We start from the raw sequence: 56,339 nt of genomic DNA, 5'->3' as shown, positions 1-56,339 counted from the left end.
CAGGGCGTCGCGGCCGTGTCCGGCACCCAGTTCCAGAACGTCTCGGGCTCCGGCCGTACGAAAGACGTCGGCGGCGTGGTCGGCGGGGTCGGAGGGCTGCTCGCCGTACATGCCGGGATGGGCACTGTAGGTGTGCTGCCAGTGCTCCCGCTGTGCCTGGGCCAGCTGGGGGTCTTGCTCTTGTCCCGTCACGGCTGCGTCTTCCTCCACACGGTCCGGCCCGGTCGCCGGTCTCCAGGCCACCCTAGATCCGGTCCGGTACTCCGCCGGCGCCTGAGCGGATCGGGCTCAGTTCCAGTCAGCTGCGGGCTCGGGCCTTTCGTGCGCCGTAGACGGCGGCGCCGACGGCCAGGACGGCGGCTCCGGAGATGACGGAGGCCAGCGGCAGGGCGAAGGCGAGGACCGCGCAGCCGGCCAGGCCGAGGACGGGAACGGCGCGCGGCGGGCGGCCCTCGTCCAAGGTGAGGGTGAAGGCGGCAGCGTTGGCGATGGCGTAGTAGGCCAGGACGCCGAAGGAGGAGAAGCCGATCGCGCCGCGCACGTCTACGGTTGCGGCGGCGATGGCGACGACCGCACCAACGGCGAGCTCGGCGTGGTGGGGGACGGCGAAGCGCGGGTGGACCGCGGACAGGGTGTGGGGCAAATGCCGGTCGCGAGCCATCGCCAGCGTGGTGCGGGAGACCCCGAGGATCAGCGCGAGCAAGGACCCGAGCGCGGCGACGGCCGCACCGACGCGGACGACGGGGGCCAAGGCGGGGGCGCCGGCTGCCCGCACGGCTTCGGTGAGCGGTTCGGCGGCGTGGGCGAGCCGCTCGGGCCCGAGCACCGACAGGACCGCGACGGCCACGCAGACGTAGACGACGAGGGTGATACCCAGCGCCAGAGGGATCGCGCGGGGGATGGTGCGGGCCGGGTCGCGGACCTCTTCGCCGAGGGTGGCGATGCGGGCGTACCCGGCGAACGCGAAGAACAACAGCCCGGCCGCCTGCAGAACACCGCCCGCCGTGGCGTCCGTGCCGATATCCAGCCGGGCGGCCTGGGCAGTCCCCCCGGCCAGACAGGCGGTCACCACCGCAGCGAGGACCGCCAGTACCACCGCGACGATGATCCGGGTCAGGCCCGCGCTCTTCTGCACACCGGTGTAGTTGAGCCAGGTCAGCGCCACCACGGCGGCCACCGCGACCGCGTGGGCCTGGCCCGGCCAGGCGTAGGTGCCCACGGTCAGCGCCATGGCCGCGCAGGAAGCGGTCTTGCCGACAACAAACGCCCAGCCGGCCAGGTAGCCCCAGAAGTCCCCGAGGCGCTCGCGGCCGTAGACATAGGTACCGCCAGAGGCCGGGTATCGGGCGGCCAGCCGCGCCGACGACGTCGCGTTGCAGTACGCGACCACCGCTGCGAGAACAAGCCCGAGCAGCAGTCCGGACCCGGCCGCCTTCGCCGCCGGAGCGAGCGCGGCGAAGATACCCGCCCCGATCATCGACCCCAGCCCGATCAGCACGGCATCGGACACCCCCAGGCGCCGCTTCAACTCGCCGCCACCGGCCGAGGCCCCCACCGCGTTCATCGACCACCCCTTCGCGGCACCCGCCGCCGAATGCCCACACAAGATCTCGGCGCACCCTAGCGGAGCAAGGTGTCCGACCGGTGCCACGATCCAAGGGGTGCTGACTCCTGCTCCCGACACTGAGACGCTGGCGCGGTTCGGCCGCGCGCTCGCCGACGAACGCCTCGGCCACACCCTGGAGCATCTGCTCCCCGCCGTGGTCGCCGTCGAGCCGGACAAGACCTGCCCCAACGCTGCCTCACCGGGCTGCCACAGATGACCGTGCTGCTCATGAACATCTTGTTGCCGACCGGCCAGGCCGCCGACGGCCGGACTGATACTGGTCTGGCAACGGAGGGCGGGGCAACGGTGGACTGGTGGACAGCGGTAGGAGGGCTGGCCGCAGGGCTGCTCATCGCGACGATGACCGCGCCGGTCGGGGTGTCCGGGGCGGTCTTCCTTCTCCCGCTCCAGCTCAGTGTCTTCGGCGTGCCGAACCCCGCAGTCACGCCGACCAACCTCCTCTTCAACGTCATCGCTGGACCGGGAGCCTTGTGGCGCTACAGCCGGTCCGGCGCCCTGCGCGGACAGCTCACCCGGCGCCTGGTGGCCGGCACCCTGCCAGGAGTGATCTTCGGCGCCGTCATTCGAGTCTTCGCCCTCCCTGGGCCCACCGTCTTCCGGCTCCTCATCGCTGGCCTCCTCCTCCCGCTCGGCCTGTGGCTGTGCGCGCGCACCCTCCGCCCAGCACCCGAGCGGGCCGCCGCTGGTGAACCGTCCGCCCGCACCGTGACCGGCCTCGCGCTGGTCGTGGGCATCGTGGGCGGCATCTACGGAATCGGAGGAGGCTCGCTGCTCGGTCCGATCCTTGTCGGCCGCGGTCTCCCAGTCGCCCGGGTCGCCCCGGCCGCCCTCGCCTCCACGTTCGTGACCTCGCTCGTCGGCGCGGCCACCTTCACGTTGCTGTCGTTGGTCAGCCGCGGGGACGTGGCGCCGGACTGGCCCCTTGGCCTGGCCTGCGGAGTCGGTGGCCTGGTCGGCGGCTATCTCGGCGCCCGCCTTCAGCCCCGCCTCCCCGAGACCGCTCTGCGGCTCCTCCTCGGCGCGCTGGCCACAGGGCTTGGTGCCCTCTATCTGGTGCAAAGCTTCCGTTGACCATGTGCCTTACGTGACTGAGAACTCGCGACGGGCCCGACCTGCATGGCAACTTGACAGCTGTAGATAACGGGCCATCCGGAGAGATAGTGCTGTGAGGTGACGTAGCGGCGTGCCGTCTGCTCGTCGATCCGGACGACCTCGTATCGAGCCCTGCGGAAGCCTCCTTCGGAGGCGTGCCGCCAGCTGGGTACGCCGAACGACCACCGCTGGGCATAGCCTCGCGGGTCGCCCGCCACCATCGCCCGCAGCTCACCGGCGCTGGGCATGACCGGCATCCCGTTCACGCCGCCTCCCGGACCGCGGCCAGGTGGCCCAGGAGGTCTTCGCGCCAGCGCAACGCGTAGGGGAGGCAGTTGGCCTCGCTCTTGTGCGTGCCGCAGGTCCGCTCGAACCTGCCGCCCTTCGACCACGCCATGCTGTCGGCGGAAGCCACGTGCCGCCACGAGACGTCGAGTCCGGTCTTCTTGTAGCCGAAGGCGTGCAACCTCAAGCCCATGGCGTGCAAGTCCTCCAGGATCCAGCTCGCCGTGAAGGTGCTGGGCCGCCGGCAGATGCTGCCCACGCCGACGAGGGGCTCCTTGGTCAGATCGACGCCGGCCGCCGCGAACTTTTCGACGCACCGGGCGTAGTGGGGACGAAGCCACCCCTGGACGACGGGGATGATCGGAAGCTCGGGGGCGAGCTCGCGCAACGTCAGGAAGTTCGCGACGGTGAGGTCCTGGTGCTGGTCGATCGTCAGGCCGGTCATGCGCAGCGCGTCGTCCTCGCACATGAGGTCTTGCTGACTGGCCCAGGACAGCCGGCCCACCTCATCCCTGTACCTGCGGATCTGCTGCACGTACTGCTGCGGGGTGGTGCGCCATTCGCCGAACTTGGTGATCTCCGTGAAGCCGCCGCTGTCGAGCGCCCACGGGTGGCCGGCGCGGGGAAGGATTTTGACGCGGGCGAGCTGGCGGTTCGACACGAACATCGGCACGCGGCTCTCCTTGAGCCAGTGCGGGCGGTGGACGCCGAGCCAGAAGGTCGGCAACGGCGGTGCCGCCTGTGCGGGCTGTGCTGGAACGAGAACGGGCATGACCTCTCCGAACGTGAAGGCATCGGGTGGGGCGGTGCCGCCGCGCGGGACCTCCGCGCGGCGCGGCGGGCAGGGCTCACCAGCCGACGAGGCCCTTGTCCTGCGCGGCCGCGAGCTCCCGCAGACGCGCGTGGAGCCGGGTTGCGTCGCCAGGACCGCAGCCGTACCGCTCGAACACGGCCCGGGCCGCGACGGCGCGGGAGCCGGCGAAGGCAAGGTCGCCCTGCGCGACACGGAGCCGGGTCAGGGCCCGCGTGGCTGCGACGAGGCGTGCCGCGTCGATGACCGGTGCGAGGCCCGGGCCGTGGGCGGGGGTGTACATGAGGGCGGTCACCTGCTCGCCGACTTCAGGGCACAGGTTCCTGGCAGACGTCAGCCAAGGGCGCCGGGCGCTGGTGAGGGCCGGCGACCAGCTCTGGCCGCGGTCGGTGCTGACCACGGCGCACTCGAACTGGAGGCTGACCCGGTACGTGAGCGACACGGCGGCCCGGACGTCCATGTGCTCCCCGTGAGCCACACCACTCTGGGCAAGGCCCGGCGTGAAGCGCACCTGCGCGGCCCGGCCGTGGATGGTGGTCTCCAGCTCGTAGTTCGCCTGAACCACGGCTTCGACGTCGAGCTCACCGGGGCCCGAGGATCCCGGGAGGGGGAGGGCTTGGCGGAGCAGGCCGGCGCGGAGCTGCTGGGCGAGAAGTTCCGAGAGGTCCTGGGCTGTACAGGTTCCGGTGGCGTGCGTGATCGAGCGGATCCCAGCGCGTGCCGCAGCGAGTAGCTGCTCCTCGGCGACGAGCGGGTCGAAATCGACTGAGGGCATGACGGAGCGCTCCATGAGACGAGGCGGGGAGAGGCGACGTACGACTGGCGGGTGCGTCGGGTGGCCGACGGTGGGGGAGCGCGGCCGGGGCGCGGAGCTAAGGCGCGAGTGGAGGGCCGGGGCGTGAAGGTGCCGGGCGCGCGGTGGTGGAGCTGCGCCAGGGGCGGGCGGCTGTCTCAGCGCACACCAGCGGGGCAGGGGGCCGCAGCGAAAGCAGTGGGTGCCCGGCCCACCTGCGGCCGGTGACGGCGGAGTCAGGTGGAGTCGCGAGAGCCGGTCAGCGCTCAGCTGCGGGCAGCGGCGCCCGGTCGAGTTTGAAGAAGCACCGGCCGAGCTCCTGCGCGGACCACGTGAACGGGTGCCAGTCCTTCTCTCGGACGGTGACGGTGACGCCGGTCGGTGATTCCTCGACCGCTTCGACCCGCACGATCGGGAAGTGGCCGCTGGCGACACCGTCGCGCATGAGGCGGTCCCCAGGCCCGACCGGAGCCTGGACCTCGCCGCCGGTGTACCGCGTGTAGGGCACCAGGACCTGCGGGATCCCTTCCGGCACGGCCAGCGCACGGTCGGTCAGCATGTCGGCCAAGTGCTCTCTGATCAGCGCGTAGAGACGCTGGGACGGCGGGTCCTCCACCGTGAGTGCCACGAACGCCAGGCGCAGTGCCTCGTCGTCCAGGCCGGGCGGATATCCGCGGTTGTCGGCGCGGGCGAGGACGTCCTTGGCGTACCGGTGGGCCAGACGACCGCGGTGGAGGGACCCGGCGGCGGGCGGGCTCGCGGCGACGCACGCCGGACAGGAGAGCGGGGCGTCGGTGACGCGCGCCGGGTCCAAGTGCTCGTAGTGGTGGACGACCGAGTACCGGCCCGCGTCGCAGACCACGTCAATCAGAAAGCCGGTGTGGCTGTTGAGCAGACCCTCGTGAACGGCGCCGTCGTGGCCGATGAGGTTCTTGTGGTCCATGTCTTCTCCGCCGCCCCGGGGGCGGCGTCCTCGCTTTCGGTGCGTCGGGTGGGTGGCTGGCGGCACGGGCGCGGTGCTCGCGGCCCCGCGCCTCACGTGCCGTCCGGCCTACTTGCTGAGGTAGAACTTCACCCCCCGGCACACGACCAGGATCGGCCCTGTCGCGTTGATGATCAGCTGGTACGCCTCCTGCTCGGAGACCGATCCCGCCTCCGTCACGGTCTCGTCGAACCGGGTCTGACCCTGGAGGTAGCGGATCAGCTCATATTTGGCCACCGGCCCGTCGAGCGGAATCGTCGCCCCCATCGGCGAGTGGGAGTCGCTCAGGCCCCGCCCGATCCATCCGGCCGAGAGCTGGAGCGGGGCCGGGAACGGGACGCGGTGCGCGAGGTGCCGGGCGACGGCTTCGTGGGCGCGCTGGTCCCACATTCCGTTCCAGACATCGCTCGCGTTCCTGGCCTCTTCGTCGTACGCCGCCAGGGCCCGGCGCATGTTCAGGTACTCGTTGTCCTCACGGAAGAGCCGGGACGCGGACCAGTTGCCGGTCGTGTCGAAGCCGTCATCCATCGACTGCCCGTCGTGCTGGCGGCCGACCATCCAGTGCCCCGTGGACTCGTCTACGCCGAGCCACACACCCTCGAAGGAGCCGCGCCACTCGCGCCGTGCCTGGTCGACCACGGTCCAACCCTGGTGCTGCTCACCGGTCTTGATGCGCATGAGTGTCTCCTGATCTCGTCGGTAGGGGAGGGCTGGGACGCTCAAGCCGAGGGGCGAGCACCACCAACAGAGATCAGAATACACAGTGAAATATGAATACACAACATCGAGTCGCGTCGTGTGCCCGCGGGCGTCACGGTGCCATCGCGGCGTCGGCTCGGATCCCGGCGGCGAAGGCGCAAGCCGTCAGGACCCGGACCGAGCAGCGAGTTACCCCCACGTGCGGCCGGCATCAGGCTGCAGGGCGGGATAGGCGGTGGCCAGGACCTCCTCGGCGAGGAGAGCGGGCCCGCGCGAGTAGGCGAGGGTCTCCTGCCCGTCGCCGGACTGCACAACGGCCAGATCCGCATGGCGGCCGGCGACCCTGTGCACGGCTCGGCGGAGGTCTTCGTTGCCGGTGAGCAAAAGCCTGCCCGGCCCGAGGGGATCGGAGGCGAGACGGGCGAGGTTGATGGAGCCGGGTGCGGGACCTGCGGTGCGGGCGGCGAAGTCCAGGCTCGCGTACGCCTGGACGACGTCGGGGCAGCGGCGGCCGGCGGTGCGGCGGACGGCCACGCCGTGGCTTCGGCCGGCAGCTCCACCAGCGGGAGGTTCGGGGTCGAGCAGGTGCAGGGTGCGGAAGGGGTTGGCGAGTTCGTCCTCGACACCCGTTGCGTCGCGGTCCCGGAGCGCGTACATGCTGACCAGGCAGGCAATGTCCGCGGCGACTACCGATCGGGCCGGGCTCTTGTGGCCGGCGGCTTCGGCGGCGACCGCAAGGCGTCCCTGCAGTTCTGCGCGGCTGTACCGGCTGATCGGGGAGTACCCGAAGAGGTAGCGCCAGCTGGGCACATGGCACCGTTCGGCGCTCACCAGCCACCAATGAAGCACCCACAGGCTGGTGTCGAGCTCAAGGAAGGGGTCTGCTCCGGCTTCCTCGTCCAAGAGCCAGTGGGCCCGGTCGGTGGGCACCAAGTCCCGGCCGTGCCGGGCGGCCAGTCCGAAGGCCTGGGACCAGAAGGACATGGCCGGGACCATGCTCTTGCCGACTCCGAGCACGACGGTCGCGTCGGGGCGGCGCAGGGCGGCGTGATCCTGGAGCAGGGCGAGGTAGACCTTGCGGAGCCACCCGTCGCGGGGTGGGTAGCCGCGGTGCCGGCCGAAGGCGGGCAGGCAGCCGGTCATGGGGGTGTGGTTCGGCACGGCGATCCCTTGGTGAGACTCAGTCGAGTGAGAGGGGGCTGCGGTCGGAGAGGGTGAGCCGGGCGACGAGACGCGCGAGGGGCTGCGCCCAGTCGGCCGGTGGGCCGGGGACGAGGAAGTCCTCGCTCCAGGTGGTGCCGTCGCCGACGAGCGGTCGGCTGGTCACCTGGACGTGCCGCAGGCGGGCTCGGGCAGGGGCGAGTTCGAGCTCGTAGGCCCGGGTTTCGGTGTCGATGTACCAGGTCAGACAGCCCTCGGCGTCAGGGCATCCACAGGCCAGCATGTACACGCGGGTCCGGCTGGGGATGGGCAGGACGGCGCGCAGCGCCTGAGTCACGGCCTGGCCCTCCGTGTGGTCGTGAACGTGCGCCACGTTTCCTCCTTTCGGCCCGGCCCACGGAAGTGGGCCGGGCCATGCGGCTACCTGCTGGCCGTGAGGGCGTCCAGCAGCTGCTTGGTGGTGCGGGTGGCGATCGCGAAGCGGACCATCTTCATGACGTCATCGCGGTGGCGGGCCACGTCGCGCGCCTGGGCGAGGGTGTCCTCGGCCAGGTCGGGCTGGGCGAGGACGTCTCCGCAGCCGACGACCGCCCGGGGGCCCAGTTCCCATACGAGGGCATTGACGGCGGCTCCGGCGGCGGCGAGGGGGTCGAGTTCGAGCATGACCCAGCCGCGGTCGGCTGGGTCCTCGCCGTCGCGGCGCAGTTCCTGCGCGGCGGAGCGGAAGAGCCCTCCGGTCCCGGCGGTCGGCTCGAGAGCCCACTCGCCGCGTTGGTGGGGCCGCTTTTCTGAACTGCCGTCGTTGGCCAGCATCGCGGTGATCAGGGCGCTGACATCGGGCGGGGTGTGGTACTCGCCGAGGCTGCGCCGGGAGTGGTGGTGGCGCAGGCTTGTGATGACCCAGGAGAGCAGGTCGATCCGGGACCTACCGGCGGGGTCGGTGTCTCCGGTGTGCTGGAGGACCCCGTGGCGCAGTGCGGCGCGGGTCACGGCCCGCACGCCCGCGAGGTGCGTGTCGTGGAGGTCCTCTCTTGTCCAGTCGAACAGGGGGCGGGCGGTGGTCCACAGGTCGGGGCGAAGGCGCCAGTAGTAGTTGGCGCTCTCGGCCAGGCCGCGGACCAGGACGCGCGGGGGTTGTGCGGCGATGTACGCGGCGATCGTGTCGGCGGCCTCGGCGCCCGGGGACTTCTGGGGCCACAGTGCGAGGGCGGCGACGACCCCTGCGGGGATGTCCAGCCGGCTGCCGCCGGCGGCGTACCAGGCGTCGGCGACCGCCTCGCCGAGGACGGAACCGGGGCTTCGGCTGACGGTGATCGGGGGGCAGTCGGTCGTGCCGGCATGCCGGGCACAGCTTGGATCGGTGCAGTTCTGGGCCTTGTGGGTGTGTGCCTGGTCAACGGCCTCGATCACGAGGGCGGCGGTGGTGTCAGTGGACATGAGGGTTCCAGGACGTAGGTGGGTCTGCTGGTCGGGAACAGGAGGGCAGGGCCAGGGCCGCGGGCGGGAACGCACCGTCCGCGGCCCCCCGGGCCTGCACGTTGTGGTGACGGGTGGTGCCGTACGAGCGGCCACCCCCGGCACATTCAGAGGACTCCGCGGCGGGACAGGTCGGGCTCGCACAGGGAGCACGTCCCGCACGGCGCGTGGTCGGTGCATCCCGGCTCCGGGAGGGCATGGGCCGCGGCGTCCTCGCGATGGATGAACTTGGGCCACTCGCGTTCGTACAGGAACTCGCCGGCCCACTCTCGGGACTGGAATCCGGGGATGCGCGAGGCGTCGTTGGTCGTATCGGGCTGGGCGACCCACGTGGTCGTGCCGTCCGAGAGGGTGTGTTCCCACACGTACCCGTGCACGGTGGGGCTGGCCTTGTTCACCACGAGGAACCCGCGGGTGTAGTTGTTGTGGGCGGGCTGGAAGTCGATGTGCTGGGCGAGGCCGGGCAGCATGATCACGCCTCCGAAGGGTGAGTGCGGGTGGTGTTGGGGGTGCGGAGTCTGAGGGAGCCCAGCCCTCTCGGTGGCCTGCACGCGCCCCGACTTGGGGCGCGAGGCTCATTCCTGTGGGAACCGAGGGCGGTCCGGTGCTTGCTCGTGTGCCGGGCGGCGTACTGCACGCACGGAGGCGTGGACCTACGCAACTCAGGGGCGAGGCATGCGGCTTGCGCGGGGCCGGATGCCGGACTTAGAGCCTCGCTACCGTCACCGAGTCGCGTCGGCGGAGTTCTTGACCACTCGGCCGCGCGGGGTGAGGGTCCACACCTCGTCGGGTGCTTCGCCCCGTTTCGGTGCGACCTGGGTGGCGGAGCGCCTCCACACGAGCAGATACGCACTGGGGTCTGCGTCGGGGAAGTCTTCGGCCGGACTGTCGGCGAGGGACGTGCCGTATTTGACGCCGTCGTAATAGGTCGGGCCGTGGTGGTGGGCCACGCGGCGCTTAAGTGCCCGCTCGGGAACTTCCTGGTTCGGGGCGAACTCCATCGCGGTCAGATCGGCCGGCTTCTTCCGGCGCGACGGTATGAACGTGAAGTACACAGTCATCGGCGTGAGTTCCCCGGGTCGTTGAGAGCGGGCTGAGGTGATGTTGGGCTGTGCCCCACCGCGCCGCCGTGGGTGGCGGCAACGCGGAGAGGCGTTGCCGGTCGGGTCGGGCTGCTCGGCTTTCAGGCGTTCCGCAGAGCGCTCGGCGCGGCGGCGTACTTCACGCACGCGGGCATGGAGTCCCGCAGATCGGGGCCGCGCAGCCCGCGGCTTCCGCGGGGCAGAAGACCGCACTTGAGGCGCTCCCGGCCGTCGTGTAGCTGCTTGAACACCTTGTTGGCGCACCCTCCGCAGACGGCGGAGGGGTTGTCGAGATCGCTGCCCAGAAGCGGAACCCGGGTCGCGGGGTGCTCGCCGCGGTCGAGGTGCATGCGTATCGAGCCGCGGCCGGACCGAGCCGGGGCGGGGATCAGGGGCGTGGTCATGATGGAGGTCCTTCCGGGCGGGATGTCTGTCGGGGCGGCGGCACCGAGGGCATCGGTGCCGCCGGGGGCTTGTGGTGCTACTTGGCCTTGCGCTGGTCGACTCGGTGGGCCTGTGATGCCGCTCGCATGACCTCGTCGAAGTCGAAGCCGAGGTCATGGGTGTAGGCGCGCAGATCGTTGAGCAGCACGTACAGCGCCTTCGAGAAGGTGGGGTAGGCGTCGTCTGCCATGTGCACGCGGAGGGCAGCAGCGGCGTCGCTCGCGTGCACGTAGTTGTCGAAGAGGTGGTCTTCGGCGGCCGAGTCGTCGGTGTTGGTGATCGGCCCGACGGACGGGGCGAGGTTCGGCATGGCGGCCAGTGGCCGTTCGTCGAGGCGCGCCCTGGCGTCGCCGTCGAGGCAGCGCTCGAAGTCGGCCCGCATGTGGCTGGCCAGGTGCATCAGGTCGGTGGTGACGTCCACAAGGGTCAGCCAGATGTCGTTGCTGCTCTGGCGGTAGGCGAGAAGGGCGGCGGCGACCTCATGGGCGACGGCAACGGGCATGGCAGGGCTCCTGAACGGCAACGGGGTGGACGCGGCGTGGACTTGAGGACCCGCCAGCGATGTGATCAATCTACACAACGAAAAAGAAATACGCAACGTCAAGGGGTTGATGAAGGCGGGTCCGGTCAGTCAGCCGTCCCCGCCTTCCACCTAGTTCGAGCGCTCAGCGCAACCCGTGGCGGCGCGGAGCTGCTCTACTCGTTCCCGCCGGCATCCCTGCGCGCTCGCAGTTCTCCAGGCGGCTGCCGACGGGGCATCGTGCCGACGAAGACCAACAGCGCCCCCAGCGCCACTCCGGCTGTAATGATCGCGCCCACAACGCTGCCGGGCTCCAGTACCCACACACTGACCAGGGCGACGGCTGCACTCGGCGCGCCCCATCGGAGCGCCCAACGGCGCCATGGGCTCGGGCTCTTCCCGTCGACAACCGGCATCAGTTCCTCCTTCGTTCTGGATGCCGGCCGACACCTGCACCCGTGCGTGAATTGTGCGGCCCGGGAGTGCGGACAGCCCGGGCCGTGATCGGGTCAGGCACAAAACTGCTCCCCGTCGAAGTACGCCCCACGGGCCATGCGGGTGTTGGGAAGGACGCCCGAGACGACCGGGGAGGGAAGGCCCGGGACGTCGACGAAGGTCGTGTATCGGTCCAGGAGCCGGGCGGCCACCCGGGTGTCGCCCCAACGGTGCCCGACCGCGTTCAGGGGGCCGAGGGCCACGTTCAGGTCGTTCATGATCGAGAAGCCGAGACCCTGGTAGTAGCTTTCCAGCTTCGGGAAGCAGTTAAGGGTCAGCAGCCCGTAGCCGGCGCGTGTGAAGCGGCGTACGGAATGCCGGATGAGTTCGGCCCCGATGCCTCGCCCGCGCTGATCGGGGTCCACGGCAACGGCGGTGATGATCGCGATTCGTTCCGCCAGAAGGTGCGCCAGCGGCACGTCGATGCCGGGATGGTCGAAGAGCCACAGCGGAGCGCCTCCCAGGAGGACGCCGAGCGTCTCGCCTTCATCGCTTTCGGCCACGACCATCAGGGCCCGGAAGTGGGAAAGGGGCCCTGCCTGCGGCAGGGACAGGTTCGGCCGGACCTCCTCGAACGCGTTGGGGTCGTCGGGATTCACGTCGGCGAGGAGGCGCATGACGGCGTCGGCGTCGGTGGGCGCCGCGTCCCGGAAGGTGATGCCGGGCAGGCGCGTGCGAGTGGTACCCATGGAGGCTCCTGGCGGTGATGCGAGGCGTAGTACGTCGCCTCTGGTTGTGGGCCGCCGGAGGGGTCCTCAACGGCGGGCTCGGTCACGCTGGACCGGGGCGGGATTCGGGCCGGGGCCGGGCCGACCGGAGCGGGCGAGCTGCCCGGACGGCCCGGAGTGCTGTGCGGAGGGGCCTCAGTAGATGTGGCGGCCGTCAGGAACGGTCTGTCCGATCAGGCGCCAGGGCGGGCCGTCATTGAGAACGCCCATCGGGCACCGATCCGGCCGATGCGTCGACAGGTCGGCCTCGATGGCCGTGTACCAGTGCTGCGTGAGCGGGCATCGCGTTCCGCGTGCGCATCCCGGCCGCTCCGCGACGAACACGTGGTACACGTCCGGAGAGGTGGGGAGGGACCGACGGAACGATTCGGCGATGCGCTTGCCGTAGGCCGCCTGACTCTCGCCCTGGTAGCGGCGCCAGACCTCCTTGCCATAGACAAACTGGGTCTGGCCGTCGCGGTCGAGCCGCCAGCGCAATGAGGAGCCGTAGCGCGGGCTGTCGGGGGACGACTCGTCTGCGCCCGCGGGCACCGCTCCGGTCATGTCGAGAACGGTCTGGCCGGTCCCGGCGAACGCCTGGGGCACGGCCAGCGCCCAATAGGTGGTGGCGCTCTCCTGCCACTGGTACGGCCTCCGCCGCTCGTGCTGTGTTCCCGCCTTGCGGCGCTTTATGAGCGGCTTGTTCCGCTTCATCTGTATCAGTCCCCGGATGCACTGGGACGGCGCGAAGCCTAGAGCTGCGCTCGTCAAGTGGGTTGGTGTGGTGGGGCGTTGGCCCGATCCGAGAGAAACAATACACATTGAAATGCGAATACGCAACGATCTAAAGAGTGTCCCGACCACGCCGTGCGAGCTCCGCCCCCGCTTGGAATCGGTCCCAGGCCAGCCGGCTGTCGACCGCGTCCTCGATCGCGCTCCAGACCAACCCCCGTGCGGGGTCCTCCGGAACGTGGGGCTCTCCACGGTTGCCCCGGATCACCGTGACCGTGTCGCCGACCGGCGGCCGGGCCCGGTGGACGAGGATGCAGGTGGGGGTTCCGTGGCCCGGGATGTAGGCCCCGGATGTGTCGATGATCCAGCGCGCGTCGAAGCGGGGCAGGAACTCGGTGACGTACCGCCTGCCGAACTCTCGCTTCATGAACGAGTTCGCGGTCAGCTGCGCCACGAAGCCGCCCGGGACGGCCAGGTGCTCGAGCATCAGCGCGGTGAAGGGCAGGGCCAGCGAGTACTTGCCGGCTGCCACCTGCGGGTACGCGGCGCGGACCTGGTCGCGGACGGTGGGGTCCTTCGGGGTGATGTACGGCGGGTTGGCCACGCACGCGTGGTAGGCGCCGGCGGCCAGCAGGGGCTCGGTGCGGTCCAGCAGGGAGTCGGCGGCGGCCACGTTGACGGGCCACGACGCCGGGACGCGGTCCAGGCTCACACCGAGGACGTGCGCCGAACCCGCCAGGAGCCGGTAGGCGGTCAGCACGGCGGCGTACGCGTCGAGGTCCACACCCGACACCGCAGCGAGCGCCCGCTCGACGGCCCGCGGCCCATGCCCGACCGGAGCGGGCCGGCGTCCGCGGACCGGCGGGACGCGGACCATGTGGAACGCGGCGACGGCGATGTGCCCGGTCCCGCAGGCAGGGTCGATCATCCGGACATCGGCCGGCCCCCACTCCTCCATCGCCGGCTCCAGCGACAGCCGCAGCAGAAGACGGGCGACCCAGGGCGGCGTCTGGCACAGGGCGCGCCCCTTGCGGGCCTCCTCGGACAGCAGCTGGTAGGTGTCGCCGAGCGCGTAGCCGTCCACGCGGTGCTCACCTTCCAGAGCGGGGTGCCGGTCCCAGAACTCCTCGATGGCAGCCCAGGCGGCCGCGCCGAGCGGCTGCTCCCACAGCGGCAATACGGCCGGATCGAAGAGCGGGACGAGCGCGGGGTGGCAGTTGGCGAGGCTCTCCAGGGATTTCAGCAGGCCGTCCGGGCCCGGAGGGCGGTCGTCGGCCGAGGCCAGGACGTGGTCGTGGGCGTGCCGGACGAGGGCCGCGGCGTGGATCCACAGGGCGGCCGTGCGCCGGTCACCGGTGTCGCGCGTGACCGTGGCGGTGAGCTTGTCGTAGGCGCCCGGTGGCAGCGTGCGGGTGGTCATCTTTCCTCGCAGGGGTCGGGTGCTACTGGCTGTCGGTCATCGCGGCCCAGACCTCGGCGAAGGCAGGGCGGGCCTTGTCCTGCACGCCGGCGGGGGCGGTCACGTAGAAGTCCTCGGCCGTCCCGTACGTCTTGGAGTCCGGGCGGACGCGGGTGCGCACGCGGGCGATGCCGGCGCCGTGGGCGTCCGTGGAGTGCTCGACCGGGCGGTTCAGCGCCGTGGCCGCGGTGGTCAGGAAGGTGCCGGCTTCGGTTCGGCTGCCGGTGCGGACGGTTTTCACCGACCGGTAGACGGTGCCCTTGATGCCGTTGTCGCGGCATTCGGGTTTGGCGCATCGGTCGCCGTGATCGGTCTTGCACTCGGGCCGTCGGCCGGCGGTGTAGACGCGCTGCACCCGGTAGACCGCCCAGGGCTCCTCGTCGAGCCGGGCGTCGAACTGGCCGAGGGCCTCGGTGTTCTGGTCGTCGGTGACCCGCCGGAACAAGGTGTCGTCCTTGTAGAGGGAGCTGTTGTCGTTCAGGGCCATCGACAGGTACTCCAGGCGCAGCACGCGCGCCGCGAAGTCGGGGTACTTCCGCAGCCGCTTCAGGTGGTCCGGCTGCGGCGAGCACACCCCAGAGAAAGGACAAACAGGACAATATGACTTGGACATGTCGATCCCGAGGCGGTCCTTGACGTAGCCCTGCACGTCCTTGCGGCCCCAACCGAGCCGGAGCAGCGGGTAGTCCAGAGCGAAGGTCTGGCGGCCGGCCCTTTCATTGCGCTCGGCCTGGGCTTTGTTGGCCTTGACCGCGCGCTTGCGCTCGTCGGCGTTGTAGCCGAACAACTTGCCGACCGTCTGGCCGCCGGCCTCCCGCAGTTGAAGATCATCAATGGCGAAGGCCTTGAACTTCTGCGCGCACTTGTGCCCGCCCGCGTACTGCGGAACGGTGCCGTTGGCCTCCAGCTCGTCCATGAGGGTCCACTGGCCGCGGTCGAAGACCTTGCCGGGATTCGTGGTGTCGGAGAGGACCTGGACGCCGGCGGACTCCAGGTGGCCGGCGCGCGCGACCTGCGTGTACCGGATGCCCTTCTCCCGCAGCAGCGGCAGGACGTGGTTCTCGACGTCGGAGATCGTGTCGGGAAACTCGAAGCCGGTCATCGCCGTCACGATCGAGAAGTCGGAGAAGTCCGTGGCGACCCCGAAGGCGGCCGGTTCGTTGATGATCGCCAGGGCCAGCGCCGTCGAGTCGACGCCGAGACCGAAGTTGAGCGACTTGTGCTTCGTCGCCCGGAAGGATTCCAGAGCGTCGGCGGAGGCGACCTCGGCCGGGGCCGGCACGCCGGAGGACGACGCTGCGGGGCCGGCCTTGTCGAGGTCGGGTGCGAACAGGGCGAGGGAAGTCATGGGTGTACCTGTGGGGGAGGGGCGGGTGCGGCCTGGGAGGGCCGCGCCCGCCGAAGGAGAGGGGGATCAGGGCTGGGACTTCGCGGCGCGTGCGGCGTCGACGCCCGCGGGGGTGAGGAAGGGCCGGTGCTTCGGGCCGGTACGGCCGTCGTCGCCGTCGGTGGGCTGCGGGGTGCCGTCGGCGTCCCGGTACTCGACGAGCGCGAGACGGGTGAGGGCGGCGGCGGTTGGCCAGCTGACGTCCCGCAGCGCGCCGTCCTCGTCCGCGGAGTCGATGGCCGCCAGCTGGGATTCGTTCAGGATCGCCCGCCGCCCGGCGCCGGTGATGAAGTACGGTCCGACGCCCTGCGCCTGCGCCAACTCCGCCGGCAGCCGGAAATCGTCGCCGTCGTTGCGGTAGACCAGGCCGTCGTCCAGGTAGACCTGGAGCGTGGTACGGCTGCCGTGTGACGTGAGGTGCCCCGATGGATGGGCACATGCGGCACGGAGGTGCTGGGGCGCTGGCGGGTAGGACTTGGCTTTGACGCTCATCGCGGGCCCTCCAGCGCGAGAGTCGGCACCGCGGAGAGCGCTGCCGCCTGCGCACCGATCGCCGCCGCCTTGACCTTGAGTCCGCAGCCGGAGCGCTCGCACTCCTCCGTCGCCCGCGGGTTGGGCCACCGGCAGTCCGGACAGCTCCACATCAGCCCCGCCGAGACCGCCACCGAGGAGATCACGGCCCTCTGCTCCAGGTCGGCAGCGTCCAGGAGCTGCTCCAACACGGTGGGGTGCGGGGCGTGGTGGTGACTGTGGTCGTCGAGGACGACGGTGTCCTCGACGACGACGCGCAGCGGTACGGTCCCGTCCGGCCGAACGACGTGCTCGGGGTCGGCGCTGTCGAGGTGGACCGAGACCCGCACGACACCGTCCTCGGCGTCCACGTAGCCGAAGACGAGCACACCGGCCACCTCGATGCACGACGGTCCGTCGTCATCGGCGGCGTAGAAGACCGCGCCGCGATTGAGGCCATCGGCCGTCACGGCGTCGGGGAAGGCGAAGTTCAGGGGAACAATCCGAGAGCGGTGCGGCCGTCCGATCTCCTCCGAGTACAGCTCGAAGCCCTGATCCGGCACCGCGTCGCCGTCGGCACCGTAGTAGAGGTCGATCGCCTCCACGTCGTTGGCCGGAGGCTCATCGGGCACGTCGCCCTGGCCGCCCACGTTGGCCCAGTTGCTGCGCACGTGCGTGGCGAGCTCATCGAGGGCAGCGCCCCTCGTGGCGTACGGCGCCGTGGAGTCCTCGTGTCGCGTCCAGATGCGCAGCATCCACACCTGCTCGCCCGGGCGAGGCGCCAGGAAGGCGGAGACGGCCGGGGACCGACGGCCGCCGGCCTCGGCGACGATCTCAGCGTGAACGCGCCGGGCAAGTTCACGGTACGGCGACGGCAGTTCGGCGACGGCCGGTGAGTGGGCCAGGGCGCCGGCGATGCGCACCAGTTTCTCAATGTCAGAGGGGCGGAAGCGTTCAGCGAGCATGGTCATCCTCGTAGGTGGCAGAGCCCGGCGGCCACGGGCGGGCCCGCCGGGCGTAGAAGTGGGAGTGCTAGATGCCGAGCGCCTGAAGCGCCGCCACCAGGGCGAGGGCGCGCTTTCGCTCGGGGGACGCCCGAACGCGGCGGATGCGCTTCGGGTCGGAAGGAAGCTGAATGCCCACGGCACCGCCGCGGTCATCCCGGCGCAGCGCGTACTGGTCCGCCGAGAGCATCCACGCGTCCCAGTCGTCGGCCTTGCGCCCAGCACGCACCTGGGATTCCGCGGTGGGGGCCGTGACGGGGCAGGAACACGCCGGGTCGTCGCACGGACGGCCCGCCGGATGCCGGGCGATGACGCCGCCCGGACGGTAGGTGGCGCTGGTGCCGTTGAGCATGGGGCACGCCTTCTCCGCATACATCAGGCACGGCGGGTGGAGTGCCGGTTCCGGCGCGTACCCGACGCTCACGTCCTGCGGGCGGAGCAGCACGTAGAACCACCGCTCCAGCGGCCGTTCGCAGATCTGACACAGGCTGTTCTCGAAGGCCCGAGCGCGCCTACCCGGGTGAAGCCCGCCGAAGACCGGCAGGCCGTTGTGCTCGAACGAGACGTACGGGACGACCAGGCCGCCACGGGTGGGACGGTGCGCGCACGCCGCGGGAATCGCCGGGACGCTCACTGCGGACCACCACCGGCGAGCTCCCAGGAGGGGCGGGCGAGCTCGACCAGGAAGGTGTAGGCGGAGTCGCTGGCCTGGAGCAATCGGACGACCGGGAGCTGCCGGTACTGGTCGAGGAACTCTCCGATCGTCAGCGCGGTGTGGTGCGCGTCGTCCGAGTAGTTGCCGTTGCCGAAGGAGACCAAGCGCTCGCCCTGGTGCTGCGGCCACGTGTAGGCGGCGAGAAGCTCGGCCTGGCTCCAGTTGTTCGGGTTGGCGCGGACCTTGACGAGCTCGGCGCCCGGCACCAGCTCCCTGAGCGAGTCGAGGGGCGGCGTCCGGCGCGGTTGGGGGCTGCTCAGGACCATGGCGGTCTCCCAGTTCGAGGCGGGCGCTCGTGGCCCGGGCGGTGAGTTGAAGGGCTGCGGGATTCGCCGCGCAGCGGTGCAGCGGCCTGACAGCCGCCCTCACAAGGCCGGCGCAAGCCGACGTACGGGTTGTGAAGGAGAGGGCGGCCGATCGACCAGACACTCACACACTACACATTGAAACCTAAATACACAACACAATGGGGTGGGGTGTTCCCTCATCGCCGCATGACACGGCGAACCGGGCCGTCAGCAGCGCCACGCACAGCGCGCGGATTCCTCCCTGCTCCCACAGCGCCTGGGACTCCGGCACCGCAGCCGGCCACCACTGCACCGATACGCCGTGGCGCACCACGTCGACGGCGACTCCATACCCGTCGTCCTCGCTCCAGTCAGCCATGCGCACATGCGGGCGCAGCACCTCAACAGCACCCTCGTGGAGGCGGATCGCCTCCTCCTTCGCGCTGCGCGCGGCCCTTCGCAGGGCATGGGCCTGGGCGGCGGACACCGGTCGGTAGACGGTGCTGGCCTCCTCGTTCTCCGCCATGACGACCAGGGCTCCCCCCTGCGCCGCGAGCACTCGGTCCCGGCCGACTTCGGTGACCAGTTCGAGCAGCTGTTCCGCGGAGACGGTCGTGTCGGGTCCGCTCTCGGGAACGGCGGAGGCCCGGTAGTGCCCGTGCCGCACGAGGTCCAGGGCGTGCCTGACGGCCAGCATGGCGCGGGCCAGCTCGGTGGAGCCGGGCTGCCCGTTCGCGGCGTAGCGGGTCAGCCGCTGGTGGACCACGGCCGCTTCCCGCTCGTCGGGTTCGTCGAACTGGCTGGGGATCACCTCCCGAATGGCGAGGTCGATCACCTGCGTCAGGTAGCCGGCGCCGAAGGGCCTGCGGCGGAGCAGGCGAAGCGCCAGCTGTTTGGACGAGCTGGCAAGGACGGTGGCTGGAGCCTCGGACACGAGGTGACTCCTCCCTGATTCGCCGGTCACGAGCCGGGCTGGTGGATGTACGCGATCCACGCCTCGTACTCGGCGGCGCCGAGCACGGGGGACGGGACGATGGGGGCGCGCCCGAAGCACCGGTCACAGGGATGTGCGCCCAGTTCGGCGCCGGTGGCATCCCCTCGGCGGCCTGGCAACGCTGTGCCGCAGACGGCCAGGTCCGCCGGAGTTGACGGGTCCAGCCTCAGATGCAGGTCCTGGCCGTGAAGGACCGGGCGGACCACGACGCCCCCGGCTTCGGAGTCGGGGCCGAAGTGCCGCGCCAGAAACGTGACGGCACGGGCGTGGGCGGACTGGGCTCGCTCCGCCAGAGTCCGGGTGTCATCCGGCAGTTGTTCGACGGCGCGCAGAGGCTGCCGCATGTCTGCCGCCAGACGGTCGACGAGGGCCCGGCCCTCGGTGAGGAACTGCGGCGCGTCACCGCGGGGGTCGTCGCTACGCTGGCCGACCCAGATCCAGGACAGGGGCACGAACGCGGCCAGCTCGCTCAGGAGTCCGTACCGGCGGCTGACAGCCCAGGTGGCGTATGTGGCGCACGGCCGGTGGGTGCAGGAACCGGCCGGCGCCTGGCAGGCGCGCAGCTCGAAGCGGAAACCGAGCTCGGTCGCGGCAGTACGAAGGATGCCGAGCTCCGCCAGCGCGCCGCCCTGTTGCGGCCTTGCCCACCAGGCCGGTACGCCGCCGACCGATGGGCCGGGTTCGGTGCTGTGCCCGAGCCCCTGCGCCTCCCCTGAGCGGGCGGAGGCCAGAGTTCGGTGAGCAGAGACGACGCGGGCGCCGTCAATCACGAGGTAGGTCATCAGGGGGTCTCTCCGATTCGGCCGGGCGCAGCAGCGCCCGGCCGTCGAGATGGAAACGCCAGAGGGACGGGGGTCCGGCGATGGGGATCAGGCGAGCGACTTCATGGCCTTGGCGGGCTTCTTCGGCGCGGCCTTCTTGGCAGCCGCCTTTTTCGCCGTGGCGGCGGAGGCGGCGCCGCCGGTGAGGCTGCCCTTCGGGGCCTTCTTCACGGCCACCTCGCTGCCCTTGGGCAGCTTCTTCGCGCCGCTGACGAGGTCCTTGAAGCCCTGCCCCGGGCGGAATCGGGGAACGGAGGTCTTCTTGACCCGCACCCGCTCACCCGTCTGCGGGTTGCGGGCGTACCGGGCCGGGCGGTCGACCTTCTCGAATGCCCCGAATCCGGTGACGGAGACGCGCTCTCCGGCGACAACGGCGCGGAGGATGGCATCGAGCACATGGTCGACGGCGTCGGCGGCCTGCTGGCGGCTGCCCATCTTCTCTGCGACCGCTTCGACGAGCTGGGCCTTGTTCATGGCTGAACTCCTATGCATGTAAAGGGATTTGGGCGCCAGGCGGGGGGCGCTGGCATGGGGCCCGCGAATGGAAGCGGGGCGCGTCGTACGGAGTGGCATGAGCGCCTCCGACAACAACTACAGTACACATGAAAAAAATAACACGCAACGCTAATCGTCATGTTGACGAGAGAGGTGGGGCCGTGTCACTCTGACGTAGCGACAGCGGGTTGGAGCGCCAGGCGAGTTGATGCCGCGCTCCCCGCTACCGCCTTCCTCAGACCATCCACGCGGTACATGACCTCGGGAGAACACCCGTGAACACGAAGCTCGTTGCCTCCACCGCCGCCACCCCGATCCCGGCGTCTCACCCGCTCAGCATCCACGCCACCGACCGCGCAGCCGGCGTCCTTCTCGGAGCCGCGTGCGGAGACGCGTTGGGCGTGCCCTACGAGTTCGGCCGCCGACTGACCGCCGACGAGCAGCCCGCCATGATCGGCGGCGGCCTGGGCCCGTACAAGCCGGGCGAGTACTCCGACGACACGCAGATGCACGTGTGCATCGCCGCAGTCGCCGCCACCGGCGCCGACCTGACCAGCGACGGGGCGCTCGACCAGATCGCCCGCAACTTCCACCGGTGGCGTGACGGCGGCGCGAGCGACATCGGGAACCAGACCCGCAGCGTGCTCGGCGCCGCGAAGGCCCACAAGACGGGGACACCCGCACAGGCCATGCTGGCGGCAGCCGACGCCTACACCGCGCGCACCCGGTTCAGCGCGGGTAACGGCTCCCTCATGCGGACCGGCATCGTCGCCCTCGCCTACCTGGACGACGTCGAGGGAATGGTCAGGGCAGCCACCATGATCAGCTCCCTCACGCACTCCGACCCCGAGTGCGCCGAGGCGTGCATCCTGTGGTGCTCCGGCGTCCGCATCGCCGTACTCGAAGGCACCTTCGACGGCGTCCGCCAGGGTGTAGCGCTCCTTCCCGCAGACCGGCAGGAGATCTGGCACGCGAGGCTGGACGAGGCCGAGGCGAACCCGCCGCACCACTGGGAGCGGAACGGGTACGTGGTCACCGCTCTCCAGGCCGCGTGGTCCGCCATCACCCGCACGCCCGTCCCCGACCTGGCGCCGGAGCGCGACTCGTTCCCCGCCCAGCACTTCCAGCTCGCCACCGAGGCGGCTGTCCGCGCGGGCAACGACACCGACACCGTGGCCGCGATCGCAGGCACCCTTCTCGGGGCGCGCTGGGGCGTTTCTGCCATCCCGCTCGACTGGCAGCGGGCGGTGAACGGCTGGCCGATGATGTCCGGCCCCGACCTCGTCCGTCTGGCCGTCCTGACCGCCCGCAAGGGTGACGACGACAGCGACGGCTGGCCTTCGGCCCCGCGCGTCAAGATTCCCGGCTATGCGGGTGCGGCCTTCACGGTGGCTCACCCGGAGGACTCCGGGGTCATCCTCGGCAACCTCCCAATGACCGAGTTCACCGGCACCCCGCCGGTCGACGCCGTCGTCTCCCTGTGCCGCATCGGGCAGGACCCGGTCTTCTCCCGGATCGACGCTGAGCATGTCCGCGTCTGGCTTGTCGACAAGGAGGGCGCGAACCCCAACCTCCACTACGCCCTTGACCAGGCGGCCCGCCAGGTCCTTCGGCTCCGGAAGGAAGGGAAGCGCGTCTTCCTCCACTGTGTCGCGGGCCGCTCACGCACCCCCGCCGTGGCGGCGGCCTACAGCACGCTCTTGGGAACGGACCCGCACACCGCCCTGACGGAAGTCTGGACGGTCCTGGGCAAGCACTGGACCCTCCTGGCGCACCCGCAGCTCCACGACGCCGTCTACGAACTGGCAGGGCAGCCGCCGTACCAGCCGCAGCCCCGCACCCGCCGTAGCCTCTTCTTCCGCAAGCGCGGTTGATTCCGGCACGGTGCGTGGCACCGCTGAAACCAGGGGCGCGGTCTCCGGCGGAGACCGCGCCCCTCTCGGTGCGCCGTCAGCTCGTCAGCGCCCCGCTAGGACAGACACAGCGACCAGATGCAGATGCACCCGGAGCCCGTCGGCCACATGGCCGACGGGCTCCGCGTTTCCGGGCCATCTGCGCAGCCCGTGGCCCCCGCCGGGACCGGACTTGTGACAGGCCGATCGCCTGGCAGGGCGACGCGCTTGCGGCGCGGCCCGGAGCCCGGTCGAGCGCGCGCCATGGGGGCCGGCGGCTTCCCGCCGGCCCCCGGCCGTGCCTCGCGCACCCTCTATGCCCTGGCGTCGAAGTTGCCGGACCCCCTGCGGCTGAGGACGAAGTCGTAGACGGTCCTGCGGTACCAGTGGTCTTGAAGGACCCGGGGCTTTCCGCCGTCCCCGGCCGTCCGGTCGGCGAACGGGACTTGCCCGCGGGCGTGGTAGGCGTGGATGGTCTCGCGCGCGAGGGGTTCGCCGCGGGTGGCCATGCCCAGCACCTCGGCGAAGTCGTAGATGTCCAGCAGGTCCAGGGGGTCGCCCTCAGGCAGCGGGTTGACCAATGCCGGCCCGGTGCCCTTGGCGGCCGCCCATACGTGTGGGCGGTGCTCCTTCACCCACACGTCGACCGCGTGCGCGGCATACGTGCGCGGACGGGTGCGCAGGGGCGTCGGGAAGGCCCGGCGGATGACCTTCTTGCCGTCTCGCTTCTCCTTGACGCTGATCCACTGCAGCCCGGTGCGCTCGGAGACGCCATACCGCGGGCCGATCATCTCCGCGGTCAATTCCGTCTGCTCACCGCGGGCTTCGGACACCGCCTCATCCGCCGGCGCCGGCTCGACCTGGACGTCGGCAGAGGAGTCGGCTGCCGGCGTCTCGGGCCACGCCTGACCCGTCAGTTCCGTACGACGCTGGGCCGCGGTCCAGGACCGCCGGCGGTTGTGCCGGACCCACTCGTCCACCTCGGCCGCGCTGTAGCCGTTCTCGCCGGCCTCGGGGAACCCCTCAACGCGGGTCCACCCCCTGGCCGTCTGACCGCTCACGCTGTACGTGCTCGCGATGGCTTGGGCATCGACGTACCCCGTCCGCGCGGTGGAAGCACGTTCCGAGCTCTCGCCGGCGGCTGCAGGGGCCTGTTCAGCGACCGCCGGCTCCTCGGACGTCTTCTGGCGGCGCATGCGACGAGGCCGGTTCACGAACTCGTATGCCGTCTCGCGGAACCACATGCGTTCCGTCACCTCCGGCCGCTCCCCGTCCCCCGGCTTGCGGTCGGGCCCCGGCATCTTCTTCCGGGAGATATACGTCCGCAGGGTGACCTCGGGCACCGGTTCCTTCCGCCCGAGGGCCTTGCCCTCCCAGGCGGCGATGTCCGACAGCTTCACCAGGTCCTTCGGACCGCCCTCGGGCAGGCCGTACGGGTTGTCCGAGTCCTGCCCCTGCGCCCAGTAGACCGGGAGGTTCTCGCGCAGCCAGTCGTCCACCAGCGCAGCGTCGCGGACCAGGGTTCGCCCGGGACCGGACGGCCATCCCTCCGGAAAGCCCTCGAGCGTGACCCAGTAGGCCACGTTGGCTTCGTTGACCTTGTACTTGGTCGCGATGTCCTGCGAGGTCACAAGTTCATCGGCGTCGGCGGGAATCACTGAAACTCCTTGTCGGACCGGCAGTGAACCCGCAGGCCGTAGTCGTAGCCCCGAGGGTGGGGGCCTGGGTGGAACGAGCTTGAGCTGTGACCGGCATCGCCGGCTCCTCTCCGCGCCGGCGCCCTCGATCGTGCAGGGGCAGGCGCTAAAGTACATCACGTTTGGCTAATAGGCAACGTCAGTGCCCGTGGGGGTGCCTTCGGGGAGAGGCGGTGATCCGCCCCTCCCCGAAGGCACCCCCACGTGAGCGGTCAGTGCGCGAGGGCAAAGTCCTGGTCCGTGCCCGAGTTCTTCGCGCGGAGCTTCTTGTCGCGCGCCCGCTGAAGGCTGCCGAATGTCTCCTGCCCTTGCTTCTTGAGAAGGTGCGGGATCCGATTGGCCGGGATTCCCACAAGAGGGGACTCGCTGAGAACGGAAAGGAGGTCGGATTCGGTCTGGTCGGTGTAGTCGGCGGCGATCAGCGCCTCCACGGTCGGGAAAACATCCGCGTGCCGCTCGGTCTTCAGGTCGATGAGGTGATCCTCCTTCCCGCCCAGGCTCCAGCACCAGAGGAAATTTTCGGGTGCATCGTCCACAACCAGCCGACGAAAGCGGCTGATTTCCTTGGTGTAGCAGTAAAAACGAACTCCCGGCGAATTCCTCATGATGCGCGTCCAGGTGAGGAGGTATTCATCGGAAAAGAACTCGCCTGAATCATGCAAGCGAATCCATTTTCCGGCGTATCGCTTATGGCTGAGTTCTTCCGTCATTCGCCTCTCGAACTCTTCAGGGGCGTCCCGGCAGAGGAGAAGATTTCGAATGTGAGCTGCGCGGACATTCTTGAACCGGTACGTGCCGACCCGGGCGTAGCACAACTGGGCGCACACGCCCGCCTGGGGGCAGACGTTGAAATGACTGCCGTCAGGCATTTCGATCACAAAAGCCGGAAGCGTCCAGTTGAATACGCCGATCCTCCTCAGGTCCGAGTTCTGGGTGAGGAGCCGCTTGGGCTTGGTGCTGCCGGTCGTGTTGTTCTCAGACATCTCGTTCCTCGTGCTTCGAAGGGGAGGAGTGGGTGGGTGAAATGCCGGGGCAGCCGACATGGGGGCGGACGCACGCGTGGATTCCCAGCGCGGTCACGCCGCCGTCGGCTCTCGCGAGCACGGCGAGTCCTTTGGCGATGGCGGTGCGCGCACTGCGCTGGTGGTGGCCGCCGTACTGCGCGTCGTCGCCGTGGCTGGCGATCAGGTCGGCGGCTCGCGCCGAGACGCGCGCAATCTCGAACTCCGGGAGGTCCCGGAACTCGGCGATGCACAGCGGGACCATGAACAGCAGCCACGTCACCCACGCCGGTGACGCCGAAGTCGGGGCGTCTTTGCGGACGTCGACGACCCGGCCGAAGGGGCCGTGTGCGTCAGGGGTGGGCTGGGGGTCCGGCTCGTGCTGCACAGGTTCTTTGGCGGCGGAGGGGCCGGGTATTGCTGTCGTCATGGTGAGGTGTCGCTTCATGCAGGGCGCCCCCGGCTGCATCAGCCGGGGGCGCCAGTGGGCAAGGGGGGAGCGTGATCAGTCGCCGCGTGCGAGGCAGCCCGCGGCGTGCGCGGGGGAGGTACGGAGGCGGGGGGATCCCCCGAGCGTGTCGCGGGCCTGGAGGAGGTAGTCGCCCAGGTCCTCAAGGGAGTTGATTTCCTCGGCGGGAACCGGCGCGCCGCACCGCTCGCACGGGGCGAGGAGGTCGAAGACGAGGCGGCGGCGGTCGTCGTAGCTCGCGAGGAAGGTCAGCGTCCTGTCCGCGAAGGGGATGGACAGCGCCACCGCGGGGAAGTGCTGGCCGTCCGCGACGAGCGGATGGATGTCGTCGTCCTTGGCACGGATGCTGACCGGGCGGTTGAGGGAGCGCAGCGAGAGGCGGTGGCGCAGCACCGCCTCCACCCAGTGCAGTTCGGCGTCCTGACTGTGGAGGGCCGGGTCCGGGCCGATCTGAGCGGGCTGGCCGGTCCGGGCGCGCTTCACCGCGGCCGTAACGGCTGCGTTCTCGACGTAGTTGAAGGGCTTCTTCATGGTGCTCGGCATGGGGTCTCCGAGAAGGGTCAGGCCCGTGATCGGCACGCTGGCGCGTGTCAGGGTCACCAGGGCTGGAGTCGATGGCCGCGAACTGCGGCTCCGGCCGGCGAGGTCTTCCCCGTCCGACACACACCACGATACATATTGAAAGAGGAATACACAACGCATCGCTTGAAGTGACGGCCGACCAGCTGCTGCCCCTGGGAGAGCAGCAGCGCGGCCGGCCGGTGGACGCCGGACTACGCCGGCGCGGCGGTGAGCTGTCCGACCTGGTCGAGCAGGAGCTGGGCCCGGGCGAACGCGGCTGCCTTGTGACCGTACGACGGAACGACCAGGTGCATAGTCTCGTGAGCCAGCGCGCGGTCCGCTTCCTCGCGCGTCGTCACCAGCTGGAGGTTGACGGCCATCAACGGCACCTTCAGCCGCGCGCTCTTCGGGCCCAGATACACCTGGGCTGCGTAGTGCGAGAGGAACGGCATGCCGCTGATCGACGCGTACGCCGCGAGGTCCAGGACGAGGTGGAAGTCTCGCTGCGAGACGGAGGCGAACTTCTTCGCTCGCCGGCGAAGCCAATGCACGTCGACAGGCAGGTTCCGCTCGTCCTCCGGCAGCGGGCTCCGCAGTTCGGCGTGCCGCTGCTCCGTTACCGGGTGGGCTCGATCTGCCATGTGCTTCCTCCTCTCGGGCGCGGTCTGGATCTTGCGTCGATGCTGTTCGGCATGCGGCCGGCGCAGCGAGACCTCGCGGTTCCTCTGCGTGGCCGTCGTGGCCTCGAGGCCATCATGCCAACACGCCCTCTCGCCGCCTCTTCGGTGCCGGCGCTGGGACCCTCATGCGTACCGTCCGTGCCATGAGTCGGCGTCCAGGCGCTTGAGCGCGGCGTCCTCGTCGGGGGTGAGCCGGTTGGTGAAGTCGTCCCAGTGGATCAGCTGCTCCAGCTCGGGGCCGTCGGCCGGCTCGATGCGTGCTCGCTGCCCACTGGTCAGGTCTATCTCCACCCCGTCGTCGACAAGGGTGCCGCGAGCGCAGGTCAGGGAGCGCCGGCGGGTGGCGTTGAGATTGAACAGGTAGCCGCTGCCGTTGTCCTCGCCGCCGACCAGCGGCCGGATCCACAGAACCTGCTCTGGCTCATCCTCGTCCTCGACCCGGTGGTGCCGGGCGAGGGCGGCGCGGAAGACCTCCGTCCCGTCCGGGTCCCACACGATCAGGCGCGCGCCGGCGTCCACTGGGTCGCCCGTGGGGCTGTGGTTGCCCGCGACCAGGTCCGAGAATCGCTGTCGCCACTGCTGTGTCATTCGATCGCTCCTTGTCAGCTGTAGTCGTCGGTCGTGCACAGGACATCCTCAACGGCCTTCCCGCCCATGTGGGTGATGCCACGTGAGGCGAGGGAAGCGAGGATGGTGGTGCGCTCTGCGGCGGTGTGGCACACGATCCGGCTGGGCGCCTCCGCTCCGAACAGGTCGAGCCCGTTCCTGAACATGACCTCGTTGCCGGCGGCGGAGAATTTCGCGATCTTCATCGGGTCGCGGGTGATCGCGCTCTCGTTGTAGTTGTGGTGCGCAGGGTTGATGGCGCCGAAGTGGTCGCCGTTGTAGGCGTAGTAGTCACTGCGTCGCATCAGCACGCTCGGGTCGTCCCAGATCAGCATGCCGCCGCTCGGCTGGCTGGGAGTCTTCTTGACCCGCAGGAACACGCTGTTGGCGCCGCCGGTCATCTTGTCGGCCTGCTCGCTCATGCCGAGTCCGCCGCCGATGCCCATGACGGCCCGCTTCTCCGTGGAGGCCAGTACGCCGGTTCCCAGGAGACTGGCGAGCGCACCGCCGTGGAGCCCGTGGGTCAGGGACCTCCCCTTGAACGCCCCCTGGATCTCGGCCTGCTTCCCGGTCACGTCGAAGCGAGACCACGTCAGCCACTTGCCGGAGGTCGACGGTGTCGGCTCGTAGCCCGGGCTGGCCGCCAGTGCGGCCCCGTCCGAGAATCCGGAGGCCTTGGCCACGGCGTCCCGGACGACCTCAACCTTCATCGGCAGCACCTTGTGGGCGGCCTCCAACTGGATCCGCTTCATTGCAGTCTGCAGGGCCCCGCTGTCGAGGCCCATGAGGGTCTCCATCCGCTGGTGCACGATCTCCTGAACCTGAAGGTCCTGAAGTCCCTGAGCCGTGTCCATGGCCGCCTGCATGCCGGCGGCCCCACCGAGCCCCTGCGCCTGGATGTTGTTCGACAGGTACGTCCACTCACCCTCGGCCGCGGTCATCGGCTTGTTCATCAGGTGGAGTTGCTCCAGGCGCTCCACGAGGTCCTTGCCGTGGCCGGCGCCGGCCGGGGCGTGGACTTCGAGCTGCCCGCGCAGCGAGAACTCCGTGTGCTTCGGGTCGTTGTCCTTGTACGGGCGGTAGACGGCGGTCCAGCCGTCACCCATGTCGATCTCGTACTCGGTGCCGTTGGCGGAGCTGCGGGTGACGCCGTCCCAGGACGACTGGCCCGTCTCCGGGTCGAGGGACGCCTTGATCCGGCTGGCCTTGCGGACCGTCGCGGCGAGCGTGCCGGGCTCCGGATCCCCGTTGGGCACCGGTATCTGCTTGGTGACCATCTTGGTCTCGGTCACCTCGTAGGCATCCATCCACGGCATGACCGACCCGCCGTTGTCGATCTTGTCCTTCACGACGTTCAGCTGGTCCATGTAGTGCTGGGCCATGGCCTTCTCGTCGTCGCTGATCGACGGGTCGCTCAGGACGGCGGAGACCGCGTCGACGGCCGCCTGGTGCTTGGCGATCGACGCGTCCGACATCTCGGATCCGGTCTTCAGCTTGTGCTGCACCGAGCTGATCGCGGTCTTGGTCAGCTCGGCCAGCTTCTTCTCCTTGTCGAGGTCGAGGCGCTCCTTGACCTCCTCCTCGACCTGGATCTCCTCCATGTGGGTGCCCGGGATGCTCAGCGCGTCGAGGAGCTTCTCCTCGGCCTCCTCGGATATGTGCGTGAGCAGCACCTCCCGCGGGCCGTCCGGCGAGTCGTAGGCGACCAGGGTGGCTTCGGAGTTGATGAAGTCGTCCCCGCCCACGAGGAGCGGCGTGCCGGTCGGCTCGCCGACGGGGGGCGCGGCCGGCACCGGCGTCAGCGGCGGGTCCGTCTCCTCTTCCTCCTGGACCTCCTCGATGTCGTCGGCGTGGAGCAGTCCAGCCTCCTCCGCCGGCGCCTCCTCACCACTGCCCTGCAGCTCCCCCTCGGCCGCGAGGCCCTCGGGCTCGGTCGAAGCCTCCTGGAGTTCCTCCTCGGGTCCGGTAGCGGACACGTCAGGCTCAGGTGCGGGTTCGGCGCCCAGCAGCGCGTCGAGCTCCGCCGAAGCGTCCTCGGCAGCGGGAGCTTCCGCAGGGGGAGCAGGTTCGGCAAGCAGCTGAGATAGCTCCAGCTCCTCGAGCTCGGGGATGCCCGTGCCTCCCGCGGCCGCGCCCGTGAGGTCGGTCCCCTCGGCCGCATCCGGCGCTCCGGTGATGTCCGGCGGCGCTGTGGGTGCCTCGGCGAGCGCGGTTGGGCTGACCGCGTAGCTCTGGTGGCTCGACTTGGATCCGGTTCCCATCAGCTACCACCGCCGTGCTTGAGGGAGGCGCCGGAAGGCAGACCCATCTGCTTGACGAAGAAGTCGGCGAAGTTCTGACGCAAGTTGTTCTTCCTCTCGACTGCGTGGTCCAGGAACGCCGTGGCGATCTGGGCGTGCGTGACCTGGGACTGCGGGACTTTCAGCGCCTTGGCCGCCTTGCTGCGCATCTGCGGCACCCACGCCACGCCGGCCTTGACGCCCTCGTGCGCGGTGGAGTGCAGGATCGAGCGCAGCTGTGCATCCGGCATGGACTCGAACTTCTTGATCACCGGGTGTGCGGCGGCAGGACTGATCTTGACGCCCTTGGCCAAGCCGCCTCCCAGGGCTGCTTGGTAGAGCTTCTGGTGGATCGGGGTGAAGCCGCCTCCGCCGCTGGGGGCGTAGTCGACCGACAGCTTGTCCAGGCCGTAGTGCTTGAAGGCCTGCCCGCGATCGATCTGCACGAGGCCGCCCGAGGGCGTGGCCAGCCAGTTGTCCTGGTGACCGTCGTGCTCGCCGACGAACCAGGAGCCCACGTGCGACCGGACGATCGCGTCGACCTGGGACTGCGTCCACTGGCTCGGGCTGGACGTGAACGGCTTGGCGTCCTTGAGCAGCGGCTGGATGGAACCGGCCGTGCCGTCGGCCTTCTTGTGGTGGTACACCGGCACTGCCGGCACGCCGCCCAGCGACAGGACTTGGGACGCGGCGGCCTCGGTGTGGCCCAGGGCACCGCCGTGGTTGTGGTCGGCCTTGAACATCCACTGCGAGCCGTCCGGGCCAGCATGGACGGTCTTGGCGTACGTCCCGCCGAGATTCGACACCTTGGTACCCGCGCCGAAGGACCAGCCGGCGACCTCCTTGGGATCGACGTAGGCCGGGACGTCCTGACTGGTCGCCTTCGCCTGCTGCACCTCGGCCATCAGCGCCTGGATGTTCGCGTTGAACGACCCCGGCTTCGGCGCCTTCGCCGGCTTCGCTGCGTTCGCGGCCGGCTTGGGCGTGGCGGTCGCGCCGTTCTTCGGCAGCTTGCTCGCCACGGCCTGGACCGCCTCATCCGAGGCCAGACCCCCATCGGGCTTCGCCGAAGGTGCCACGGCGGCTGCCGACTTGGCGGTCTTGGCCGCTTCCTTCTTCGCGACGTCCGCGTTGACCTTGTCCTTGATGGCCTGCTGGTCGTACTTCTTGTTGAAGCTCGCGGCGATGTAGTTCTGGACCTGGGCCCGCGTGGCCTTGCCGTTGTTGTCCATCCCCAGCTCGGCCGCGACGGTGCGCAGGTCGGCGAGCTTCTGCTTCGCGGCCCACGCCTTGAAGTCGCTGGTGATCTCGTTGGGCTGGAGATACTTCCCCGGCCCGAGGGCCGGGTGCTCGGCATACGGGGTGTCGCTGGCGCCGCCTTGCTGGGTTTGGGAGTACCAGTTGTTCACGTCCGTCTGCATGTTCCGGACATCGCCGGCATTCTTCGCCCACTCGGCGATCGCCTGCGGCGCGCCCGGGTCGCCCGCCGACGGCAGGTTCAGCGGCTGGTCGCCTCCGGGGGCCATCGCAACGTGGGCGGCGTAGCCGGCGTCGAGGTCCGCCAGCTGCTCCTGCCTCTTGGCCGCCAGGGCCTTGAGCGTCTCCACCTGGCTTTCGGGTGTGTTCGGCCGCATCAATGCCACGAGCCCGTGACTACCGAGGTGCATCGCCTCGGTCTCGCTCAGTTGCCCCGAAGCGAGAGCCTGCTGCACGAGAGGCTGGAGGTCCTTCGGCGGCAGGTACGCGTGTTGGAGAGCCTCGTCGACCGCCAACTTGGCCTCGGCCTTGGCCTTGGCCAGGTCCTCGCCGAGCTCAGGACAGTCGGCCGACGCCACCTTCTGCTCGGCCGCCAGCATCGCCTGCAGGGCCTCAGCCCTCTGCTCCTGAGACTGCGGCCCGTAGCTCTTCTTCGCCTCGTTCCAGGCATCGATCGACGCGGTCACCGCCTGGGCGGAAGCCGCGACCTCGTCCGGCGTGGCCTTCCAGGCGCCGCCGCTGAGGGGCGGCTCGGTTCCCTCGAGCTCGTGCAGGTCAGCCAGCGTCATTCCGCCGACCGTCTTGCCGGCGAGCAGCTCGTTGTACCGGTTGAGAGCGGCGGCCTGGATCTTCGCCTTGGACGGGATGTCGCCCGGGTACGCGGGGTCGAGCCAGTGAACCAACGGGTGCTGGCCCTTGCCGGACAAACCCACCAGCGCCGGGTGTTCGAAGCCTTTGGCCTCGGCAATCTCGCGCAGGTCGTCCTCGTCGAGCGAGTTCAGGTAGGCGAGGGTCTGCGCCTTCAGAGCCTTGGTATGGGCCTCAATCTCCTCATCGGAAGCGCCCGCCTCCTTCAGCTTCTCGATGGCCTCCTGAGCCTGCTCGACCTGACCGACGAAGGCGTCGTACCGCTCGACGGGGTCCGTCGGGACTTCGTCCTCGGGGTCGAGGGCGAACGGCGGGTCGGTGATCTCCTCCATGAGGTTCATCGCCATCAGGAGGTCGGCCTTGGCCTGGACTTCCTCGTCGGACATGGGCTGCGCCGGCGCTTCCGCCACCACGTCGTCCGCCTCGGACGCGGTCGTGGGCCCTACGGCGTAGGAGGCGTGCGAGGACTTGCTGCCCGTACCCATCAGCCGTCACCCCGCGGCGGAAGCGCAGGGATGACCTCGGCGAGCAGTTCATCCAGGACGAGGTCGGCGGCATGGGTGAGGTCAAGCGCGCCATCGGGAACATCTGCGGGCTCGATCGCGCACACGCCGCCGGACTGCGCGATCCAGCGTTCGATGTCCTGGCTGGTGGTGGGCGCGCTCAGGCGCTCTCGCCAGGGGTCGGCCGCCTCGTAGACCAGTGGGACCCAGCGCACGACCGGTGCGGCCTGCTGCTGGCCCTCGTCGAGGCCGAGAACGGCGACGGGGTCGACCGGAAGGCCGAGCGCGGGGTGCCAGACGAGCAGGATCCACAGCCGCCAGGCCGGAGCGGCCGTCGGCGTCTGCGCTGTCTCGGCATCAGGGTGGTTGGTGTCGGTCGTCATGGAGGCTCCTCCCGTAGGTGCTTTCACCTGCTACAGGTGTGGGAGGAGCCGCCGGTGTGACAGTGCGGGCGAAGAAGTTTCAGCGGTTCGGCAGGAGCGAGGCCATGTACTGGACCGTGGCGGCGAAGGCGTCCTCGCTTCGGGCGTGGACATCCTCGCGACCGTTGGGGGTCATGATCGCGCCGTGCAGGGCGTACTGATGCGGGTTCTGGGAGATCAAGGTCAACCGGGGACCGAAGATCTCGGCCATCTCGGCGATGCGGTTGGCTCGGGACAGGCCGGTGAGGAAGACCGGCATGTCCTCGGGCAGATGCTCGGCAAGCCAGTGCAGGCCGGGCCGCTCCCAGCTGTCCCAGTCGGCGTTGTCGCGGACGGTCTGCACGTTGATGGCGATGCCCGCCGGCTGGGTGTCCTCGATCCAGGCGAGGTAGCGCTGGAGGTCCTCCAGCCGGAACCAGTACACGTTCGGTACGACGTTCACGCCGGCCTCTGCGAACTCCTGGGCGAGCATCAGGCTGCGGCGCATGTTCAGCAGGTGCTCGGTGCGGGGCCAGTCGCCGTAGATGCTGTAGTTGCACGAGAGCACCAGGTCCCACTCCTGCTCAGCGATTCGCTCGACGAGCCTGTCGCGTTCGCGGCGGGTCCAGAAGGCCTCGACGAGGGGGTCCTCGCCGTAGCCGACCAGGACGGCCTTTTGGTGGTCCCCGAGGGCGAGGGCCTGGCGTGCGGTCTGCTCGGTGAAGCGCTTGTAGAGCGTGTGGGTGTCCGGGGAGAAGACGCGCCGCAGCCCGACCCCGTAGGCCGGCCAGTTCAAGCTGGTGTCGAGCTTGGTGATGGCGCTGCCGTCAGTCATGGGGATGAAGGACGGCAAGCCGGCGGGCAGGGTGCTGTCGACGGTGATGTCGTCGAAGGTCAGGGTGCCGCCGACGTCGGCCATCCACCCGGCTATGTCGGTCCGGCTCCCGCACCGGATCGGGCACTTCCGGGTCACGCACGCGTTCGCCGGAGCGTCAGCTTCGGCCGCCGCGCACCCGCAGAACCGGCAGTCCGAGTTCTGGCCGGTGCACAGCGGCTCGACGGTGGCCGGGCCTCCCCGACCGTCCGGGCCGGCGTAGAAGGCGCAGCTGTTGCAGTCGCATCCCCGGCCGGGCAGGGGAACGCCGACGGTCGGGATGGGCAGGGAAACACTGGTCATGCGGCTTCGCTTCCTTCGTTCATCGCGTCGTGGTCTGTCTCGCCGGCGGGGGCGTCGTCGAGGTGGGTACTGAGCTCGCGCAGGGCGAGACGCAGGGAACCGCGGTCGTAACGCGCGATCTCCTTGCCGGCGCGGACCTCGACCAGCAGGCCGCGGATTCCGTCCAGGGCGGTGCGGATCGTGTCGGTCTCCACGGCCGGGCGGCTGGGGGCGTCGTCGGCTGACAGCGCCGCCGTGCCGGCCTCGGCCGCCGACGCCGGTGCCAGCTGCGCCGTACCCTCCGCCACCGAGACCTCGGCCGGCCCTTCCTGGCCGATTGCCGACGGGGCGGCGTCGTCCTCGCCGTCCTCGGATTCCTTCTGAGCTTCTGGGCTGCTCAGGACCCGGGTGAGCTTCGCCCGGCGGCCGGCGTTCGCCGCTTCCTGACGCTCCTCGGCTTCGGTGATGACCTCTTCTGGGTCAAGCTCGGGCTCCTCCAAGCCGACGTTCACGGCGGTCGGCAGCAGGTGGAGCCGTTTCGAGGACTTCAGTGCGGCCCAAATGCCTTCGGCAGCCTGTGCCCGGCCATTGCGGAGCTCGGCGAACTTGATCCGCGTGTTCAGGCGGATCGCCGCCTCGTCCATCTCCTCGGTGAGGTCACGCGGCAGCGCGCGGAACGCACGCACGAGCTCGCCGGCCTTGCGCTCGTTGAGTTGCAGCCCGAGCCGGTCGAGCACCTCGCTCCAGGGAGCGGCACATGCACTGTCGGTGCCGCGGATCTTCTCCAGAGCGTGGAACCGCTCTGCCGGGTCGGGAATCGCGTAGACCTCCTGGGGCACGGGCTTGCCGGCCTTGAGGAGCTTGCCGACCAGGATGGCGCACCGCTGGTACAGCAGGGCGGCGGCCTGCTCGCCGGGCCGAAGAGGCTCACGCGCGAAATTTTCGACGAAGCGCCACATGTGACGCTCCTCTTCGGACAAGGGACCCGGGCAGAGCACGGCGGGCAGGGCCTCGAAGTGCGGGTTGTCCGGCCGGTTGACGGCGCCCCAGCGCATCGCACGCAGTCGGCGCTCCCCCGTGACCAGACGGATCGTCGGCGCCTTCCCGTCGACGACGATCTCCTCGGCCAAGACCGGCTCCAGGAGGCCGATGACGGACATGGAGGAGATGAGGTCGGCGAGCTCGGACGGAGGCAGGGAGTCGGAGGGGTTGCGGGCGTGGGGCTCGGTGAAGGGTGCACCCTGGCCGCGCAGCGGCAGCATCTCGAACCGCCGCTGCCGCAGCTTGACGCTGCGGTGCAGGATCTCGGTGAGCCGGATCATGCTCCCGCCGTCGGGCGGAGCCTCGAGCGAGGTACTGGTCATGGTGCTGCTTCCTTCAGGGCCGGGGCGCGGCCGGTCACTTCGTGGCGAGGTAGAGGTCGGTAGGGGCGGGGCGGGCGGACTGCGTGCCGCTCAGCAGCGGGGTGAAGATCGGGGCGAACGGCCCGTGCTCCTGGAGTTGCTGCAGGGTGGTGACGCCGATGTGGATGTCGCCCTTGAGCCGGCTGAGACGGACGTCCGCCGCGGCGCGGGTGTAGAGGTCCTCGGTGCGCGCGGCCAGCCGCTGCGGGCGCCGGTCCGGCTCCCCGGCCTTCGGCGGCGCCGCGTCGAGAATCACCAGGACCCGGGGGAAGACCGGGTAGTTGTACATCCACGCCGGCCGCGTCGCGTTCGGGGTCCGTCGCGTGCGGTCCGCACTTTGCGGGACGTACTCGTACAGCCGGCCGTAGGCCTGGAGCTTCGCGGCGAGCCGCGCGGAGGTCATCGTGGCGCGGTCGAACTCGACGAAGAAGCTGAGCATCGTGCGCCGGCCACCGCGCTCCATATGCACGTAGTTGAGGACGGCGTCGCTGATGACGTGGTCGTCCTCGAAGCGGCGCTGCCCGTCACGGATCCGGTTGGCGACCTCCGGGGTCCAGTCCAGCGGACCGCACTCGTGGCCGAGGCGGCGTGCCCACTCGACGAAGGCCACCCCGACCTCGTTCACGCCGAGCGTGTGCGCCTGACGGGCCCCGGCGACCGACTCGGGCGACACCCGGTAGGGCCGGGAGGGCAGCTCTCCGGCTTCCTCCACCGACGCGGCGCCGGCTTCGGTGAGGAACCACAGGAACGGCTGGCTCTGGACGCGCCCGCGGCCGCCGGGTCCGTGTGCCCGGATCCGGTCGACCAGCCCGGCCTGGTGCAGCTCGCCGAGCTGCCAGCGCAGGTACACGGGACGGCCCGGCCGCTTCTCGGGCAGGGTCAGCAGCACATGCAGTTGCGGGGTGGACAGCACTCGGTGCTGGTACAGCAGTTCCAGGATTTCGCGGCCGAGCGTGTGAAAGCTGCGCGTCGGCGCCGCCGTCGCGGGCGACTCGGCAAGGGGCATGTTCATCCGAGCCTCGACTGGTTCTGGTGGGGATTGATCGGGTGCACGTTGTTCGGGGTCTCGTCAGCCGGATCCGGCTGCTCGCCGCTGATTAGGGTGCCTTCGCTGTCGTGGACCCGAGGCTTGGCGGGCCCACCGGTGGACACCGTGCCATCGGTCGGTCCACCGGAGCCTTCGTCGTCCGCAGGTGCGGCTTCGTCGAAGTCGGGCTCGTCGGGCGGCACATCGGCGCCGGTGGGATCGTCGTCGTCCGGCGGAACATCGAGGGTGACGATGAACCGGCGCAGCCTCAGGTCCAGCCGGCGCAGGTCGGTGAGGATGTCGCGCACCGAGCGGCGCTGCAGGTTCTCGTCGATGGCCCGTGCCAGCCGCTCCTCGTTCTGCGGCCGGAAGTAGTCGCCGTACAGGTCCTCCACCGAGGCACCGCGGACACGGAACGGGTCGCTCGTACCGCCGTCGAGCGTCACCGACATCACGTAGTTGTACCGGTTGAGCTGGACGATCGTGTCGGGGGAGACCTTCTTTCCCCACCGTCGGGTGACCAGCGTCGCCTCGTCGACGTCGGACGCCGTCGTCGAGAGGATGGACAGATTCTGCAGCAGACCCTGCCTGGTGGTGGCGCTCAGCCGCTGCGCCATCTGCGTCATGGCGAGCAACTTCACGTTGTACTTGCGCAGCTGCTCGGTGATCTGGGCGAGGGTCCCCTTGGACGCGCCGTCCACGCTGGTCAGCTCGTCGATGAAGGTATAGAAGTCGCGGCGCTGGTCGGGCGGGGTGTCTCGTCGTGAGAGGCCGGCGCGGAAGAGGTCGTAGATCAGCAGGGAGCTGATGATGCGGTCGACGTCGCCGGTGCCAGCGGGGCAGACGAAGACGATCTTGCCGGTGTCCATGGCGTGCCGGATGTCGTACGTCGACCGGCTCGACCCGAGGAACGCCTTGATCGCGTTGCTGGACGACAGGCGCTCGATGATGTTGGTGACGACCGGTACGGCTTCCTTGCTGTAGCTCGGGAAGACGTTCTCCCAGAAGTCCCGGATGTCCTTGGGCAGGTAAGGCAGCACGTTGGTGCGCCAGACCGCGTCGGTGAGGATCGTACGGATCTGGAAGACGGTGGGCGCCAGCTCGGGCCGCCCGGCGCGGCAGACGTGCCACGACAGGTAGACCAGGGACTCGACCGCCCTGGTGAGGATGGTCTTCGCTCGGCCGGCGCTGTCGCTCCAGTTCAGGGCCGCGGCGAAGCCGGTGACGATGTACTGGACGAGGTCGGGGATCTCCGACTCGCGCCGGCGCTCCATGGACAGCGGATTCCAGGAGCCGACCAACTTGTCGAGCTCCGGGGACGTGAGGTCGATTTCCCAGATCCGGTCGGCCAGTTCTTTGTGCGCCAGGTACGGGCGCGCGCGGGTCCAGCCGTCGCCGTGTGGGTCGAGGAAGAGCACGCCGAACCCGTTGTGAGCCAGGGCGATCGCCTGGACCAGCGACATCTCGGTCTTGCCGAAGCCGGACTTGCCGAGGAACAACGCGAACAGCAGGTACTTCAGCGGGACGCCGGCCAGGCGCTCGCCGCCGCCGGACTTGGATACCCAGCCGAGGGGGAGCAGGCCCTGCTGTCCCGTCCACGTCGGGAGGGCCGCCGGAGGGGGCGGCACGACCCCGCCCGAGCGGGTGATGTTGGGGGCGTTGTTGTGCTTGGTGGGCGGCTTGAGCAGGCCGGCGATCTCCTGGGCGGTCACCCAGGAGTGCCGGCGCGGCACGAAGAGTCCGGTCTCGAAGCGGCGGTCGAACTTGCTCCGGTAGAACCAGTGGTCCGAACGGACGCGGGTGACTCCGAGGTGGAGGCCGACGGGCCGGAGGTGGTTGTCGCCGGACCACGGCTCCAGGGCGGCGAGGATCTGGTCCAGCAGCATCCGGGCCCGGTACTCATCGCGTGCGCAGGTGCGGACGAGCAGCTGCATGGAGAAGACCGGCTCGGCGCCAGGGGCGAGCTTGCCCATCGCGGCCTTCATGTCGGCGACGCGGTGGGTGCGCTGCTGCTGGTGGTGCTGCCGCTGCCGGGCGCCGCCGCCCTGGTTGCCCTTCATCTCGGTGGCGATCTCGGACATGACGGCGCCGAGGTCGAAGCCGAACCGGTTGGTGCGCTGTTGCGGCATGCCGGGTATGGCCGGACCGTCGGACGGGTTGCGGCGGGCCTGGGCGAGCAGGCGCCGGCGGCGGCTGCCGACCCGGTTCGGGGCGACGGGAACGAGGTCCAGCATGACGTCGGCGCTCTCGCCGAGATCCTCGCGGACGTCGGCGACCGCGTTCGCCAGGGCCTCGAGCGGGTCCGGGGTGAGCGGCACTTCGCGCAGGGCGAGGTGGTCAGGAAGGGCCAGGGCCAGCTCCGCGCGGGCGTAGTGCATCTCCCGGGTGGCCGGCGTGTCGCGGACGTCCGCATCCGGCTTGGCGAGATCGACCGGCGGTGCGACGGTCGGGTCTGGTGCGATGGTCATGATCTACCTGTCTGTGGTGTGCGTCGGGGCGTCAGGAGCCGAGCCGGATCTGCGGCTGTTCGCGTGCAGCACGGCCGTCGGCCTCCACGGGCCTCATCTCGACCTGGGCGTAGCCCTGGTGGCGCAGCACCGACATCGCTCGGTCCGGGCCCTCGACCCTCATGGACAGCGCTCCGTCGGAGCAGGTGAAGCGGACGCGGAGGGCGCTGGTGCGGGTCGAGGTGACGAGCCAGCGCGACACGCTCTTGTGCGCGCGGGCCATCTGGTGCCCGAAGCGGATGACCTCTTCCGGCTTCGGGTCGAAGCCTGTGGTCGGCAGCACTTCCAGGGCCGTTCGCTTGGACATCGGGCCGCGGGAGAGGGCCCAGCGGACCGCGGCAGCGACACCGCCGACGACCAGGGCGACCAGGGCGACCCACCAGGCGTTGGCCATCACCGAGTTCGCCAGCTGTTCGGCGTGAGCGGGAAGGTCCCCGGTGAAGCCGATGACGCCGTCGATGAGGTCGGTCGTGGTCATCGCCCACCGTCCGCGGGCAGGGTGGGCGGCGCCGCGGCGTCAGCCGGAGCGGGCACGGGGGAAGTCGGGAGCACGGCGGCACCTCCAGAGAGCAAACGGGCCTTTCGTCTGCTACAGGTGTCGGGATCCGGCTCGGTGTGACACTCCGCTCCGAAATTCTTCGCCGAGTTGCGTCGGCCGGCGCCACGGCTCCCCGCAGGGAGCGCGTGACGCCGGCCGTGGGTCAGATCTTCACGCCGTGACCGCGGAGGTAGGCCAGCGGGTCGATGTCCGATCCGTACTCAGGCCCGGTACGTATCTCGAAGTGGAGGTGCGGGCCGCTGACGTTGCCCGTGTCGCCGGACCATCCGATCCGGTCGCCACCCTTTACCTTCTGGCCGACGGAGACGTTCAGCGAGGACTGGTGCGCGTATTGCGAGTACTTGCCGTCCCCGTGCTTGATCACCACCTGGTAGCCGTACGCGGAGTTCCAGCCGGCCGTGACCACGGTGCCCGGGCCCACCGCGCGAACCGCGGTTCCCTTGGGTACCGGGAAGTCCACGCCGGTGTGGTAGCCGCTCGACCACATTGACCCCGACACCCCATATCCGGTGCCGATGTGCTCGTCGGCGACCGGGGCGACCCATGAGCCCGACGTGCCGCCTGAATCGGGCTCGGTGTAGTCCGGACGCTTCATGATCAGGATTCGGTCCGTCCAGAACGAGAGGGGCTCGATCCGGACGCGGGCACCGGTGTGCGGCGCGTCGATCACCTCTCCGCCGCCGATGAACATGGCGACGTGCTCCGGGCTGGAGGCGCTGCCACCGGAGAAGATGAGGTCGCCGGGGCGCAGGTCCTTCGCCGAGTTGATCTTGCTGCCGATGCCGACCTGGTCGTACGTGACCCTGGGGAGGTTCACGCCGACCTTGCTCCAGGCGTACTTGACCAGGCTGGAGCAGTCGCAGCCGGTAGAGCCCACGAACGGGGGCTTGCAGCTGCCGCCCAGGACGTAGGGGGTGTTGTAGGCCTCCTTGGCGCCGGCGACGACCTTGGCCAGGCCACCGGAGACCTTGCCGTCCATCGGAGCGGCCCACTTCTCCGCCCGCTCCCGGATCTCGCGGACGTAGTCCCGGGTCTCCTTGTACGGCGGGATGCCGCCGTACTGCTTCACCGCGCCGCCGCCGGCGTTGTACGCGGCGAGCATGTTGTCGACGACGTCGCCGGGCACGCTGCGGATCTCGTCGGCGAGCTTGCAGTCGTAGGACACCATCGACGGCACGGCGTCCTCGGGATCCAGCGGGTCTGCGCCGCCCTTCTTGTTGGCGTCGATGCCCTGCGTGGCCCACGTGGAAGGGATGAACTGGGCGATCCCGAGCGCGCCCGCTCCGCCGTCGGGCGGGTTCTTGCGGAAGTTGGACTCCTGGTAGAGCTGGGCGGCGATCAGCGAAGGAGTGGTCTCCGCGCAGCCGTAGTCCCGCACCGCGTTGAGGATGATCGGGCGCAGCCAGTCGGGGATGTCTTTGGTGTCCGACAGGCCGCCGCCGAATCCCGCGTTCTCCAACGCGTCGCTGGTGTTGTCCTCACCGATCGCCGAGGTCAGCGCCAGCACGGCAGCCAGCACCAAGCCGAAGCCGAGCAGGCATGACAAAAGGATCGCGATCAGTACTCTGCGCAGGGCCTTGGACTCGGCTTGCTCAGACATTGGGAAGCCCCACGACGCGCCAGCTGCCGTCGGCGCCACGGTGGAGCTTGAGTGCCACCTGTTCCTCCGACGCGGTGGCGGCCCCCGTGGCCGGCGTCTCGGTCAGCCTGTAGATCACGCGCGCGAAGGCGGAGTCCTCGGTCGGCGCGGGAGCTCCGTCCGGCAGTGACACCCGCAAAACGGTGACCGTCACCTGGACCTGGCGGTCCTTCCAGTTCAGCCACTGCCGCCGGCCGGCGCTGCCGCCGGTGTGAGTGCGCAGGTCCTCGGCCAGATCGCCGTCTGCGTAGGCGGCGGCGCGCCGGGAGGCGTCGTCGAACGAGGTGTCCCGGCCCGGCCGGGCGTCGTGGCTGGCCCACGCGGTAGTGAACCCCCGGGCCGCCTCCTGCAACGGTGCGGGCAGCGAACTCGGCTCCGAGGCGACGGGAGACTCGGTTGGCTCGGCAACGGGCGAGGCCGTCGTCGAGCGTGCGCTGCCGGAGCTGCTCCCAGTGGCAACGGCGGAGGGTCCGGCCGTACGCGCAGAGGATCCAGGGGTGGCGGGACGATCGCTCCCACCGAGCCCAAGGAAGAGAGCGACGCCGACAGCTGCCAGGACTGCCGCAGCGGCGAACAGCACGATCGTCCCGCGCTGGGCGCGGGCACGCGCGACATCGGTTTTCGGCATGAGGGTCCCCCGTGAGGTGGTTCTGGTGCGGTGATCCGGGCGGCCGGGGCCCGTTGGGCCCCGGCCGCGGCCCGGCTACGGCCGGGGCCTGGGCGGGCCGGGCGGCCGGGTGGCGCGCCGGATGGCCCGGGGCGGAGCTGGCGGCTTGGCCGGCGTCGACTTCTTCGCGGCCGGCGGGGTCGGCGGTGCAGGGGTGGGCGGGGTCGGCATATTCGGCACCCCGGCCGGCCCGGCGGCCGGCGGCTTCACCGAGCTCGGCGTCTTCGTGCCGGCCGCCTTGGGACCGGGCGTCTTGGCACCGGCCGCAGCCGATGCGCCCCCGGGAGTCCTCGGCGCGATGGCACCGGCCCGGGGCCCGGGAGGAGTCGCGGCCCGCGGGTTCGACTGGATCGGAGCCAGACCGAGGTTGACCTGTGCCTTCGTCCCTTGCTTCGCCACGAACTTGCCAGCCGTGGCGACGTTGCGCTTGTACTCGGCTCCGAAGTCCTTGGCCTCCTGGACCTTCTTGTCGACGGTGCGCGCCTTCACAGCCTTGAGGTCGTCGCCGACCTTCTTCCCGCGCGCAATCGCCGCAGCGCCACCACGCTTGGTCGCGGCAACACCGCGGGGGATCCCCACAGGTGCGCCCACCGTGGCCATGAAGGCGAACTTCCCGGCCTTGGCGCCGTACTTGGCAGTCGTGGCTGCGGCCTTTCCCGTGGCCATGGTGGCCCTGCCGCCCCTGGTCTGGGACATCTTGTTCGCGGCCGCCGTGGCCAGCCGCTTCTTCAGGGTCTGCTTGGCCGCCTGCTGCGCCGCGACCTTCGCGGCCGTGCTCGCACCGCCGGTGCCGACGGCCGCGGCCGCGTTGGTGGCGAGCCGGGCAGCAGTCCGCAGCCGGCCGGCCTTGCGGTTCGCCTGCGGTGAGCCGACCCAGGCGTTCTTGGCGGACTTCAGACCCTGGCCGACCGGCCTGCTCACGCGCCGCGCCTCGCCTCGGGCCTCGCCCCACATCTGCTTCAGACCGGGGGCGGTCTCGGCGTAGCGGCCGGGACTGCTGAACACGGAGCGGCGGCCGGCGCCGCCCACGCGCGCATTGGCCAGCTTGCGGTTGAGGTTGACCGCGATGCTCTGCGCGGTCTGCTTGATCTTCTTGTGACCGGCCAGACCGGCGACGGCCGTGACGTCGATGACGATGAACTTCACGGCCAGGACGTCACCGGTGTCCGCGTCGATCAGGGCCAGAACGATCAGGATGAAGATCGCCAGGAAGAGGATGGCGATGATGATGCCGAGAACGGCCTTGGTGATCGCGGAGAACCAGCGCCACAAGGTGGCGCGGCCGCCGCCGGGCAGAATGCCGGCGGTGAGGGCCCAGTGACCGCGGATCGCCTCGAAGGCCAGCCAGCCCTGCGCCGTGAGGAACGTCCCGGTGACCAGGATCATGAGGATGGCCACGATGACCGCGGCGATCGCGACGAACAGAGCGGAGAAGGCAAGGTCGGCGGATGCCCGCTTGGCCTTGGGCTTCACGTCCCCGCAGGCCGCCTCGAACTTCTTCGCGTTCTCGTTGAGTTGCCCGATGAAGTTCGTGTCGTAGATCGAGTCCATCATCGCGGCGTCCCAGTAGTTCATCCCGAGCTGGTCGAGGTTGAACTCGGCGAGCTTGTACTCGCGGAAGGCCTTGTCGCACGGCCCGTCGAAGGTCTGCCCGTACACCATGAGCTCGTTGGGCTTGACGATGAACGCATCGACCAAGGCGTCGGTGATCGGCTTCGCTACGTTGTCCGGGTCGGCGCTGCCCTTGGCGCTCGCGGGGTCGTCGGCCAGGACGATGCTGGCGATCTCCAGGGTGAAGTCCTTTGCCTTGCCCAGCAGGCCACCTTCCGAGAGCAACATGGTGGAGCCCTGCGGCTGCGCCTGGTCGTGCTGGCCGAGCAGGACCTGGGCCGGCGAGACAAGCACGGTGGTGGTCAGTGCGGCGACGACCAGGGAGACACCGATTTCGGCGAAGCCGCGCGAGCGCTCCTTGAAGAGGATCAGCCAGCCGCAGTAGAAGCCCGCGAACGTCAGGAACAGGCCGGGCAGACCGAGCCGGTCGATGACCTGGTTCTTGATGGTGCTGGAGATGTTCTCGACGGGACCGACCATGACCTTGGCCAGCCCGAAGTTCAGTGCCCACTTGATCAGCCAGCAGGTGAAGCCAATGACCCACTTCGAGACGCCGAAGAGCAGTTGGGCAACGATGTTCCAGATCTTGAGGTCGATGTCCTTCCAGCCGCCCGTGTCCGTCTTGACGGTGTACGAGCTGATCGGGACGCCGTCCTTGTCGGTGACGTTGAACGGCTGGAGGATGCCGTCGCTGCCGTCCTTGGGCTTCTGGTTCAGGTTCTTGCCGCCGGGGCCGGCAGCCGGCTTCGCCGGCCCGGACGCGCTGGGCGACGGCGACGGGTCTGCCGCGGCCGCAGGGGCCAGCACCACGGTGAACAGGGCCAGCAGAACCCCGATCAGACCGAGGCGCCGCTTGAGGCCACGCTGCCGGAGGCGACTCATGCCAGGACCCCGTCCGCCGCCTCGGCGAACTCCACGGTCTCGTCGGCTTCGTCGTCGAGCTGGCCGGGCGTCGTGGTGATCGCGGCGGCCGCATTCTCGTCCGCAGGGATCAGCACCTTGATGCCCGCGATGCGCTTGCGGAGGTCTCGGTACAGGCCTTCGCCGGCCCGCAGGGCGCGCTCGGTCTCGCTGACGTTGAGCGGGCTGAGGTTCTCGGTGATGACCTTGAGCATCTCGTCGTCGGTCGGGTCGAGGTCGAGGAACTCCAGGCACCGCGCAGCCAGGGCCTTGCCGCGGTGGCGGAAGACGAAGATGTGGCTGAGCAGCGCCCTGATCTTGTCGCCGATCTCGCTTTTCGGGCCGATGTCGTACGGGTCGTGGCTGCCGGCGAACGCTCCGGCGTTGTGCTTGCGGCCGTCGGCGATCAGCTCGAGCATCAGGTTGGAGCCCTCGGCGGACGAGGTGAGCCACCAGCACTCGTCGAGGAAGACGCCGGCGAACTCGTTCGGGTCCGCGAACGCGATCTCGCGGCAGAGCGCCGTCATCAGGTACATCAACCGCCAACCGAACCGCTTTTCGACCTCCAGGCTCGGGAGGCGGTGCTCGGAGAGCTCCTCCTTGGTGGGCAGGCCCAGGCGGTCGACGGCGAAGACGATGCTGTCGGAGTCCGTGATCCGCACGACCGGCAGCGTCGGGTCGAAGATGGTGCGGCCGAGGTCCTTCTTCGCCAGAGAGCGCAGCTTGCGGACGAGTTCGGAGGCGGCGGCGCGGACCGCGCTGTCGTTCGGCTCGTCCGGGTCGGGTGTGCGGGCCCGGTCGGCGAGGGTATCCATCAGGGCGGTCATGCTCGGCTTCGGGCCGAGCCGGGTGGCCTCGATCGCCTCGGCGAGGGTGATGCCCTCGATGCTCATCGAGCCGATGTCCAGGAGCGGGGTGAGGAAGGACTCGGTGTAGCGGGCGGCGCGCGGGCCGCGGAAGACGCGCAGGGGGTCCAGGCTGACGCCGGCGTTCTCGTCGACGTTGATGATCTGGGTCGTGCCAGGGCACGCGAGCGCGAACCGCGACCATTCCTGCTGGGGAGTGCGGTCGATGACCAGGGCGCGGCCGCGGGAGTTCCTCTGCCCGGTCCGGTGGCCGGTGGTGAGGATGGAGTACATCGCGCACTTCATCGCGACGGACTTTCCTGAGCCGAGCTCGCCGACGAACGCGGCGGACGCGGAGGCGTTGACGCGGGGACCGTGGGAGAAGTCGACCAGGACGGGGCGGACGCCGCCGCCGTTGAGCTGGAGGCCGAAGAGGCTGCCGGAGTCGTCGCCCAGGCCGGCGCCGCAGAACGGCATCGACATGGCGAAGTCCCTGGCCAGCAGGTACTGGGTGTAGTCGAGCATCGGGCCCGGGGTCTTGGTACCGGGCAGCATGCCGTGGAACAGCGCGACCTGGTCGCCGGTGGGCCGCACCAGCGTGTAGTCGTTGCCGCCGAAGTGGTTGGCCAGCGACGTCGCCTTCTCATCCGCCTCCTCGGGGGTCGTGCCCCATACGCAGGTGGCGACGGTGGCGCGGATCTCGACCTCGGTGCTGGAGGCGGTGAGCCGGTCGCGGTACTCGTCCAGGGCGAAGGACGCCTTGTCGAGCGATGCCGGCACACCGGAGGTCTCGCCGTCGTACTCGCCGCGCTGGTGCGCGAGCTCGCGCTGCTGACGCCGGCTCTTCGGCTCGGCCTTCGAGCCGGACTCGACGTGCAGCCGGACGGCCCAGTCCACGGGGAAGTTGAACTCGTCCAACGCCGCCAGGTACTCGCTGCCGGGGAACCGGAAGGCTTCCGGCATCTCGGAGAGCACGCAGAACGCCTGGTAGGAGTCGCCGTGTTCGCTGGTGGCGCGCAGGTAGCGGCGCTTGAAGGGGTTGGTGGGGCCCTTGGAAGCGCGGGTGCCGCGGCCGCCCTCGTCGAGGATGACCTGGGTGTGGGCGGTCACCGTGTGACCGCGGCCGCGCAGACCCCGCGGTGCGCCGTCCTCGGGCAGGAGCGGCTCGTTCAGTCCGCGGCGGGCGCTGTGCCCGTAGATCCACAGGATTTCCGCCTCGGTGGCGGGCCGCATCTTGATGCCGGAGGGCCAGCCCGCCGCCAGGCGGGTGGCCTGCTCCAGGCGCTGGCGTTCGTCAGAGAGGGATATCGGGGCGACCGGCAGGCCGAGGGCGCCCATGACTTCCGACTGGACGGAGGAGAAGACAGCCCGGGTGCTCTGCTTGAAGTCGACGTGGGACAGGGGGACCGCGAGGAAGTCGACGCGGCCGGTGAGTTCGAGGTCCTGGAGCTGGTCGAGGACCTTCAGCGCCAGGTCGACGTACTCGGGGGAGGCGTCGAGGTCGACGCCGGCGGTCATGCGGGTGACGACCGACGCGGCGTCGACGCTCGGGCACAGACTGAGCAGGAGGGCCTCGCCCCGCAGGGACTTGAAGAGGGACTCCAGGGAGTCCAGTCGCTCGCGCTTCGTGGACTTCGAGGCGTGGGTGTAGTTCTCAGTGTCGACGCGCCACACCGCCCACACGGTGGCGGCAGTGGTCCAGATCAGGTGGCCGCTGATGTGCCGGACGGGGAGACGCATGGCGTTCTTCTTTCTGTGCTGGTGGTGATGTCGAGGCAGCTGGTTACTGCTCGTCGAGGGAGGCGAGGAGGGCCTGCAGCCCGGTCTTCGGCTCTGGCCGGGCCGCCGCAGCCGCAGCCGCAGCCGCAGCTGGAGCCGGTGCCGGGCGGGCTTTGCGTACCGGCGCCGGTGCGGGCTTCGTGGCGGCCGCCGCCGGGGCGGGCCGCTCGGCGGACCGGACGCGCACCGTGCAGGTGGCGGTCGCCAGTCGCGGTCGAGCGACCCGCTGCGGCTTGCCGGCCAGGCGCCCTTGGGCCGGAGTGGAGGAGTAGATGAGCAGGCTGCGCACGGCGCGCGCTGGGTCCCGGCCGTCGAGCCGCGCGTACCGCAGCACCCAGGCCAGGCCCCAGGGGATCAGCGCCATGAGGATGAAGTTCATGGCGCCGAAGTGGGCCCACAGGCCCCTCGTCATGACGAGGAGCCCGAAGCTGATCACCATGGTCATGACCTGGGTGATCGTGTAGGGCCCTCCCGGGAGCCGACCGGCTCCCGGGAGCTTGCCGATGACGAGCGGGTGCTTACGGGCTCGCGTGTACGAGTGCCCGATCAGCTCCTCCTCCGAGGCGCTCACGAGATCCGCCAGCCCTTACCCGCCAGAGCGGGCGCCTCGCCCGGAGCGTGGACCACGGAGACCGAGGCCGCGGTGTCGTCGATCTCGGAGCCGACCTTGGTCTTCAGGACGTTGAGGTTGCTGATGCCCCAGAGCACGAGGGCGGCCAAGACGAAGGCGACGAGGGTGCCGACGAAGGAGCGGGTCTTCCACCAGGCCATCAGCACGGCGATGATCGCCATGAGGGTGGCCACGGTGAGGACCAGCGTGCGGACCTGGCCCGTCTTGGTGTTGGCCCAGTCGAGGACGTCGCCGGCGAGGACGACGTGGTCGGGGTTGGCTGCTGCCAGGGTGTGCATGAACGATTCCTCTTTCTCAGGAGTTCGACGGCGACGGCGAGGGAGTCGCCGTGGCTGCGTCGGGGCTTGGGGTGGTGGTGTGCGGCGCCGCGGAAGGCGGGCTGCTCGCGCGGATGGCCGGGGCGTCGTCGACGGACGCGACCTCCCAGCGGCCAGCGCGGGACTTGAGGGTGAGCGCGTAGCTCAGCGAGACCGGGCTGCCGGCCTGGTCCGTGGCATCGACCTGGACCAGCTGGTGCAGCACCGTGCCGTCGGCCGGCACCTTCTGCTGGCCGGAGCCGGACGAGTCGTCCTGGACGCCGGTCACCTTCAACGCGGCGTACGGCGCAGGGCTGATGGGCTGAAGCCGCGTACCGGGCGAGGTGTAGCGGTCGAGCTCGTTGGAACCGGTGAGGTAGGCGGCCAGGAACCCGCGCGCGGTCTCCACCGACGGGTCGGCGCTGCTCGACCCGCGGTCGGTCTCGTACGCCAGGCCGCCGGGCTTGACGGAGGCGGGTGCGGCCACCTGCGCCGGCAGGGACGTCGCGGCGTAGCCGGCATCGGATGCCGCCTTGTCGGTACCGCCGGCACTGGCCGGGCCGGTGGCCTGAATGCCGACGCGGAAGTACTGCACCCCCAGGCGCTTCGCCTTGCCCTTGTCGTCGTGCGCCGTGACGTCGGCGGCCACGGTGATCGACCAGTAGCCAGGCTGAACCTCACGGGAGGCCAGGACGGTGGACTGCGTGGCCTCGCGGGTCCCGGGCTTGACGGCCAGGGCGAACGAGCCGGAGTAGTACGGCGCCAGGTCACGCTCGGTGCCCTGGCCGGCCTGGAGGTAGGCGGCGACGAACAGTTCGGCGAAGCCCGCCGGCCCGACCGAGGACGCGGGCGCTGCGGCAACGACCGGCCTGGTCGCGCCCTGGGCCGGGCCGGACGCGCTGAGGAACGCCAGCATTCCCAGAGCCGGGCCTGACGCCACGAGAGCCCAGACACCGACGCGGGCCAGCCGGGAGATCCCGGACATGTGGGCGGTGCTCGCCTTCCACCCGGTTTCATCCGGCTGGTCCGTCGGCGACTCCTGGTGCTCCTCGACCTCCTCGTCCCAGACTTCCGCCTCGACGAACTGCTTCTTCTTGTCGGCCTTCCGCTGCCGGCGCTGGCGCTTCACGACGCCGTCCGCAGGGCCTGGACCGTCAGGACGGTCGAGATGCGCTCCTTGAGCTGAGCCGGCGTACGGGCCAGCAGCACATCCCACGACGCCAGGGCGGGCTCCGACTCGCTGTCGAGGAAGGCCCGCATCTGCTGGTGCAGGTCACGGTCCATCGGCCGGCTCACCAGAGCGGCGGCAATCTTGGTCAGCTCGCGCGAAGCACGGGCCACACGGGCCTCGTCGGCGTCGAGCAGCTGTCGGCCGGTGCCGGCCGGGGACTTCGTGGTCACGTCGGTTCTCCCGGAGGTTGAAGGTGGGGGCGGGGCGTTAGGGGCTGGAGGAGCTCTGGCGGGCCTCTCGCCTGCTACAGGTGTCGAGGAAGTCCGCGGTGTGACAGTCGGGCCGAAGTTTTTTCGAGGGACTTCTGCGGCGGTCCATCCACGGCGCGGGCCGGCGGCTCTCAGGCCGCGGCGCGGTACTGGGCGAGCGGCGACTTCGTGCGCAGCGTGCGAACGGCACGGCTGGCGTGCTGCCGCAGCAGGTCCCCTTCGTGGCCCATGGAGCGGGTGGTCATGTGCCGCTGGTCGGGCCGCTGCGAGGTGGACAGGTAGTACCGGGCGATGCGCTGCGCCTCGAGCTCCTTCAGCGCTCCGATCTCCACCGCCCACAGCAGGAGGTCGAGGACCTCCGTCCGCGCCTCGTGACGCGACAGGGCCGGCTCATCGACGCCGACGAGCTCCATCTGGGCAGCGCGCATCAGCAGGTCTGCGAGCTCGACCGTGCCGTGCGGGGTGTCGGGGTCCTCGCTGGAGACGACGTGGGCGTAGCGGGTGTGGCACTCAGCTGAGGCAAGAGGCGCGACGCCGGCGGCGAACTCCTGGACGTCCTCTATGTCGTCGAGGCAGGCGGCCAGGGTGCGGCGGGTCAGCTGCAGGGTGTCGAGCGCGAGGTTGTTGAAGATCCGTCGCGGCCGTCGGTCGAGCGGGTAGGTGCGGACGACCTCGAAGGCGGCGCCCAGCACCGTCGCGCAGACGTCGTCCCACGGAAGGCCGTACGAGCGCTGCTGAGTCTTCGCCATCAGGACCGTTTTGGGCAGGAGGACGCGTACGGCCACCCGCCACGCGAGGTGGGCGTCGAAGCCGGTCCCGCCGGCGCGCTCGACCAGCAGGTGCATGACGCGGTCGTGTCCGTCCAAGTCACCGCGGCGGTAGTAGACGGAGATCTTGTCGACCACGTCCTGGGGACTGGTTGCCCCAGCGAGGTCGGGGTGCTCCTCGGCCCACGTGGCGACGCGGTCCGCGGCCCTCAGGTCGCGGCAGAGCACGTCCCAGTCGCGGTTCATCAGGGCGAGCGTGTCGTAGCGGGTTGTGGACTCGGAGGAGTCAAGTGCCGGGGTGTGCTGGGTGGTGGCCACGTCCGTGTCCGTCCTTTCGCGCCATCTGGTCTCGATGGCGCTCACACTCCCGAGGCCCCCCTTGACCGCGGTCTGACGGCGATTCCGGCGCGACGAGGTCAAGGGGAAACCAGCCCTCGGCACCCGGCGGCCCACTGGGCAAGGGGGGCCGCGGTCAAGGGGGTGGACGCAGTGGTCAAGGGGGATGGCATCCACTCGGCGAGGTGGATGGGAGCGACCCACCTCCACCGAGGACGCGGTGGAGACCACTTCCAGTGGACGGACCTAAGGCACCGCGGAGCCGGCGCCATCCACTGGACCGGATGGAGCACACCGAGTGGATGGACCACGCCCCGTCGCAGGGCTCACGAACCTCCACCCACTGGCCACCCACGGTGGGCCCGGACGTCCCGCCCATCGGCCCATCGCGATGGACGCCATCGCGAACTGGGTCCGAGACACCCCGGGTCGCCCTCGCCTTCACACGCCGTTCTGCACGGCGCCGGGCTCCGGTGGGTGCCGCCGGGGAGGAAGCGCCAGCCGCGCCCCGTGGCTCCCCCTGCTCGGCGGCCGCCCGCATCGGACAGAGGCTGCGCGTGCCGGTGCCGTGCGCCGGCCTCATCGGATCCTGGCCCTCTGAGGCCTGCTGCGTTTCCCCTTGACCCGGGCCCAGGTCAAGGGGAAACAGCAGGCGCCCCGTGCCGTGGTCAAGGGGTGCGGGCACGGCCGGTCAAGGGGGTGGCCGAGGGGCCAGATGATGCGGTGAAGCTGGTCAAGGGGGAGAGGAGAGGGTGGCGAGGCGATCGCCGGAAGGTGTCTGCCGGCGATCACCTCGGGTGGGTGGCACGCGCGGTTTCACCGCGATCCAGCCTGCGGCTCGGCCGGCCACCGGGGCCACCCCATCGCCTCGTCCACCGTCCGTCATCGGTGGGCGCCACCGGTGCACCGGATCGGATGGAGCCCACCGAGTGGATGAACCACACCCCGTCCACCGGGTGCCGTCCACCGGGTGCCGTCCACTGGGTGTCGCCCACTGGGTGTGGTCCATCGGGTGGTCCGAGCCGATGGACCACACCCGATGGACGAAGGCGACTCTCCATCGGGTGGGCTCCATTGCGGGGCGCAGTGCCACCGGATGGAGCCCACCCTGCGCGCGGGACCGAGCGGTGGGGAGTGGGCCCGTAAGTGGCCGGGTGGGGAATGGCGGGTGCGTCACGCTGGCCGCGGTGGCGACGGCAGCGTGCGCTCGCGCCGCCCCACCCTCGACCGCGACTCCACGGCGGCTTGTCGCGGGCCCGTGTTTCTCCTTGACCAGGGCGCGGGTCAAGGGGAAATCGGCCGCCGCGAAAGCTGGTCAAGGGGCGCCTCTGAGACCAGGACCACCGTGGCCAGTCGCGGATCGTTGAGCTCCTCCGGGCCGCGGCGGGCGCCCGCTGTGTGGAACGTGGCGCCGGCGTGGTCGGCCCATCGCCACCCGGGGTGTGGAGAGCCCGGAGCGGTGGAGTGGACGGCTCACGATGCGGCCCGCTCCAGATGCCGGGTTCGGCATCGGACACACAGGCCGGTGGAACCGAGCGCAGGGCGGGTGCATCCGCTGCCGTCCCACCCCGCGCACGCCTCGGGCTCCACCGCTGAGGACGGGCGGCCGGCGCGCATCCCCTCGTGCTCCTCTCGGCACGGCCTGCACCTGCGGCCCGGCTCTGTCCGGTTCAGCAGCAGGACGGCGCAACCGCACTCGGGGCACCGGCCCCGGGGAATGGCGGGAGTGGAGCGCGGGGTGGGGGTGGAGTGGACGACGAGGGTGGGAGTGGGCGCCTCGGGCTGGGCGGTGGCGCGGCGCCGGTCGCGGACGATCTCCTCGCACACCGAGCACCGGCGGCCGCTGCTCCACAGGACACCGGCCTCGCAGTCGAAGATCCCGCAGCCCCAGTGCGGCAGGCCGACGCCGAGGATCCACCGGCCGGGGTCGCGGATCTCGTCGGTGAAGAACCGGCAGGCCCGTGCCTCCAGGCGCTGCCGCAGCCGGGTGTCGTCGATGCCGGAGCGCAGCTGCTGGCCGACCTCCCGGGCGATGCGCCGTTGCATGTAGACGCTGGTTTGCCGGTAGAGACTGTGCACCGGCTCGAGAACGGCGTGCACCCGGGCGCTGATGGTGAGCCCGGGTCCGTCGTAGGTGCCGGTGTGGTTGGTCAAGGGGGTGCCCGCGGGCTTGGTCAAGGGGGTGGTCGAGGGGGTCTGGTGGTCATCCGCGCGCAGCGCGAGTCCACCGTCGCCGTCGCCGCGCGGTGGTTGCGCACCGCGGTTTTCCACAGCTTCACCTACCTGTACTTCGCCTACGGCGGGTGAGAAGGGGGCGCGCTCGTCATCAGGTCGGTCAGTCCTAGGTTCTTCCTTAGTCGCGAGTGATCCCGCATCAGCCGAGGAACCCGATCCCTCACCAGGACCAGAGGTGGAGGAGGGTGCGACGTCCGCGGTGGACGGTTGTCCACAGGGGTCCTGAGGAAGGGCGGCGGGGATGTCGTGGGCGATGAAGTGGTGGCGGCCGCGCACGCCGGCTCTGCGCTCCACGGTGATCCACCGCGTGGCCTCCAGCTCGTCGACGATCTCCCCGGCGGCCGCGGTGGTGAGCGGCTGGCCGGCCCGTCGGCCGCTGTAGTGGTGGAGCGCCCCTGCGATCTCCGACTCGGTGAGCGGGATCCGCTGGGCCTGGGCGTACGCGATGAGTGCGTACGCGCGCAGCTGGCGCGGGGTGAGGTCCTCGGAGGCGGCCACCGGGATCCATACGAACCGCTCGGTCGCGGACAGGGGCCGGGTACGGCGCACCGCCGAGGTGCCGCATCCGCCGGGCAGGGAACGGCGGGTCGAGGACAGCTCGACGACGCCGTCGGGCCCGGGGCGCATCAGCTGCGTCATGCCGCGCTCGACGGAGGACTTCGACAGGCCGACGTACTCCGCGATGGTCACGGTCGCCGCCGTGCATCCCTCGGGACGCGACGCCAGCGCGGCGATCTTCACGTACGCGGTCAGCGCGACGTCGGCGTAGTGCGGGCTGGTGACGAGGCGCAGGGGCACCTTGACCCGCTGGCGGCGCTGCGGGCGCGCCTGATCGCCCGCCGGCGGCGGGCTACTCGGTGGTGCTGCTGTGCGGGGCACGCTTCTCCTGGCGCACCGGTGCCGCGGGGCGGCGACTCGGGTGCGCTGGGTCTCGACGGCGTCCGGCAAGGACGCGCGGTCTGGGGTCTGGCCAGAGGCACTCGGGCGAGGGCTGAAGGAACGGGTCCTTCAGCTGCTACGGGTGTCGAAAAAGCCGACGGTGTGACAGTCCGGCCGAAAAAATCCCCAGCGAACCTGTGACCTGCGGGTCAAGGGGCTCTCTGGGGTGGCGGCAGGCCCCCTTGACCGGGCCCGTGAAGGCTCGTCGGCCAGGTGTGGGGAGCGAGGCTTCGGCATGGCTGGTCAAGGGGTGTCGGCTGAAGCTGGTCAAGGGCAGACCGCCGGACCGCTGTGGGCCACGGTGGATCCGGGCCGCACCGACCCAGAGAGAGGCAACGCAGCGTGGCGCTGGCGTCACGGACGGGCGAATAACCACCGCGATCGGCGTGCTTCGATGGCGTCCGAGCTGACAAAGGGCATGGGTGTACTGCAAGATGGACCCCGTTCTCCCGGGTCGCCCCGGGAAACGACAAACCCCTTCGGGGGGATTGCTGCTGGAGGGCAGTGATTGCCGGACCATTCGGTCCGGCCCTCGCTCGGACTGGGCTGCTAACCCGGGTCGGAGCGGTGACGGCCGGCAGAGGAGCTGCTAACTCCGAAGCCGGTGGAGAGGGGCGAGGAGCAGCCTTTGCTAGAGGCGCCCGCCCGGAAGACCTACGACATCCTCAACTCCCCCTTCCCGGGGGATTTCGTGTTTCTGGGCCCGGCCGTGCCGGGCCGCCCCCACGGCAGCGCCGCGCCCGGCACGGCGCTGCCGCCCCGGGTCTGCGCGGTGCTGGTCATGGGAGAACCGCCTTCTCGGTTCGCCGGGCCCGTCCTCGGCGCTGTGCGCCGGGGGCCCGAGGTGAGGCGTTTTGGATCAAGCGGAAGTCACCCTATCCCCTGACAGCCGCCATGCACACGCACTCAGCGCGTTGTCCACGCGACGTCGAAAAGTGCGGCCAAGAGGGGGCAGTTGACGCAGAAGGTTACTAACTGGCGCTTCCCGTGCGGATAGTCACCCGATCCGCACGTACTACCGTCAAAAGGTATGAGGTTGGGCGCTCATCCGTATATCCGACTCTTCGAATCTCGAACACCGCGGTGCCGGCCTTGGACTTGAGGAGTGAGCACTCCTCGGTGGTGGCCGACCTCGCGCCCCAGCTGCTGGTGTGGCTGTCCTCGCGACGCAGCGTGCCCGCCGTGAACGGCGCGACGGTGGCGGCCTCGGCCCCCGACACCGCGAGCAAGTCCGGGGTGAAGAGGGTCTGCAGCGCCCACGGGATGCCGGCCTGCAGCAGCACCGACTGGCGGACGGACAGGACGGCGTCCGGTGTGAGGCCCAGAGCCTCGACCGCGGCGGCGTCGGTACCAGGAACCCCGCGCCTCGTGTCGTCGTGGCCGCCGTCGCCGGACTCAGCCGGCCGGATCAGCCCGTCCTCGTGCAGGCGGACCGTCATGGCGAGAGCCGGCTGCAGCACTCGACTGCGGCGGCGCGGGGCCGTCTCGACCAGGCCCTCCTCTTCGAGGAGCCGCAACGCCTGGGCCACGGTGTTCGGGGCGACGCCGAGCTTTTCACCCAACTCACGCTGACCGGGGAGCTGATCGCCCGGGGCCAGTCTGCCGCTCAGGATGTCGGCGCGCAGCGCGGCCGCGACCTGCTCGTGCGGGTGATGGGACGTCATGGGCACATCTTGCCGCACCCGCCAGAACTTTCGGCTCATCCGCTCTACCTCTCCTTGACGTGATCGCCAATGGCGTGCATCATCTGACGCAACTGCATTAAGGCAGTTAAGGCAGATGGCGCGTGAAAAAGCAAGCGGCCCCCGGGGCTGGTCCCCCCGGAGGCCGTGAACGCGCCCTCACCCACCAGAGCGCAGGAGATGAGAACGCGTGAACACCATGATGGCAGCCCACCCGCCGAAGCCGGCAGACGCCCGCGGATTCACCGAGGACGGCATCGCCCGGTACCTCGCCGACACCGAGTCGATCGACGACCTCGTCGCCGGCGGCTACCTGGCCGGCCACGACGGCCGACTCATCGCCCAGCAGCTGCGAGCCCCGCAGCTGCGCCGGGCCATCACCCACTCGGTGTGCCACACCGTCCAGCCGGACGTCGACAACTTCTACCAGGAGGACGGCGAACCGGACGCCGACTGGCAGCAGCGCCGCGCCCGCACGGTCCGCGACCACTGCACCGTCTGCCCGGTACGGGCCGCGTGCGCCGAGCTCGCCCTCCGCGACGACGACACCGTCGGCGTCCGCGGCGGCCTCGCTCCGGAGAAGCTGACCCGCCGCCTGGTCGCCGAGACCACCAGGCTGGAGCGCGCCCGCGCCCTGGATGGGCGCACCGCGGAGGCCCGGCGCGCCCGCATCGCCGCCGGCGCGGAACTGCAGAGGCTCTCCGGCCAGTACCTCGGCACCTCCGGCAAGCCCGAGAAGCGCCTGGAGAACATCGAGAACATCCGCGAGGCCGCCCGCCGGCGCGACGAGCTCGTCGCCGCCTACCGCCGCGCCGCCGGCTGGACGGTCGCCGCATGACCCCCGCCGGCGACGAACGCGCCCTCAACCGCGCTCTGGTCAGCGCCCTCGCCCGCCGCGACGACGTCCTCTTACTCCCCGTCCTCGTGCCGGCCGACGCCGACGTACCGCCCGTCAACCCGCTCACCGTGCTGCTCCTGGTCCTGCTCGGCCAGGCCACGGCCGAGCGCGACGCCTACAGGGACTGGATCACCCAGGACCCGACCCCGCCCAGCGACGGCCCGCTGCGCGCCCGGGCCGCCGATGCGGCCAGCAACCTCGCCAGGAGGGACTCCCCGTGACACCCGACCT

54 protein-coding genes and 1 pseudogene (1 of these 55 running past the window's edge) are annotated in these 56,339 nt (G+C 70.3%); 5 read left to right on the top strand and 50 right to left on the bottom strand.

Going from position 1 to position 56,339, the window contains the following annotated elements:
* Positions 1-192, bottom strand: partial view of a class I SAM-dependent methyltransferase gene (locus SMIR_RS40810; RefSeq protein WP_249938677.1) — the start only. Its footprint begins 480 nt before the window's first position; 192 of the gene's 672 nt are visible here — the first part of the coding sequence; it begins with the start codon at positions 190-192; the stop codon falls past the left edge of the window.
* 106 nt (positions 193-298) lie between these two features.
* Positions 299-1,564 carry an APC family permease gene (locus SMIR_RS40805; RefSeq protein WP_212728552.1) on the bottom strand — a complete coding sequence of 422 codons (1,266 nt, stop codon included), beginning with the start codon at positions 1,562-1,564 and terminating at the stop codon, positions 299-301.
* 97 nt (positions 1,565-1,661) lie between these two features.
* Here SMIR_RS40805 and SMIR_RS40800 point away from each other — a divergent pair, with 97 nt between their 5' ends.
* A complete protein-coding gene (locus tag SMIR_RS40800; protein ID WP_212728551.1) occupies positions 1,662-1,823 on the top strand; it encodes a hypothetical protein in 162 nt (53 codons plus the stop codon).
* A gap of 11 nt (positions 1,824-1,834) precedes the next feature.
* Positions 1,835-2,698, top strand: coding sequence for a TSUP family transporter (locus tag SMIR_RS40795; protein ID WP_422664541.1), 864 nt, complete (start codon positions 1,835-1,837; stop codon positions 2,696-2,698).
* A gap of 283 nt (positions 2,699-2,981) precedes the next feature.
* Here SMIR_RS40795 and SMIR_RS40790 read toward each other — a convergent pair whose 3' ends face one another.
* The 22 genes and pseudogenes from SMIR_RS40790 to SMIR_RS40690 all read right to left on the bottom strand — a co-directional run.
* Entirely contained in the window at positions 2,982-3,776 is a 795-nt protein-coding gene (locus SMIR_RS40790) for a deazapurine DNA modification protein DpdA family protein (protein ID WP_212728550.1), read from the bottom strand.
* 76 nt (positions 3,777-3,852) lie between these two features.
* On the bottom strand, positions 3,853-4,590 hold the full coding sequence (locus tag SMIR_RS40785; RefSeq protein ID WP_212728549.1) for a hypothetical protein: 738 nt from the start codon (positions 4,588-4,590) through the stop codon (positions 3,853-3,855).
* A gap of 277 nt (positions 4,591-4,867) precedes the next feature.
* Positions 4,868-5,551 (bottom strand): hypothetical protein, encoded by a 684-nt coding sequence (locus SMIR_RS40780; protein WP_212728548.1) that lies wholly within the window; start codon positions 5,549-5,551, stop codon positions 4,868-4,870.
* Positions 5,552-5,659: 108 nt separating this feature from the next.
* A complete protein-coding gene (locus tag SMIR_RS40775; protein ID WP_212728547.1) occupies positions 5,660-6,268 on the bottom strand; it encodes a hypothetical protein in 609 nt (202 codons plus the stop codon).
* A gap of 210 nt (positions 6,269-6,478) precedes the next feature.
* Complete coding sequence (locus SMIR_RS40770; protein ID WP_249938676.1) at positions 6,479-7,450, bottom strand: DUF4007 family protein; 972 nt, start codon at positions 7,448-7,450, stop codon at positions 6,479-6,481.
* Between the two features lie 19 nt (positions 7,451-7,469).
* Entirely contained in the window at positions 7,470-7,823 is a 354-nt protein-coding gene (locus SMIR_RS40765) for a hypothetical protein (RefSeq protein WP_212728546.1), read from the bottom strand.
* 47 nt (positions 7,824-7,870) lie between these two features.
* On the bottom strand, positions 7,871-8,887 hold the full coding sequence (locus SMIR_RS44115; protein WP_249938675.1) for an N-6 DNA methylase: 1,017 nt from the start codon (positions 8,885-8,887) through the stop codon (positions 7,871-7,873).
* 146 nt (positions 8,888-9,033) lie between these two features.
* The gene (locus tag SMIR_RS40755) at positions 9,034-9,396 is read right to left on the bottom strand and encodes a hypothetical protein (protein WP_212728899.1); all 363 of its coding nucleotides are present in this window, start codon (positions 9,394-9,396) and stop codon (positions 9,034-9,036) included.
* A 252-nt stretch (positions 9,397-9,648) separates the two neighbouring features.
* Positions 9,649-9,987: a hypothetical protein gene (locus tag SMIR_RS40750; protein ID WP_181411817.1), complete on the bottom strand. Its 339-nt coding sequence runs from the start codon at positions 9,985-9,987 to the stop codon at positions 9,649-9,651.
* A gap of 122 nt (positions 9,988-10,109) precedes the next feature.
* Positions 10,110-10,412: a hypothetical protein gene (locus SMIR_RS40745; RefSeq protein WP_024127017.1), complete on the bottom strand. Its 303-nt coding sequence runs from the start codon at positions 10,410-10,412 to the stop codon at positions 10,110-10,112.
* A gap of 77 nt (positions 10,413-10,489) precedes the next feature.
* Positions 10,490-10,954, bottom strand: a complete 465-nt coding sequence (locus tag SMIR_RS40740; protein ID WP_024127016.1) for a hypothetical protein — start codon at positions 10,952-10,954, stop codon at positions 10,490-10,492.
* 527 nt (positions 10,955-11,481) lie between these two features.
* Positions 11,482-12,156, bottom strand: coding sequence for a GNAT family N-acetyltransferase (locus tag SMIR_RS40735; RefSeq protein WP_212728545.1), 675 nt, complete (start codon positions 12,154-12,156; stop codon positions 11,482-11,484).
* Between the two features lie 174 nt (positions 12,157-12,330).
* Complete coding sequence (locus SMIR_RS40730) at positions 12,331-12,888, bottom strand: hypothetical protein (protein ID WP_024127013.1); 558 nt, start codon at positions 12,886-12,888, stop codon at positions 12,331-12,333.
* A 130-nt stretch (positions 12,889-13,018) separates the two neighbouring features.
* Positions 13,019-14,326, bottom strand: a complete 1,308-nt coding sequence (locus SMIR_RS40725) for an Eco57I restriction-modification methylase domain-containing protein (protein ID WP_212728544.1) — start codon at positions 14,324-14,326, stop codon at positions 13,019-13,021.
* Positions 14,327-14,348: 22 nt separating this feature from the next.
* The gene (locus SMIR_RS40720) at positions 14,349-15,713 is read right to left on the bottom strand and encodes a hypothetical protein (protein WP_249938674.1); all 1,365 of its coding nucleotides are present in this window, start codon (positions 15,711-15,713) and stop codon (positions 14,349-14,351) included.
* Positions 15,714-15,779: 66 nt separating this feature from the next.
* Positions 15,780-16,244 (bottom strand): hypothetical protein, encoded by a 465-nt coding sequence (locus tag SMIR_RS40715; protein WP_249938673.1) that lies wholly within the window; start codon positions 16,242-16,244, stop codon positions 15,780-15,782.
* A complete protein-coding gene (locus SMIR_RS44110; RefSeq protein ID WP_024127009.1) occupies positions 16,241-17,227 on the bottom strand; it encodes a hypothetical protein in 987 nt (328 codons plus the stop codon). Before SMIR_RS44110 ends, SMIR_RS40715 begins: the two co-directional genes overlap by 4 nt.
* Before the next feature lie 67 nt (positions 17,228-17,294).
* Entirely contained in the window at positions 17,295-17,900 is a 606-nt protein-coding gene (locus SMIR_RS40710; RefSeq protein ID WP_212728542.1) for a hypothetical protein, read from the bottom strand.
* Positions 17,897-18,247, bottom strand: a complete 351-nt coding sequence (locus tag SMIR_RS40705; protein WP_212728541.1) for a hypothetical protein — start codon at positions 18,245-18,247, stop codon at positions 17,897-17,899. The genes SMIR_RS40710 and SMIR_RS40705 overlap by 4 nt, the downstream gene beginning before the upstream one ends.
* Before the next feature lie 184 nt (positions 18,248-18,431).
* A complete protein-coding gene (locus SMIR_RS40700) occupies positions 18,432-19,202 on the bottom strand; it encodes a hypothetical protein (protein WP_212728540.1) in 771 nt (256 codons plus the stop codon).
* Between the two features lie 26 nt (positions 19,203-19,228).
* Positions 19,229-20,044: a hypothetical protein gene (locus tag SMIR_RS40695; protein WP_212728539.1), complete on the bottom strand. Its 816-nt coding sequence runs from the start codon at positions 20,042-20,044 to the stop codon at positions 19,229-19,231.
* Between the two features lie 90 nt (positions 20,045-20,134).
* Positions 20,135-20,557, bottom strand: a pseudogene (locus SMIR_RS40690) (HU family DNA-binding protein); the annotation flags it as partial.
* A gap of 296 nt (positions 20,558-20,853) precedes the next feature.
* Here SMIR_RS40690 and SMIR_RS40685 point away from each other — a divergent pair.
* Positions 20,854-22,452, top strand: coding sequence for an ADP-ribosylglycohydrolase family protein (locus SMIR_RS40685; RefSeq protein WP_249938672.1), 1,599 nt, complete (start codon positions 20,854-20,856; stop codon positions 22,450-22,452).
* A gap of 332 nt (positions 22,453-22,784) precedes the next feature.
* On the opposite strand, the gene SMIR_RS40680 is transcribed toward SMIR_RS40685, so the two are convergent.
* From SMIR_RS40680 to SMIR_RS40560, 26 genes are all read right to left on the bottom strand, one after another.
* Positions 22,785-24,128, bottom strand: a complete 1,344-nt coding sequence (locus tag SMIR_RS40680; protein ID WP_212728538.1) for a hypothetical protein — start codon at positions 24,126-24,128, stop codon at positions 22,785-22,787.
* A 251-nt stretch (positions 24,129-24,379) separates the two neighbouring features.
* Positions 24,380-25,150, bottom strand: a complete 771-nt coding sequence (locus tag SMIR_RS40675; protein WP_024127001.1) for a GP88 family protein — start codon at positions 25,148-25,150, stop codon at positions 24,380-24,382.
* Positions 25,143-25,598, bottom strand: coding sequence for a hypothetical protein (locus tag SMIR_RS40670; protein ID WP_249938671.1), 456 nt, complete (start codon positions 25,596-25,598; stop codon positions 25,143-25,145). The genes SMIR_RS40675 and SMIR_RS40670 overlap by 8 nt, the downstream gene beginning before the upstream one ends.
* A gap of 75 nt (positions 25,599-25,673) precedes the next feature.
* The gene (locus SMIR_RS40665) at positions 25,674-26,180 is read right to left on the bottom strand and encodes a hypothetical protein (protein ID WP_190149015.1); all 507 of its coding nucleotides are present in this window, start codon (positions 26,178-26,180) and stop codon (positions 25,674-25,676) included.
* A gap of 230 nt (positions 26,181-26,410) precedes the next feature.
* A complete protein-coding gene (locus tag SMIR_RS40660) occupies positions 26,411-26,839 on the bottom strand; it encodes a hypothetical protein (protein WP_212728536.1) in 429 nt (142 codons plus the stop codon).
* Positions 26,840-27,001: 162 nt separating this feature from the next.
* The gene (locus tag SMIR_RS40655) at positions 27,002-27,466 is read right to left on the bottom strand and encodes a hypothetical protein (protein WP_212728535.1); all 465 of its coding nucleotides are present in this window, start codon (positions 27,464-27,466) and stop codon (positions 27,002-27,004) included.
* A 14-nt stretch (positions 27,467-27,480) separates the two neighbouring features.
* Entirely contained in the window at positions 27,481-29,745 is a 2,265-nt protein-coding gene (locus SMIR_RS40650; RefSeq protein WP_212728534.1) for a hypothetical protein, read from the bottom strand.
* Positions 29,745-32,372, bottom strand: a complete 2,628-nt coding sequence (locus SMIR_RS40645) for a hypothetical protein (protein ID WP_212728533.1) — start codon at positions 32,370-32,372, stop codon at positions 29,745-29,747. Before SMIR_RS40645 ends, SMIR_RS40650 begins: the two co-directional genes overlap by 1 nt.
* On the bottom strand, positions 32,372-32,773 hold the full coding sequence (locus tag SMIR_RS40640; protein WP_212728532.1) for a hypothetical protein: 402 nt from the start codon (positions 32,771-32,773) through the stop codon (positions 32,372-32,374). The genes SMIR_RS40645 and SMIR_RS40640 overlap by 1 nt, the downstream gene beginning before the upstream one ends.
* 79 nt (positions 32,774-32,852) lie before the next feature.
* A complete protein-coding gene (locus SMIR_RS40635) occupies positions 32,853-33,968 on the bottom strand; it encodes a DUF4417 domain-containing protein (RefSeq protein WP_212728531.1) in 1,116 nt (371 codons plus the stop codon).
* A complete protein-coding gene (locus SMIR_RS40630) occupies positions 33,965-35,311 on the bottom strand; it encodes a ParB/RepB/Spo0J family partition protein (protein WP_212728530.1) in 1,347 nt (448 codons plus the stop codon). Before SMIR_RS40630 ends, SMIR_RS40635 begins: the two co-directional genes overlap by 4 nt.
* Positions 35,312-35,345: 34 nt before the next feature.
* Entirely contained in the window at positions 35,346-36,362 is a 1,017-nt protein-coding gene (locus SMIR_RS40625; protein ID WP_249938670.1) for a replication-relaxation family protein, read from the bottom strand.
* On the bottom strand, positions 36,359-38,845 hold the full coding sequence (locus SMIR_RS40620) for a type IV secretory system conjugative DNA transfer family protein (RefSeq protein ID WP_212728529.1): 2,487 nt from the start codon (positions 38,843-38,845) through the stop codon (positions 36,359-36,361). Before SMIR_RS40620 ends, SMIR_RS40625 begins: the two co-directional genes overlap by 4 nt.
* 31 nt (positions 38,846-38,876) lie before the next feature.
* Positions 38,877-39,362: a hypothetical protein gene (locus SMIR_RS40615; RefSeq protein ID WP_212728528.1), complete on the bottom strand. Its 486-nt coding sequence runs from the start codon at positions 39,360-39,362 to the stop codon at positions 38,877-38,879.
* Between the two features lie 223 nt (positions 39,363-39,585).
* Entirely contained in the window at positions 39,586-41,043 is a 1,458-nt protein-coding gene (locus tag SMIR_RS40610) for a peptidoglycan DD-metalloendopeptidase family protein (RefSeq protein WP_212728527.1), read from the bottom strand.
* The gene (locus SMIR_RS44105; protein WP_249938669.1) at positions 41,036-41,710 is read right to left on the bottom strand and encodes a Cif family virulence factor; all 675 of its coding nucleotides are present in this window, start codon (positions 41,708-41,710) and stop codon (positions 41,036-41,038) included. Before SMIR_RS44105 ends, SMIR_RS40610 begins: the two co-directional genes overlap by 8 nt.
* Positions 41,711-41,785: 75 nt before the next feature.
* On the bottom strand, positions 41,786-44,242 hold the full coding sequence (locus SMIR_RS40600; RefSeq protein WP_249938668.1) for a hypothetical protein: 2,457 nt from the start codon (positions 44,240-44,242) through the stop codon (positions 41,786-41,788).
* A complete protein-coding gene (locus SMIR_RS40595) occupies positions 44,239-46,845 on the bottom strand; it encodes an ATP-binding protein (RefSeq protein WP_212728526.1) in 2,607 nt (868 codons plus the stop codon). Before SMIR_RS40595 ends, SMIR_RS40600 begins: the two co-directional genes overlap by 4 nt.
* A 43-nt stretch (positions 46,846-46,888) precedes the next feature.
* Entirely contained in the window at positions 46,889-47,455 is a 567-nt protein-coding gene (locus SMIR_RS40590) for a hypothetical protein (RefSeq protein ID WP_212728525.1), read from the bottom strand.
* Positions 47,452-47,793: a hypothetical protein gene (locus tag SMIR_RS40585; protein ID WP_024126964.1), complete on the bottom strand. Its 342-nt coding sequence runs from the start codon at positions 47,791-47,793 to the stop codon at positions 47,452-47,454. The genes SMIR_RS40590 and SMIR_RS40585 overlap by 4 nt, the downstream gene beginning before the upstream one ends.
* 16 nt (positions 47,794-47,809) lie before the next feature.
* A complete protein-coding gene (locus tag SMIR_RS40580; RefSeq protein WP_212728524.1) occupies positions 47,810-48,940 on the bottom strand; it encodes a conjugal transfer protein in 1,131 nt (376 codons plus the stop codon).
* Positions 48,937-49,212 carry a hypothetical protein gene (locus SMIR_RS40575; protein WP_024126962.1) on the bottom strand — a complete coding sequence of 92 codons (276 nt, stop codon included), beginning with the start codon at positions 49,210-49,212 and terminating at the stop codon, positions 48,937-48,939. The genes SMIR_RS40580 and SMIR_RS40575 overlap by 4 nt, the downstream gene beginning before the upstream one ends.
* Before the next feature lie 170 nt (positions 49,213-49,382).
* A complete protein-coding gene (locus SMIR_RS40570) occupies positions 49,383-50,336 on the bottom strand; it encodes a hypothetical protein (protein WP_212728523.1) in 954 nt (317 codons plus the stop codon).
* A gap of 1,491 nt (positions 50,337-51,827) precedes the next feature.
* A complete protein-coding gene (locus tag SMIR_RS40565; protein ID WP_249938667.1) occupies positions 51,828-53,468 on the bottom strand; it encodes an SMC-Scp complex subunit ScpB in 1,641 nt (546 codons plus the stop codon).
* A 714-nt stretch (positions 53,469-54,182) separates the two neighbouring features.
* A complete protein-coding gene (locus tag SMIR_RS44485) occupies positions 54,183-54,311 on the bottom strand; it encodes a hypothetical protein (RefSeq protein WP_283959593.1) in 129 nt (42 codons plus the stop codon).
* 188 nt (positions 54,312-54,499) lie between these two features.
* Entirely contained in the window at positions 54,500-55,192 is a 693-nt protein-coding gene (locus SMIR_RS40560) for a GntR family transcriptional regulator (protein ID WP_212728522.1), read from the bottom strand.
* 217 nt (positions 55,193-55,409) lie between these two features.
* Here SMIR_RS40560 and SMIR_RS40555 point away from each other — a divergent pair, with 217 nt between their 5' ends.
* The gene (locus tag SMIR_RS40555; protein WP_234482791.1) at positions 55,410-56,048 is read left to right on the top strand and encodes a WhiB family transcriptional regulator; all 639 of its coding nucleotides are present in this window, start codon (positions 55,410-55,412) and stop codon (positions 56,046-56,048) included.
* A complete protein-coding gene (locus SMIR_RS40550; protein ID WP_212728521.1) occupies positions 56,045-56,329 on the top strand; it encodes a hypothetical protein in 285 nt (94 codons plus the stop codon). Before SMIR_RS40555 ends, SMIR_RS40550 begins: the two co-directional genes overlap by 4 nt.
* Positions 56,330-56,339 lie beyond the last annotated feature (10 nt).

Origin of the sequence: Streptomyces mirabilis (assembly GCF_018310535.1) — a bacterium.
Lineage (GTDB): Bacteria > Actinomycetota > Actinomycetes > Streptomycetales > Streptomycetaceae > Streptomyces.
Note: the sequence above shows the minus strand (reverse complement) of the source record. Positions and strands in the feature narration are given on the sequence as shown.

Bases quoted from the DNA above. Each gene is read 5' to 3' on its own strand.
- SMIR_RS40750 (WP_181411817.1), bottom strand. From the start codon at position 9,987: ATGACTGTGTACTTCACGTTCATACCGTCGCGCCGGAAGAAGCCGGCC.
- SMIR_RS40625 (WP_249938670.1), bottom strand. From the start codon at position 36,362: ATGAACATGCCCCTTGCCGAGTCGCCCGCGACGGCGGCGCCGACGCGC.
- SMIR_RS40635 (WP_212728531.1), bottom strand. From the start codon at position 33,968: ATGACCAGTGTTTCCCTGCCCATCCCGACCGTCGGCGTTCCCCTGCCC.
- SMIR_RS40665 (WP_190149015.1), bottom strand. From the start codon at position 26,180: ATGCCGAGCACCATGAAGAAGCCCTTCAACTACGTCGAGAACGCAGCC.
- SMIR_RS44485 (WP_283959593.1), bottom strand. From the start codon at position 54,311: ATGACCAGCACCGCGCAGACCCGGGGCGGCAGCGCCGTGCCGGGCGCG.
- SMIR_RS40725 (WP_212728544.1), bottom strand. From the start codon at position 14,326: ATGACCACCCGCACGCTGCCACCGGGCGCCTACGACAAGCTCACCGCC.
- SMIR_RS40695 (WP_212728539.1), bottom strand. From the start codon at position 20,044: ATGACCTACCTCGTGATTGACGGCGCCCGCGTCGTCTCTGCTCACCGA.
- SMIR_RS40805 (WP_212728552.1), bottom strand. From the start codon at position 1,564: ATGAACGCGGTGGGGGCCTCGGCCGGTGGCGGCGAGTTGAAGCGGCGC.
- SMIR_RS40715 (WP_249938673.1), bottom strand. From the start codon at position 16,244: ATGAGCGTCAAAGCCAAGTCCTACCCGCCAGCGCCCCAGCACCTCCGT.
- SMIR_RS44115 (WP_249938675.1), bottom strand. From the start codon at position 8,887: ATGTCCACTGACACCACCGCCGCCCTCGTGATCGAGGCCGTTGACCAG.
- SMIR_RS40755 (WP_212728899.1), bottom strand. From the start codon at position 9,396: ATGCTGCCCGGCCTCGCCCAGCACATCGACTTCCAGCCCGCCCACAAC.
- SMIR_RS44110 (WP_024127009.1), bottom strand. From the start codon at position 17,227: ATGCTCGCTGAACGCTTCCGCCCCTCTGACATTGAGAAACTGGTGCGC.
- SMIR_RS40745 (WP_024127017.1), bottom strand. From the start codon at position 10,412: ATGACCACGCCCCTGATCCCCGCCCCGGCTCGGTCCGGCCGCGGCTCG.
- SMIR_RS40720 (WP_249938674.1), bottom strand. From the start codon at position 15,713: ATGACTTCCCTCGCCCTGTTCGCACCCGACCTCGACAAGGCCGGCCCC.
- SMIR_RS40585 (WP_024126964.1), bottom strand. From the start codon at position 47,793: ATGCACACCCTGGCAGCAGCCAACCCCGACCACGTCGTCCTCGCCGGC.
- SMIR_RS40780 (WP_212728548.1), bottom strand. From the start codon at position 5,551: ATGGACCACAAGAACCTCATCGGCCACGACGGCGCCGTTCACGAGGGT.
- SMIR_RS40660 (WP_212728536.1), bottom strand. From the start codon at position 26,839: ATGGCAGATCGAGCCCACCCGGTAACGGAGCAGCGGCACGCCGAACTG.
- SMIR_RS40615 (WP_212728528.1), bottom strand. From the start codon at position 39,362: ATGACCACGACCGACCTCATCGACGGCGTCATCGGCTTCACCGGGGAC.
- SMIR_RS40775 (WP_212728547.1), bottom strand. From the start codon at position 6,268: ATGCGCATCAAGACCGGTGAGCAGCACCAGGGTTGGACCGTGGTCGAC.
- SMIR_RS40550 (WP_212728521.1), top strand. From the start codon at position 56,045: ATGACCCCCGCCGGCGACGAACGCGCCCTCAACCGCGCTCTGGTCAGC.
- SMIR_RS40595 (WP_212728526.1), bottom strand. From the start codon at position 46,845: ATGCGTCTCCCCGTCCGGCACATCAGCGGCCACCTGATCTGGACCACT.
- SMIR_RS40670 (WP_249938671.1), bottom strand. From the start codon at position 25,598: ATGACGACAGCAATACCCGGCCCCTCCGCCGCCAAAGAACCTGTGCAG.
- SMIR_RS40555 (WP_234482791.1), top strand. From the start codon at position 55,410: ATGATGGCAGCCCACCCGCCGAAGCCGGCAGACGCCCGCGGATTCACC.
- SMIR_RS40740 (WP_024127016.1), bottom strand. From the start codon at position 10,954: ATGCCCGTTGCCGTCGCCCATGAGGTCGCCGCCGCCCTTCTCGCCTAC.
- SMIR_RS40560 (WP_212728522.1), bottom strand. From the start codon at position 55,192: ATGACGTCCCATCACCCGCACGAGCAGGTCGCGGCCGCGCTGCGCGCC.
- SMIR_RS40790 (WP_212728550.1), bottom strand. From the start codon at position 3,776: ATGCCCGTTCTCGTTCCAGCACAGCCCGCACAGGCGGCACCGCCGTTG.
- SMIR_RS40650 (WP_212728534.1), bottom strand. From the start codon at position 29,745: ATGGGAACCGGATCCAAGTCGAGCCACCAGAGCTACGCGGTCAGCCCA.
- SMIR_RS44105 (WP_249938669.1), bottom strand. From the start codon at position 41,710: ATGCCGAAAACCGATGTCGCGCGTGCCCGCGCCCAGCGCGGGACGATC.
- SMIR_RS40640 (WP_212728532.1), bottom strand. From the start codon at position 32,773: ATGACGACCGACACCAACCACCCTGATGCCGAGACAGCGCAGACGCCG.
- SMIR_RS40600 (WP_249938668.1), bottom strand. From the start codon at position 44,242: ATGAGTCGCCTCCGGCAGCGTGGCCTCAAGCGGCGCCTCGGTCTGATC.
- SMIR_RS40630 (WP_212728530.1), bottom strand. From the start codon at position 35,311: ATGACCAGTACCTCGCTCGAGGCTCCGCCCGACGGCGGGAGCATGATC.
- SMIR_RS40705 (WP_212728541.1), bottom strand. From the start codon at position 18,247: ATGGTCCTGAGCAGCCCCCAACCGCGCCGGACGCCGCCCCTCGACTCG.
- SMIR_RS40785 (WP_212728549.1), bottom strand. From the start codon at position 4,590: ATGCCCTCAGTCGATTTCGACCCGCTCGTCGCCGAGGAGCAGCTACTC.
- SMIR_RS40730 (WP_024127013.1), bottom strand. From the start codon at position 12,888: ATGAAGCGGAACAAGCCGCTCATAAAGCGCCGCAAGGCGGGAACACAG.
- SMIR_RS40620 (WP_212728529.1), bottom strand. From the start codon at position 38,845: ATGACCATCGCACCAGACCCGACCGTCGCACCGCCGGTCGATCTCGCC.
- SMIR_RS40795 (WP_422664541.1), top strand. From the start codon at position 1,835: ATGAACATCTTGTTGCCGACCGGCCAGGCCGCCGACGGCCGGACTGAT.
- SMIR_RS40655 (WP_212728535.1), bottom strand. From the start codon at position 27,466: ATGACACAGCAGTGGCGACAGCGATTCTCGGACCTGGTCGCGGGCAAC.
- SMIR_RS40735 (WP_212728545.1), bottom strand. From the start codon at position 12,156: ATGGGTACCACTCGCACGCGCCTGCCCGGCATCACCTTCCGGGACGCG.
- SMIR_RS40645 (WP_212728533.1), bottom strand. From the start codon at position 32,372: ATGGGTACGGGCAGCAAGTCCTCGCACGCCTCCTACGCCGTAGGGCCC.
- SMIR_RS40675 (WP_024127001.1), bottom strand. From the start codon at position 25,150: ATGTCTGAGAACAACACGACCGGCAGCACCAAGCCCAAGCGGCTCCTC.
- SMIR_RS40610 (WP_212728527.1), bottom strand. From the start codon at position 41,043: ATGTCTGAGCAAGCCGAGTCCAAGGCCCTGCGCAGAGTACTGATCGCG.